Consider the following 56,199-nt stretch of genomic DNA (forward strand, 5'->3'; position numbering starts at 1 on the left):
ACGCCGCGGTCTGGTACGTCGACATCGACACCAAGGCCACCATCGACGGCCCGAGCGCCCTGGGCGTCGGCAAGACCAAGGTCGACGTGGATGTCGATCCATGGGTCTACATGGTGGGTGTAGGCTACAAGTTCTAAGCGTCGTTTAAACACAAATCGCGGGGCAAGCCCGCTCCTACAGCACTTGTAGGAGCGGGCTTGCCCCGCGATGCATTTCAGCGCCCTAAAAGACGCGCCAGCCCATCGGCCAGTGGCGTCGGCTCAGGGAAATCAAAACGGCTCAGCAAACGCTGATTGTTCGCCCGCGAATGGCGGATATCACCCGAGCGCGCTGGCCCATGACTGATCGCCGGCAAATCGCCAACCACCGATTTCAGCGCGGCCAGCAACTGGTTCAGCGAAGTGGCCTGATTCAGGCCGATATTCACCGCGCCCTCTTCGACTTCCGCCATCTCCAGTGCCTGGACCATCACCGTCACCAGATCGCCGACATAGAGAAAGTCGCGAGTCTGCTCGCCATCGCCAAACAGGGTGATCGGCGTCCCGTTCAGGGCGCGCTCGCAGAAAATGCTGATGACCCCGGAATACGGCGAGGACGGATCCTGGCGCGGGCCGAAGATGTTGAAGAAGCGAAACACTACCGGTTCCAGGCCATGCTGACGGCGGTAGAAGTCCAGGTATTGCTCGCTGGCCAGCTTGTCTACCGCGTAAGGCGTCAACGGTGCCTTGGGCGTATCTTCCTCGATCGACTGGCCTTCGCCGTTGTTGCCATAAACCGCAGCGCTGGAGGCAAACAACACGCGCTTGATGCCGCTCAGGCGCATGGCCTCGCAGACATTCAGGGTGCCGATGAAGTTGCTCTGGTGGGTTTTCACCGGGTCATCCACCGAGGCCTGCACCGAGGCCACGGCGGCCAGGTGCACCACTGCCTGGCAACCGGCAGCCACGCGTTTGACCAGCTCGGCGTCGGCGACGTCGCCTTCGACCAGTTCCAGACGCGGGTTATCTACTTGGAGGTTGCCTGGTTTGCCGGTCGACAGGTCATCGAGGATACGCACGGCATAACCTTTGGCCAGCAGCGCATCGCTCAGGTGGGAACCGATGAAGCCAGCGCCACCGGTGATCAGAATAGGGGCATCAGCCATGACGATAGAAGCGATCCAGTAAGGGCGGCAAACCGGCGCGCCAGGCGCGGGGTTTGATACCAAAGGTGTGGAGAATTTTCTTGCAGGCCAGTACCGCATGCTGCGGTTCTTCGCTGGCGTCCGGGCGCGCGGCGTGGGCCTGCGCGGTCGGTGCCTGTACCGCCAGCTTATGCAACTGGGCCGCTTCTGTGAGGATAGCCTGCCCCAGCGCCAGCGGCGTGGTCGCCTCGTTGCCGGCGTAGTGATAGGTGCCCCACAGCGGCGCGGCGCAATCGAGCTGCTTGAGTACCGAAAGGATCACCCGCGCGGCGTCGTCCACCGGAGTCGGGTTGCCACGCCGGTCATCGGCCAACAGCAGCTCCTGGGGTTGCTCGGCGCGGGTCAGGAAGCGCCCGAGCACACCGTCGATGCTCTCGTCGAGCACCCAGCCAAAGCGCAGCAGTACATGTTGCGGGCAGGTGGCGCGTACGCTCTGCTCGATGCGCCACAAGGCCTGGCCACGCAGGCCCAGCGGCACTGGCTCATCCTTTTCGCTGTAGGCCGTGGCCCGCGAGCCATCGAAGACCCGGTAGCTGGACGGCTGGACGAGAATGATGTTGTGGTGCTGACACAGCTCGGCCAGGCGCTCGACTGCGCGTTCCTGCTGGGCCAGGCGCTGCTCGCTGACTGCTTCGGCCTGGAACCAGTCGAAATAGTAGGCCAGGTTGATCAGCGCATCGGGGCGGGTGTCGTCGAGCAGTTGGGTCAGGCTCGCTGGATCCCAGCCGCTGTCCGGCGGGCGCGGCGCCAGAAAGCCGATATCTTCCTCGGCCCCGAGACGAATCAGCGCTTGCCCGAGGGCACTTCCACCACCCAACAGCATCAGGCGCATTCGCATAGAGTCAGCAGGTCCGATCAGTTTATTGGAAGAAAGCCTTCATTTTGCGGTTTCCGGCAGGGGAAGTCCAACACAGGGGCACCCGTCCCGCCCGGCGTTGAGTCAAGGGCGATTTTTTTCTGCGCTTACAGAAATCCGGAAACTGCCTATACCGCACCCGGAATGAGCTGACTGGCTTGAATTGATCAACCAGGAGAATAGTTAGCTTATTCATTTACCAATCGCCAGACACCCTGTCTGAAACCCGGTCGACGCGGATTTCCAGATAAAACCAATAATAAAGGAATGTTTCCCATGCAGGATTCGGAAGTCGCGTACCTGAGTTTCGATCAGGGCCAGGCCCGTACGCTGGCAGCCGCCAGCCAGCACCTCGCAGAACTCCGCGGCCCTCAGGCAGCCGGCGTCGCCAGCAAGGCCCGCCAGTGGGCAGAGCGCCTGCACTCTACCCTAGACGCCAGCCAGAAGGCCCTGGTGCAACGCTTTGCCGATGGCCAACTGTCGGCCCTGATGTGTTCGCAGATGACCTGCCCCGGGGGCGATCCGCTGCCCAAGCATCTTCCTGACCTGGCCAGCCTGGCCCGGAGCAAGCGTTGCCTGTACCTGGCCTCGCGCAACCAGTTGCTGCTGGAACTGGTGCGCTACCGTGCCTTTGCCTTCGATATCGACAACCAGGGCCAGATCGTGCGGCTGGTCGGTAACTTCAAAGGAGGCGGCAGCGTGCCCCGGCCCGGCGAGGATCACAGCACTCAGGTCGAACTCAGCTCTCACGCCGGACTGCGTCTGGGCCCACATACCGAAGCGCCCTACAACTGTTCGATTGTCGCCAGTGAAGGCCGCTCACCCGCCCCGTCGGCGCTGATCCTTTCCGCCCGCTGGAACCCGGCCAACGAACCGACCCGGATCATCCCGCTGCGCGGCATCATCGAGCAATTGGGCAGCCTGCATGCACTGGCGCTGACCTCGGCCTCCTTCGCCTTTACCCGCAGCGACTGCTTCGTCGCCGGCCAGGGCGAAGCCGACAAGGCCACTTCGATGCTGCAATTCGATCCCAATGGCGGTTTCAGCCTGCGCTACAACGCTTACCGTTTCTCGCTTAACGATCACGCCAGCGACGCTGCCGCCCGCGCATTCGACGCCTTCCAGGCCCTGGTCAAGGATACCCAGCCCATGCCGTTCGTGCTCCAGCCCGACACGGCGTTGCTGATCAACAACAGCCGCGCCCTGCACGGGCGTGACATTCTTCAGGACAACCGGCGCCTGCTGGTACGCCTGTTCGGCTACTCGCGCTTTGCAAGCCCGGTAGTACTTAACGACGATCCGCTGCTGGTGCGTGGCTGAACAAGGAATCCTCCCAGATGATGGAAATTGATCTCACCCTGCTGCTGACCCTGGCCTCGGTCGCGCTGATGGCCGGCTTTTTCGATGCCATCGCTGGCGGCGGTGGCCTGATCACCCTGCCGGTGCTGTTCGTTGCCGGCATCGATCCGCTGGCGGCAATCGCCACCAACAAGTTTCAGGCCGCCTCGGCCACGGTCTCGGCTACGTGTGCCTTTGCCCGCAAGGGCATGATCGACTGGAAAAGCGGCCTGCCCATGGCCGCCATGGCCTTTGCCGGTGGCGTCCTGGGGGCGCTGTCGGTAAGCCTGGTGCCCAAGAGCTTCCTGCAGGCCTGCGTACCGGTGCTGCTGATCCTGGTGGCCGCCTACTTTGCCTTCAGCTCCAAGCCGGACGAGCAACGGCGCAGGGCAAGGATCTCGATCAGCCTGTTCTGCCTGGCAGTCGCACCTCTGATCGGCTTCTACGATGGCGTGTTCGGCCCCGGAGTCGGCTCGTTCTTCATGATTGCCTGCGTGGTCCTGCTCGGCCAGCCGATGCTGCATGCGGTGTGCAACAGCAAGCTGCTCAATGCCGCCTGCAACCTCGGCGCACTGTCGGTGTTTTCGCTCAGCGGGGCCATCGTCTGGCCGCTGGCCCTGGCGATGGCCTGCGCCGCCTTCATCGGCGCGCAACTAGGCGCTCGCTGCGCTGTGCGTTTCGGTTCTAAACTGATCAAGCCGCTGCTGGTGTGCGTATGCTGCCTCATGGCCCTCAAGCTGCTGCTGAGCACAGGCAACCCACTTGGCGAATGGCTACATCATCAGTTTCTATAGGCGGTGTCCATGCATCTGGAAGCAACCTCGACCCAACGTTCCACCTGGCAATACGACGAACCCACCCCCGGCACCGAACGCTTCATCAGCGAAACCTTCGATGGTTTCCAGCAACAGGCGCGGCTGCTGATACCCGATCAGGAGCGCGCCGCGCCGCTGTTCGTGATCGGTGGTGCGCGCTCTGACTTCACCCGCCTCAACCCGCTGTTGTATCGCCTGCAACAGCAGGGTATCGGCTCGCTGACCGGCAACCTCTCAGGCCATAGCCTGGCGGCCGAGCCCGGCGCACCACAACCGTCGCTGACCACCAACCTGGAGGAGGCGCAGCGCTTTCACCGGCATATCGCCGAGCGCTGCCAGACCCTGCTCGGCCACAGTCTCGGCGGCGCCATCGCGCTGAAACTGGCCGCGCAAACACCGGCCATCGACAAGCTGGTGCTGATCTGCCCGGCGGTTTACCCGGATGCCGCCCACCAGGCGCCCTTCGGCCCGGCCTTCACCGAGGCGATCCGCCAGCCCTACGGGTTTCTCGACTGCGACAGCTACGAATTCCTGCGCAAGTTCCAAGGCCGGGTGCTGCTGGTGATCGGCGAGTTCGACGGGCTCAACTCCAGGGCTTATGGGCAAGGCGAAGGCACCTCGGCCGGCACCTTGTGGCTGGCCGGTGCCCAGCGTTACAGCCCGATCCCCGAAGAAGTCACCCAGGCCCTGCTGCGCGCAGTGCCGGCGCCGCACCTGGAGTGCCTGCTACTGACCGATTGCGATCACGGCATCGCCGCGCACCTGCGCGACAAGCCGGCCGTGGCCGATCAGGTGGCGCAGGTGGTGGCCGAGTTCATTCTCGGCTGAGCGCGGTTATTCGATCTCGAACAGGCCGTTACGGATCGGCCCGGCGCTGAGGCGTTCGCGTACGTCGTCGTCGATCCGCGGATCGTCCGGGCGGTACAGCTTGACCTGGCGGTAGGCGCTGATGCGGTTGATCTCGGTGCCCAGGTATTCCCACACCACCCGGGTGCAGGCCGGGGTGCGCCGGTCGCCGCTGGAAACCCCGGTCTTGAGGCCGTTGAGGCGGGTAATGCGGCTCTTGAAGCTGGGTATCAGGATGGTCTGGCTCATCTCGTTGACGGTCAGCGATTCGTAGTCGAGCAAAAACAAGCGGTCCTGCAACTGGAACGCCGCGCCCAGGTAGCGGCAACGCACCCAGTCTTCGGCCTGAACGTCGGTGCTGCTGGAGCGCTCCTGACGCTCCTGACGCTCGAATAAAAAACTGCCGCGCTCTTCGCGCAGGTGCACCAGCGACAGCAGGATCGAGCCCGGTACCGACATGCAGTTGGAGTATTCGAAGTAATAACCGCAGTAGCGCGACAGGTTGCCGGCCTGTTCACGCAACGGCCGCAGCAGTTCGGCCAGCGGGTCGTCCTGGCTCACTGCGGGGTTGGCGGCACTGCGGGCACCGATCAGGCGGGCGAACTGCTCCGGCGGCAAACCCAGCTCGTAATCCTCAACACCGAAGAAATCGCCGATGCGCTTGAGGTTGTATGCCGTCGGCTGGCTCTGCCCGCTCAGGTACTTGTTGAACTGCGCGCGGTTGATCGACAGCTGCCGGCAAACTTCCGAGATAGAGCGGTAGTGGCTGCAGGCAAGCTTGAGATTGGTGCCGAGATATTCGCTCATGTGAGCCGTTCCAGATGATGCGACAGGCGCCAGTTTAGCATCAAGTCGCATCAACTGAGAGCAACCCGCGAAATTGTAACCAACCTTGTCATGACCAACCATGCGCCCCCATGGATACGGCGCATCGACGCCGGCCTGTCGTCTTTCATGCGAAGAATAAGAATCGAGGTATTACATGCTCGAAGCGCTCAACGATTTCCTCTCGGGGAAACTCCTCATCGTGCTTATCGTCGGACTCGGCAGCTATTTCACCCTGCGCTCCCGTTTCGTCCAGTTCCGCCATTTCGGCCACATGTTCAGCGTCTTCAAGGAATCCCTGCGCGGCCAGGCCGGCCAACTGAGCTCGTTCCAGGCGCTGATGCTGAGCCTGGCCGGCCGTGTCGGTGCCGGTAACATCGCCGGTGTCGGCATCGCCGTGACCCTCGGCGGCCCGGGCGCGGTGTTCTGGATGTGGGTAACCGCGCTGGTGGGCATGTCCAGCAGCTTTTTCGAGTGCACCCTGGCCCAGGTCTACAAGCGGAGCGACGGCAACGGCCTGTACCGTGGCGGCCCGGCCTACTACATCCAGCACGGCTTGAAGCTGCGCTGGATGGCAATGGTGTTCGCGATCCTGCTGCTGGTGACCTACGGCTTCACCTTCAACGGCCTGCAGTCCTACACCGTGACCCACTCGCTGCAGAACGCTTTCGGCTTCGAACCGCAGTACACCGGCATCGCCCTGGCCGCCCTGCTCGGCCTGGTGTTCATCGGTGGTATCAAGCGTATCGCCTCGGTTTCGGACCTGCTGGTACCGATCAAGACCCTGGCCTACATCGGTGTGACCCTGTACGTGATCTTCACCCAGATCGAACACGTGCCGGCCATGCTCGAAACCATCATCAAAAGCGCTTTCGGCCTTGATCCGGCCTTTGCCGGCCTGCTCGGCAGCGCCATCGTCATGGGCGTGAAGCGTGGCGTGTTCGCCAACGAAGCCGGCCTTGGCAGTGCGCCGAACGTTGCCGCTGTTGCCGCTGTACGCCACCCGGCGGCCCAGGGCGTGGTCCAGGCCTTCTCGGTGTTCCTCGATACCTTCGTGATCTGCACCTGCACCGCGCTGCTGATCCTGCTCTCGGGCTTCTATACCCCAGGCTTCGAAGGTGACGGCATCGCCCTGACCCAGAACTCCCTGGCCGCCGTGGTCGGTGACTGGGGGCGGATCTTCGTCAGCGTGGCCCTGTCGTTGTTCGTCTTCACCTGCATCCTCTACAACTACTACCTGGGTGAAACCAGCCTGCAGTTCTTCACCCGTAACCGCCTGGTGCTGCTGAGCTACCGCGGCCTGGTGCTGCTGCTGATCCTCTGGGGCTCGGTGCAGAACCTGTCAACCGTATTCGCCTTTGCCGACATCACCATGACCTGCCTGGCGTTCGTCAACCTGATCGCCCTGGCCCTGCTGTTCAAGGTCGGCCTGCGCGTGATGCGCGACTACGACGAACAGCGCCGCGCCGGTATCGCCCAGCCGGTGTTCGATGCGTCGAAGTTTTCCGACCTCGACCTGGACCCGCAAGCCTGGCCGGTCAAGCCGGTTGCTGAAGCCGAGGCTGAAGTGGCTGTCGGTCAGGCTCAGACCCAGCGCTGATCCATACTGCAGAAAAAGCCGCCCCGTTCGTGGGCGGCTTCCCCCTCCCCCGCTTTTCTCTCACCTGCCCGGAAATTTCTCATGCGTGCAGTCAAGAACCTTCTAGTCCTGTACACCGGCGGCACCATCGGCATGCTGCAAACCCCGCAAGGCCTGGCGCCTGCCGGTGGCTTCGAAGCGCGCATGCGTGAGCACCTGCAACAGCTGGCCGATGCGCCGCTGCTGACCTGGCGCCTGCACGAACTGACGCCGTTGATCGACAGCGCCAACATGCAGCAAGGCAACTGGCTGGCCATGCGCGAGGCGATTGTCGAAGCGGTCGAGCGCGATGGCCATGACGGCATCCTCCTGCTGCACGGCACCGACACCCTGGCCTACACCGCAGCGGCACTGTCGTTCCTGCTGCTCGGCCTGCCGGTACCCGTGCTGCTGACCGGCTCGATGTTGCCGGCCGGCGCCCCCGACAGCGACGCCTGGGACAACCTCTGCGGCGCCCTGCGCTTGATGGCGACGGGTATCGACAACGGTGTGCAGCTGTATTTCCACGGCCAGCTGTTGCATGGCGCGCGCGCTTCGAAGCTGCGCAGCGAGGCTTTCGATGCCTTCGCCACGCTGCCGCGTGAACGCGATGGGCAACGCGTCGAGACGATCCCGGCCTGCCTGGATTATCGCCAGCCATGCCAACCGGTAAACCTGATGGTGTTGCCGGTGTTCCCCGGGCTGCAGGTCGGCCATCTGCGCGGCCTGCTGGCCAGCGGTGTACAAGGCCTGCTGCTGGAGTGCTACGGCAGCGGCACCGGGCCGTCGGACGATCAGGACCTGTTGGATGCATTGCACGACGCTCGCCAAGGCGGGGTGTTGATTGCTGCTATCAGCCAGTGCCCAGAAGGTGCGGTGCACTTCGATACTTATGCGGCCGGCAGCCGCTTGCGCGACACCGGCCTGGTCAGCGCTGGCGGCATGACCCGCGAAGCTGCGCTGGGCAAGATGTTCGCCTTGCTCGGCGCCGGGCTGGATGTGCAGGCGGCGGAGCACTGGTTCGCCCTGGACCTGTGCGGCGAGCGCGCACAGTAGAAAATGGCGGAAGGCAGCGGGAGTCGAACCTGCCCAGGAACGGCTGCCGTCCCCAACCGGGTTTGAAGCCCGGCCGCGCCACCGGGCGCGATTGCCTTCCTTGTACGGATTACTGCCCGGGCGATTGGGCCAGGGCATTGTCGGCGCGGATCTGCCGCCGATCGCCAACACGCCGGGTCAGGCCGATGCGGTCGAAGTACTCGAGTATCTGCACGCTGCGTTTGCGGCCGATCCCCAAGACATCGCGAAACGCTGCGACCTGCACCACCGGGTCATCGCTGGCCAGCTGCAAGAGCATAGCCGCCATTTGCCGGATCGTGGCCTCAGGATAGAACAGATCGCGCACCACCTGGTGCACCTGCCCCAAGCGCCCGAGCTTGCGCAGCAACAAGCGCACCTCGGCCTCATCGGCTTTTACCGACCTGGCCAGATCGCGTACCCAGGGCGGATCGAACGTGCCTTCTTCAAGCAACGGTTGCAACTGGCTCCACAGCTGGGAGTCGGCATCGCTCAAGCGTATCTGGTGCCCGGGCAGATGCAGCCAGGGCCCGCTACCGACCAACCTGCCGCCGGCGAGCAGCTCATCCACCAGGCTGATGAATGCCGGACGTTCCAGTGCCAGGGCAATGAAGCGACGCAAACGATCGCGATCAGGGCCGAGCTGATCCGGCTCCTGCTCATGGAAACGCGCCAGCCCCTCCAGCACTGCGGTTTGCAGTGCAAGCCAATGCTCATCGGTGAACAGCAGCGGTCCTTGCCGGGTAGCGATTATCTGGACATTGGCGGGTAGTTGCCAACTGCTGCGCAGGCGGTTGAACTGACGCTCCAGGCGCTGTGGGTCGAGCCCGATGTCGTCACTGGCGAGCAGTGCCGGCAGGGCCTGTTCCAGGCTGTTGGCGCAGGCCAATGCCTGCAACTGGGCGATGCGCGCCTCGCTACGGCGCTGGCGGGCAGGCGCAAAGGGGTCGAGTACACGGCCCCCCCCAAGGGTACGTTGTGCACGCTGGTCACGCAGTACCAGCCGATCACCGTGAACCGCCTGCAGCGGTGCATTACTGAGCAACTGGGCGAACATGCGCGCGCCCTGCAGCAACTGCTCGCCCTGCAACAAAGCCACCCGGGCGGTGACATCCTGGGTGCCCAGGTGCACGTGCACCGGGCTGAAATGCTCGAAGGCGCGAAGTTCGCTGGCCAGTAGCTGCAGCTCGATATCCAGACGCTGGGTCGGCGCGTGCAGCCACTCGGCAAGCAGCCAGTCGCCGCGGTGAATCTGCTCAAGGTCCAGGCGCTCGGCGCTGATGTTCAGGGCGACTCGCTGCCCGGCATGGGCCTCGGCAGCCACCTGGTTCTGCGCATGCAGGCCACGCACCCGCACCGGCTTGCCGGCTTTGCCCAGCAGCAGGGTGTCGCCCAGTTGCACACGCCCGTCCAGCGCGGTACCAGTGACCACGATGCCGGCGCCAGCTACTGCGAACGCGCGGTCGATGGCCAGGCGAAAACCGCCCTGGCTACGGCGCTGGCTGACCTCGCCCTGGGCCGCCAGCAAGGCCAGGCGCAGCGGCTCGATGCCCTCACCCGTCACACTGGAAACCACGAACTGCGCCGCGCCCGTATAAGGCCCGGCCGCCAGCAACGCACTGACCTGGACTTGTACTTCCTGCACCCGCTGCGGCTCGACCCGATCGCACTTGCTGATCACCACCAGGGCCTGGGGAATGCCCAGCAATTCGACAATCGCCAGGTGCTCGCGGGTTTGCGGCATCACCCCGTCATCAGCAGCGACGACCAGCAGCACCAGGTCGATACCCTGGGCGCCAGCGAGCATGTTGTGGATAAAACGTTCGTGGCCGGGCACATCGATAAAGCCGGTAAGAGGTGCGCCCTCGGTCAGGGCGGCAAAGCGATAACCGAGGTCGATGGTCATGCCGCGCTCGCGCTCTTCCCGGCGCTGGTCGCCCGCCTGGCCGGTCAGGGCTTCGAGCAGGGCCGTCTTGCCGTGGTCGATATGCCCGGCGGTACCGACAATCACACCTGCACCTGCGACAACTGCGCCAACCACGCGGCTTCGTCATCGAGTTGGCGCAGGTCCAGCCACAGGGCATCGTCATCGATGCGTCCGAGTACCGGAATCGGCAGGGCCCGCAGCGCGCTCTCCAGGCCATGCAAGGTGCGCCCGCGCAGGCGTTTGGAGACCTGTGGGCGCAAACACAAGGCCGCACTGGGCAAGCGCGCCACCGGCTGGCTGCCACTGCCGATCATGCCCAGCGCAGGCTCTGCGCTGACCGTCCAGTGGTCGCCCAGCTGTTGAGCCAACGCCGGCAGCAAGCGCTCGGCCTGCTGGAGGATATCGGCCTGCGACCGGGTCAGCAGGCGCAGGCTGGGCAGGCGCTCGGCCAACTGATCGGGGTTGCGGTACAAAGCCAGCACGGCTTCAAGTGCCGCAAGGGTAAGCTTGTCGACCCGCAAGGCGCGTTTGAGCGGGTTCTTCTTGATCCGCGCGATCAAGTCCTTGCGCCCGACGATGATGCCCGCCTGGGGCCCGCCCAGCAGTTTGTCGCCGCTGAAGGTGACGATATCGGCGCCATCAGCCAGGGACTGGCGCACGGTAGGCTCGGCCGGCAAGCCCCAGCGGCTGAGATCGAGCAGGCTGCCGCTGCCCAGGTCTTCCAGCAACGGCAACCCGTGGCGATGGGCCAACTGCGCCAGTTCTGCCGTCGGCACCTGGGTGGTGAAGCCCTGGATGCTGTAGTTGCTGCAATGCACGCGCATCAACAGGCCGCTGCGCGGGCTGATGGCCGCTTCGTAATCGCGGGCGTGAGTACGGTTGGTGGTGCCCACTTCATGCAGCTTGACCCCGGCGCGGGCCATGATATCGGGAATACGAAAAGCGCCACCGATCTCGATCAGCTCGCCACGCGAGATGATCCCCTCCTTGCGTGCGCCCAGGCTGTTGAGCGCCAGCAGCACGGCAGCGGCGTTGTTGTTGACCACAGTGACGGCCTCGGCGCCGGTGAGCTCGCGGATCAGGCCTTCGATCAGGTCATCGCGGTCGCCGCGTTTGCCGCTGGCCAGGTCGAATTCGAGGTTGAGCGGGTAGCGGGCCGCCAGTTGCACGGCGTCGATGGCTTCCTCGGGCAGCAAGGCCCGCCCCAGGTTGGTGTGCAGCACCGTGCCGGTGAGGTTGAACACGCGGCGGACCTGACTGCGGTGCCGGGTAATGAGGCGCTCGCCGGCGCGGCCAAGCAGCACAGGGGCAACCAGTTCGGCGGCATCCAGCTGGCCGAGCCTGGCGTCGTCGCGCAGGTCGTCGAGCAGTTGGCGCAGGCTGGCCAGGACAGCGTCGCGGCCGTAGCGGTCGATCAGCGGGAGGCTGGCGGGGTGACGCAACAGGGTGTCGATGGAGGGCAGGCGGGTCGGGAGCTTGGCGAGGTTGGACGACATTCAGACGGTTCTCAACTTCAGCGTTGACCTAGTGGGAGCTGGCTCGCCAGCGATGGCATCACTACAGTCCTGGCGATGGACCGCAGCGTCTGCATCGCTGGCAAGCCAGCTCCCACAGGGTTCGGGTGGCATGGGCAAAACCTCAGTGTAGACCCTATCTCACTCCCCACCCGGCGCCAGCAACAGGTTCGGCGCCAGGCGCTGAAATCCTTCCTGATCCAGGCGCATATCCAGCGCCAGGCTGGCCAGGTCGGCCGACAGCGCTTCGGCATCGGCGTCGTTTTCCAGGTAGATGTGCTTGAGATAGGCGTTGCAGCCCGGACAGCACTCGGCCTGCAGCGGTGCCTTGGCGCTGGCATGGCGGTCGTCCTCAAAGCTGAAATACTTGAGGTCCTTGCTCTGCTCGCAGTACACACACTTGACCCGCACCACATGCCATTCGCAGGCACACAGCGAACACACCAGATAACGCAGGCCGTTGTACTTGCCGCGGTGGCGGATCACCCCGGCCATCGCCGGTGAGCCACAGGCCGGGCATTGGCACAGGCTGTCCGCCGCCTTCAACTCGACACCCTGCAGGCTCAGCAACCAATGGCTCCAGGCGGCCTGCAACGCGGCGCCGAGAAACGGCACCAACGCCGCCGGTACCAGGCTGTACTGGCCTGTGAGCAAGGCGATGGCCCACAGCTTGCGCTGTTCGTCGGCAGCACGCTGCAGTACTGCCACCGCATCCGCCACAGCGCCACGCGAAGCCGGATAGCGCTGCAACAACGCCTGCAGATAAGCCAGCCAATGCCCTTCGCGCACCAGGCTGTCGGCCGCCAGCGGTGGCAAGCCGTGCTCGACACACAGGCGCTGGCGCTCAGTGTCGCTGGGGGCTGCGGCAGGCGGTTGGTCCAGCAGGCCCTGTTGTACCTGGCACAGGCCGGCCAGCAAGCGCAGGTAATCCGCCAGCGGGTTGCCCTCGGCCAATAGCTCCAGCCGCTGCGCGCGCAGGGCGAACAGGTTCTTCGGCGGCAGATAGAGAAACGGCGGCGTGCTGGCCGCCGCTTCGATCTGCCCGGGTTCCAGAAGAGTACTCAAGCGCTCATCCTTTTTTGTTGATCGGCGGCTCCGGTTGTTTGTCGCCGGTCACCTCCCGATACCACAGCTCATGGTGTTTTTTCGCCCAGGCGCGGCTGACCCAGCCATGCAGCATGGCGCTGACCGAGCCCTTGATCCAGATGCCGGCGTAGATGTGGACGATGATGCTCAGCACCAGCACGAACGCCGCCAGCGCATGCAGCAGGGTTGCCAGGCGAATCGAGCCGATGCCGAAGTAACTGCTGAAATAGGCGCGCCAGATCACCACGCCGCTGATCAACAGGACCAGCATGCACAGCAGCAGCGTCCAGAACAGCAGCTTCTGCCCGGGGTTGTACTTGCCGATCGGCGGTACGCCCTCCTCTTCGTTGCGCATCACCCGGTCGATGCGTTTGAGCCACAGGCGATCGTTGGCGATAAAGTAGTTCGCCCGCCAGAAACGCAGCACCAGGCCAAGAAAGAACACGAACATCAGCACGCCCATGAACGGATGCAATATGCGCGTCCAGGGCCCGCCACCGAACAGATGGCTGAGCCAGTACAGCGCCGGGTGAAACAGCGCCAGCCCCGACAACGCGGCCATGATGAAGAGGATCGCCACCAGCCAGTGGTTGGTCCGCTCGTTGGCGTTGTAGCGCAGGATCGGTTTGTCGTTCATGGTCGTTCCTCCCCTTGCCCACCTGGCCGGTTCGGGTCATAGACATGCACCGCTGGATCGACCACATGCACGCTGGCATCCGGCGGGCTGGGGTGCTCGTCTTCTTCGACCCGTTGCGGGCCGACGCGCACATAATGGAAGAACCCGGCCAGCACCGCCGCGCCCATGGCCAGCAGCGCCAGCGGCTTGGTCACACCTTTCCACAAGCCGACCAGCGGGCTGATGATCGGCTGGTCCGGAAGGCCTGCGTATATCCTCGGTGTGTCGGCGTGGTGCAGCACGTACATCACGTGGGTACCGCCGACGCCATCCGGGTCATACAGGCCGGCGTTGTCGAAACCACGGGACTTGAGGTCGACGATGCGCTCGGCGGCATGCTCCTTCATGTCCTGCTTGGTGCCGAAGACGATGGCGCCGGTCGGGCAGGTTTTCACGCAGGCCGGCTCCAGCCCCACCGACACGCGGTCGGAACACAGGGTGCATTTGTAAGCCTTGTGGTCCTTCTGCGAGATCCGCGGGATGTTGAACGGGCAGCCGGTGATGCAGTAACCGCAACCGATGCAATGGTCCTGGTTGAAGTCGACGATGCCGTTGGCATGCTTGATGATCGCTCCCGGGCTCGGGCAGGCCTTCAGGCAGCCGGGGTCGGCGCAGTGCATGCAACCGTCCTTGCGGATCAGCCACTCCAGGTTGCCCTCGCTGGTCTCGTGCTCGGTGAAGCGCATTAGGGTCCAGGTTTCGGCGCTCAGGTCCTGCGGGTTGTCGTAGGTGCCATGGTTGTGGCCAACCTCGTCACGCAGCTCGTTCCATTCCGAACAGGCCACCTGGCAGGCCTTGCAACCGATGCACTTGGTAGTGTCGATCAGCTTGGCCACTTCCTCCTGCTGACGGATAGACGAAGGGGCGGTGGTGGTGGCCGAACGGGCGATGATGTCTTGGCTGGCCATCAGATTTTCTCCACGTTGACCAGGAACGACTTCGATTCCGGGGTCTGGGTGTTGCCATCACCGAGGAACGGCACCAGGGTGTTGGTCAGGTAGCCGTGCCGGGTTACCCCGGTAAACCCCCAGTGCAACGGAATGCCGATCTGGTGCACGGTCTGGTTGTTGACCTGCAACGGCCGGATCCGCTTGGTCACCACCGCAACTGCCTCGATATGCCCACGCTTGCAGGAGACCCGTACCCGGTCACCGGCGGCGATACCCTTCTCCTTGGCCAGGGCTTCGCCGATCTCGACAAACTGCTCGGGCTGGGTCACGGCGTTGATCGGACAGTGCTTGGTCCAGAAGTGGAAGTGCTCGGTCAGGCGGTAGCTGGTGGCCGCGTAAGGGAAGTCCTTGGCTTGCCCCAGGCTGTCCCACACCGAATCGAACACCCGCCCGGCCGGGTTGCTGGTCGCCTGCTTGTTGTTCGGGTGCAACGGGTTGATCCCGATCGGCGTCTCGAACGGCTCGTAATGCTCGGGGAATGGCCCTTCGGCCATCTTGTCCAGGGCAAAGAAGCGCGCGACCCCTTCAGGGTTCATGATGAACGGGTTCATCCCCGACTCCGGCGCCGCATCGACCTTGAAGTCCGGCACGTCGGTGCCGCCCCACGCCTTGCCGTTCCACCACACCAGGCGCTTGTTCGGCGCCCACGGCTTGCCTTGAGGGTCGGCCGAGGCACGGTTGTAGAGAATCCGTCGGTTCATCGGCCAGGCCCAGGCCCAGCCCAGGTTTTGCTTCATCCCGTACGGGTCGGCGTTGTCGCGCCGGGCCATCTGGTTACCCTGCTCGGTCCAGCTGCCAGAGAAAATCCAGCAACCGGAGGCGGTGCTGCCATCGTCCTTGAGCTGGGCGAAGCCGGCCAGTTGCTGCCCGGCCTTGACCAGCGCCCCCGAGGCATCGGTGACATCGGCCACGGCGTAGCCACTGAACTCCTTGGCGATTTCTTCCGGCGTCGGCTCTTCGGGCACCTTGTAGGGCCAGTTGAGTTTGAGGATCGACTCGGCCCAAGCGCCGCCGTCGCGCTGATAACGCTCGCGCAGGCGCAGGAACAGCTCGCTCATGATGCGCACGTCGGTACGCGCCTGTCCCGGCCCTTCGGCGCCCTTCCAGTGCCATTGCAACCAGCGGCTGCTGTTGACCAGCGAGCCATCCTCCTCGGCAAAGCAGGTGGTGGGCAGGCGAATGACTTCGGTCTGGATACTGGCCGTTTCGACATCGTTGAACGGCCCGGCATTGCGCCAGAACTCCGAGGTCTCGGTGGCCAGCGGGTCCATCACCACCAGCCACTTGAGCTTGCTCAGGGCGGCGGTAACGCGGTTCTTGTCGGGCAAGGCGGCAATCGGGTTGAAGCCCTGGCAGAAGTAACCGTTGACCTGGTCCTTGGCCATCATGTCGAACATCTTCAACACGTCGTAACCGGGAATATCCAGCTTCGGCAGGTAGTCATAGCCCCAGTTGTTCTCGACTGTGGCGTTGGCGCCATACCAGGCCTTCATCAGGCTGACATGGAACTTGCCATAGTTCTGCCAGTAGGACAGCTGCCCCGGCCGCAGTGCCTTGGGCGCACGCTTGGCGATGTAGGCGTTGTAGTCTTGCTCGGCATCCGCGGGCAGGGTCAGGTAACCCGGCAGCAGGTTGGACAACAGCCCAAGGTCTGTCAGCCCCTGGATATTGGAGTGCCCACGCAAGGCGTTGACTCCGCCACCCGGCATGCCGACGTTGCCCAGCAGCAACTGGACCATGGCGGCACTGCGGATGATCTGCGAGCCGATCGAATGCTGAGTCCAGCCCAGGGCATAAAGAATCGTCATGGTCTTGCCCGGTTGCGAGCAAGTAGCGATCTCTTCCCAGATCTTGCGCATGCTGTCGGCCGGCATACCGCAGATCTGGCTGGCCAGTTCCAGGGTGTAGCGGCTGTAGTGCTGCTTCATCAACTGGTAGACACAGCGTGGGTCCTGCAGCGTCGGGTCGACCTTGGCAAAGCCGTCCTCGCCGATTTCGTAGCCCCAGCCGGACTTGTCGGTGTAACTGCGCTTGGCCGCGTCGTAACCACTGAACAGGCCGTCTTCGAAACTGAAACCGGCTTTGACGATAAACGACACATCGGTGTAGTTGCGCACGTACTCGTGCTGGATCTTGTCGTTGCTCAGCAGAAAATTGATCAACCCGCCCATGAAGGCAATATCACTGCCGGTGCGGATTGGCGCGTAATAGTCGGCCACCGAAGCGGTTCGGGTAAAACGCGGGTCGACCACGATCAGACGGGCCTTGTTGTGGGCCTTGGCCTCGGTCACCCATTTGAAGCCACAGGGATGGGCTTCTGCAGCGTTGCCACCCATCACCAGGATCAGATTCGCGTTGGCGATATCGGTCCAGTGGTTGGTCATGGCTCCACGGCCGTACGTCGGGGCAAGACTTGCCACCGTCGGGCCATGTCAGACACGTGCCTGGTTATCGAACCCCAGCATGCCAAGGCTGCGAATGACCTTGTGGGTCATGTAGCCGGCTTCATTGGAAGACGCCGAGGCGGCCAGGAAGCCTACGCTCAGCCAACGGTTGACGGTCTGGCCCTGGGCATTCTTCTCGATGAAGTTGGCGTCACGGTCGGCTTTCATCAGGTCGGCGACACGGTCAAGCGCGTCATCCCAGGAAATCCGCGTCCACTCGTTGCTCCCCGCCTTGCGCACCTGGGGGTACTGCAAACGGCTGGGGCTGTGGATAAAGTCGAGCAGGCCGGCGCCTTTCGGGCACAGCGTACCGCGGTTCACCGGATGGTCGGCGTCGCCTTCGATATGGATGATGTTCTGCGCCACGTTCTTGGCCGCATCACCCTGGCTGTACATGATCAGGCCGCAGCCGACCGAGCAGTAGGGGCAGGTGTTGCGGGTCTCTTTGGTGTGCGCCAGCTTGAAGTGGCGCACCTGCTCGGCGAAGGCAGGTGTCGGGGCCATGCCCAACGCCGCCAGGCTCGAGCCTCCAAGGCCAACTGCTGCGACCTTGAAGAACTGCCGACGGTTGAGATCCATCGTGCACTCCTGATCAGGTGGTGGACGCGCGGGACGTTGCCGGCGTCTCTTGAACGATCACGGTGGCGACATTGGTAGCAGTCACCAGTTGATACTGTAGTCAAGATTCCTGACCAGCGTGCTGAAAATGGCTCATTACCCCGTTACAGGTTGCGCACGACATTGAGCGCAGCGCTACGTCATCGCGCTTCCCCTCCCAAGTAGTCCGAAACTCCCATCTCGCCTGGGAGTATCGGCCGATGCACAAGTTCCGACGCTTATCCATAGTTGCAGCGTGTATCGATAGTAGGTCCACGGTCCGGCCCCTACGCCTGGAATTGCTCTGGAGAATGTCATGACTACCCGCAAAAAAATAACAACACCCACGAGCGACCTGACCGGTGACAGCAGTACCGATCTGTTCCCCATCCGCCAGAATGCCGTTGCGAGCAAAGACAAAAACGCTACCGTCGTAAGCGATCCACCGCCCCAACAGACGCCGACCGTCACAACCGATCAAGCAGACTACGCCCCCGGCAGCACGGCCATCATCACGGCCAGCGGTTTCGCCGCCGGTAGCACAGTGGCGCTCGAAGTGGAGCACGCCACCGGCCCAGGCGCGGATAACCTGTGGGGCACGCCCGACGATGTACTCAATACCAACACCGGCGAGGGACATGAGCCCTGGTACGTGACCGACGGCGGTGCCGGCGATCTCGACGGCCAAGTCAACGGCAGCGTCACGACCTCGTGGTACGTGAATCCCGACGATTCGGCAGGCGCGACGTTCCTGCTCACCGCCACCTCTGCCGGTGCCGATGGCAAGTTTGCTACCCGTGACGACGTTGTCGCGACAACGTCGTTTACCGACAGCGCCCTGAGCGTGGTAGCGACGGGGGTAAACGTTTCGTTGGACGAAACAGCCGGCTTGCAGAACAGCATGGCCACCGCAGTCCCTGCGGGAGACGCTGACGACAATGACATTCTGCTCACGGCGCTACCCTCGTCCTTCGCTACCCGGCTGACAGCACTGGGGGCAGGTACCGCAACAGGTGCGGCCTTGAGTGGCTATACGGGGGCGGCGGGCAACACGGGCAGCAATGCGTTCACCATCACCGCGGCGCCCGGAGCCAGCATTTCCGATATCAGCTTCACCGACAGCCTTGGCGCAGCGCTCAATGGCCTGGACAGCGGACTCGATACCCTCAATGGCACCGATATCCTTCTCTATACCGATACCAACAACAACATCCTGCTGGGCCGAGCCGGGGGCCCAGCCGGCGCGATCGTGTTCGCGGCCTACATCGAGGAAACCGGATCACCGGTCAGCGGCGGCAAGATCTGGACCGTGGAATACCAACCGCTCAAGCATCCGGACGCCAGTAACCCGGACGATGCCCTCAACCTGCTGAACAAGGTGTTCATCGGTGCTAGCCAGGACCTGGTATTCAGCCTGGCCAATGCGCCTTCAGGGCAAAACCTGTTCCTGATGTTCACGACGGCGAACCCGACCGTTGTCGACGTCGGTGGGGTCCTGCGGATCACGGACCCGACAATTATCGCCACCGGCAAGAACCCCGCCGACCAGTCGAGCGGCGCCAATATAACGACGGGCGACACGATCAATACCAGCCAGGCGGGTGGCCCGACCACCTTCGGCACCAACAGTCAGATGATTACGGAACAGGAAGGCATCCGCTTTTCGTTCGTCACCGGTGCCCGGCAGAATGTGACCATTCCCAACCTGGATCAGAACGAAGCAGATGTTGAAGCCAACATCGACTTTACCGCCGTGTTCAATACGAGGTCGGCCACTTTCGACGTCGTGCAGTTGCAAAGCGGCAAGAGCGCTGTGGTAAAAATCAGCGCATTCAGCACCGCTGCTGAACCTGGCGTGAATTTCATCAACGGCTATGTGGGTGATACGTCAGTTGCAATCAGCAATGTTCGCGTCATCAACATCAGCACCGGGCTGGTGATCGAGAACTCGGACGGATCGGCGAATGATCCGGCCATTGTCATCAGCTTTGCTTCCGGGGTTGCAACCATCACCGGCGTTAAAGCCGGCTACAAGATTGAATACACCACAACGGCAGACCACAACCGCGTGCTCATCGAGAATGGCGCGGCTACCGACGCCAAGGGCAATAACCACGCCGATTTCGATATCGGTGGCTTCAAGCTGCTCCAAGCCTCTACTACGACCGCCGAAATTGGCTCGAAGATGATCTTCGAGGACGACGGCCCGAGCATCAGCACCACCGGCACCGAGCCAACACTGACAGTAGACGAAACTGTGCTGGCAACTAACGCCACGCAGAACTTCGCCGCCAACTTCACCTCGGCGTTTGGCGCCGATGGCGCCGGTACGTTGACCTATGCACTGGGCGTGGTAGCCGGGGCCTCGGGGCTGACCGACACCGCCACCGGTGAGGCCGTCAACCTGGCGCTCAACGGCACCGTAGTTGAAGGCCGCACCGCCACGACCAACGAACTGGTGTTCACCGTCAGCGTTGCCGCCAACGGTGACGTCACCCTCGATCAGCTTCGCGCCGTGGTGCATTCCGACACCACCAATCCGGATGATTCCACCAGCCTGACCGCCGACAACCTGGTGACCCTGACGGCAACCAAAACCGACAGGGATGGCGACAGCGTCCAGGCCACCCTGAACATCGGGCAGAACCTGGTATTCAAGGACGACGGCCCGAGCATCAGCACCACCGGCACCGAGCCAACGCTGACGGTGGACGAAACCGTGCTGGCGACTAACGCCACGCAGAGCTTCGCCGCCAACTTCACCTCAGCGTTTGGCGCCGATGGCGCCGGCACGTTGACCTATGCGCTGGGCGTGGTGGCAGGGGCTTCCGGGCTGACCGACACGGCCACTAATGAGGCGGTGAACCTGTCGCTCAACAGCGGCGTGGTCGAAGGCCGTACGGCGACGACCAATCAACTGGTGTTCACTGTCAGCGTTGCCGCCAACGGTGACGTCACCCTCGATCAGCTTCGCGCCGTGGTGCATTCCGACACCACCAATCCGGATGATTCCACCAGCCTGACCGCCGACAACCTGGTGACCCTGACGGCAACCAAAACCGACAGGGATGGCGACAGCGTCCAGGCCACCCTGAACATCGGGCAGAACCTGGTGTTCAAGGACGACGGCCCGAGCATCAGCACCACCGGCACCGAGCCAACGCTGACGGTAGACGAAACCGTGCTGGCGACCAACGCCACGCAGAGCTTCGCCGCCAACTTCACCTCGGCGTTTGGCGCCGATGGCGCCGGCACGTTGACCTATGCGCTGGGCGTGGTAGCCGGGGCCTCCGGGCTGACCGACACGGCCACTAATGAGGCGGTGAACCTGTCGCTCAACAGCGGCGTGGTCGAAGGCCGTACGGCGACGACCAATCAACTGGTGTTCACTGTCAGCGTTGCCGCCAACGGTGACGTCACCCTCGATCAGCTTCGCGCCGTGGTGCACTCCGACACCACCAATCCGGATGATTCCACCAGCCTGACCGCCGACAACCTGGTGACCCTGACGGCAACCAAAACCGACAGGGATGGCGACAGTGCCCAAGCGACCCTTAACATCGGGCAAAACCTGGTGTTCAAGGATGACGGCCCGAGCATCAGCACCACCGGCACCGAGCCAACGCTGACGGTGGACGAAACCGTGCTGGCAACCAACGCCACGCAGAACTTCGCCGCCAACTTCACCTCGGCGTTTGGCGCCGATGGCGCCGGCACGTTGACCTATGCGCTGGGCGTGGTGGCAGGGGCTTCCGGGCTGACCGACACGGCCACTAATGAGGCGGTGAACCTGTCGCTCAACAGCGGCGTGGTCGAAGGTCGTACGGCGACGACCAACCAACTGGTGTTCACCGTCAGCGTTGCCGCCAACGGTGACGTCACCCTCGACCAACTCCGCGCCGTGGTGCATTCCGACACCACCAATCCGGATGATTCCACCAGCCTGACCGCCGACAACCTGGTGACCCTGACGGCAACCAAAACCGACAGGGATGGCGACAGCGTCCAGGCCACCCTGAACATCGGGCAGAACCTGGTATTCAAGGACGACGGCCCGAGCATCAGCACCACCGGCACCGAGCCAACGCTGACGGTGGACGAAACCGTGCTGGCGACTAACGCCACGCAGAGCTTCGCCGCCAACTTCACCTCAGCGTTTGGCGCCGATGGCGCCGGCACGTTGACCTATGCGCTGGGCGTGGTGGCAGGGGCTTCCGGGCTGACCGACACGGCCACTAATGAGGCGGTGAACCTGTCGCTCAACAGCGGCGTGGTCGAAGGCCGTACGGCGACGACCAACCAACTGGTGTTCACCGTCAGCGTTGCCGCCAACGGTGACGTCACCCTCGACCAGCTTCGCGCCGTGGTGCATTCCGACACCACCAATCCGGATGATTCCACCAGCCTGACCGCCGACAACCTGGTGACCCTGACGGCAACCAAAACCGACAGGGATGGCGACAGCGTCCAGGCCACCCTCAACATCGGGCAGAACCTGATATTCAAGGACGACGGCCCGAGCATCAGCACCACCGGCACCGAGCCAACGCTGACGGTGGATGAAACTGTGCTGGCGACCAACGCCACGCAGAGCTTCGCCGCCAACTTCACCTCGGCGTTTGGCGCCGATGGCGCCGGCACGTTGACCTATGCGCTGGGCGTGGTAGCCGGGGCCTCCGGGCTGACCGACACGGCCACTAATGAGGCGGTGAACCTGTCGCTCAACAGCGGCGTGGTCGAAGGTCGTACGGCGACGACCAACCAACTGGTGTTCACCGTCAGCGTTGCCGCCAACGGTGACGTCACCCTCGATCAGCTTCGCGCTGTGGTGCATTCCGACACCACCAATCCGGATGATTCCACCAGCCTGACCACCGACAACCTGGTGACCCTGACGGCAACCAAAACCGACAGGGACGGCGACAGCGTCCAGGCCACCCTCAACATCGGGCAAAACCTGGTGTTCAAGGATGACGGCCCGAGCATCAGCACCACCGGCACCGAGCCAACGCTGACGGTGGACGAAACCATGCTGGCAACCAACGCCACGCAGAACTTCGCCGCCAACTTCACCTCGGTGTTTGGCGCCGATGGCGCCGGCACGTTGACCTATGCACTGGGCGTGGTAGTCGGGGCCTCCGGGCTGACCGACTCCGCTACCGGTGAGGCGGTGAATCTATCGCTCAACGGCGGCGTGGTGGAAGGTCGCACGGCCACGACCAATCACCTGGTGTTCACCGTCAGCGTTGCCACCAACGGTGACGTCACCCTCGACCAACTGCGCGCCGTGATCCATCCCGACACGACCAATCCGGATGACTCCACCAGCCTTGCCTCAGACAACCTGGTCACCCTGACCGCAACCAAGACCGACAGGGACGGCGACAGCGTCCAGGCCACCCTCAATATCGGGCAGAACCTGGTTATCAAGGACGACGGCCCGGCACTCGCCTTTGGCAACCTGATCGGGACCGGTAGTGTCCTTGCGCAATACGGCTTCTGGAGCATGGCCGCCGGCGCTGATGGACTGGGGACGGCGGGTCTGGACATCTCGTTGGTCAATGGCCAGTTCACCCTTGTCAGGCCAGACAACACGACCACGACCGGGACCGGCACGCTCACCGAACTGGTGCCCTCGCCGGACGTCAATGGTGCGTACCAGTTCGCCGGGACGTTGACCGGCGACTTCGACAACAACGCAGCAACGGCGAACACCACCGTCGACTACACGCTGACCGCCTATGCCAATGGCAGCTATGCACTGGATCTGGTGCAAGGTTTTGCTTCGACGATCGTGCTCAGCAGTGCCGACGGCTCGCTCGGTGCCGGCGGCCCGGACCCCGTGCGCACCTTGTTGATTCCGGCGCAGGATCCGCCGACTATTCCTTCGCCATCTGAGGAGATTGTGTTCTTCGGTGTTAACGCGACCACTAGCGCAAGCGATATATTTTCTGCCATCACCCCGGGAGCGTCCGACCTCACCGAAGCACAGATAGAGGCTGGCGGGTTTGCATTCATCGGCAGCGCGAACATGAACGTCAGCACGTCCGGCATTGGCATTACCAACAACAATCTGGATGGAAACGGGACGGCAGGCATCAATGCCGGTGACGAGAGCTTCGTCATCAATCCCGAGACCCTGTTGACGGGCATGAAGATTTTCATCGACAACTCGGTCCAGGGGTACAACCCGGCAACGGAGGAGCTGTACTACACGATCTTCTACGATGACGGCACGACGTCAGGTTCGCCGACGAAAGTTCTTGCCGCCGATCTGACCTCGGAGGATGGAGGACAGACGTCCTTCGTCATCGAAAGATCGGACTCGAAGCTCATTGACGCGGTCCAGCTCACCATGGGCCTGGGCGTGATCAAAATACCGGTGATCCAGTTCATCCAGGAGAGCGAGAGCCTGGCCAGTGATATCAAGCTGGCGTTCAATGCGACACTGACAGACAAGGACGGGGACACGGCGACCAGTGCATTCGACGCCAACCTGTTCGCCAACGACTCGGCCGAGGCAGAATTCGACTTCACCCTGGTCGGCACGGGCGGTGAGCGGGATGCCTTCAACATCGATCTGTCAGTCGCCGAGAACCAGTACCAGGTCATCGGCTTCGATGCGGGCCTCAGCCTGCGCGACACGCTGGTGCTCAACGGCGACCAGAGCGCCGTAGTCCAATCGATCAACAACAGTGGGGCAGACAGCATCGTGACGGTTGCCGAGTCTGGCGGACAGACAACGACCATCACCTTGGTCGGAGTCGATCTTCTCAATAGCGACATTGTGTTTGGCGGCGCCTGAGGCAGCGCAAGCGTGAAAGGATGCGAGGGTGGCGTGACAACCACCCTCGCATTGCTTTTGAAACTACGACAACGTTCTCGCCATCAACCAGGGACCTCGGGGGTGACCTGGCCCCCCCGAAGATCGCTCAGAGCGTGTTGTTTTGACATGAAGCTCAATCCCGCTCCCCCCGAATAGACTTGGGCGGTTCTTCGTTGTTGATGAGCCCGTGTTTCAGTGCATACATCAGCAAATCGATGCGATTGATCAGATCAAGCTTTTGATAGATGTTGCTGAGGTGATTGTGCACGGTGTGCTCGCTGATCCCCAGGCGCCCGGCGATGCTCACGTATTTGGCGGACGGGTCCCCCACGATGGCGCGAATCAGTTCCCTCTCGCGCAACGTCAGCCGCGCCTGTTTCGCCCGTTCCAGATTGCATCTCAAGGGGGTATGCACGCTCGCGGCATAGCCGGAAAGCCCACCGACCCAGGCCCTGTCCAGCCCACTGTTGTGATGATGGGCCTTGATGATGGCCTGGATAATCGATTCCGTCGGGTCTTCCGCCAACACGATGCCGCGTGCGCCCGCTTCTATCGCCTGGACAAAGGGGACGGCTTCGTACAGGCCTTTGAGCACCAGCACTTTCGTTTCAGCGCTGCGAGCCAACCCCGCGACGACCTCCAGCGGGTTCAGCGCATCCGGAAAGAAACTGAAAAGAATGACATTGGGATGCAACTGATCGGCAAGATCCAGCGCATTGGTATAGGTGCTGGCCTCACCGCTCACCTCCATCCGCGGCTTCCTGGCATTGATCAAGTCATGAAGCCCCTTGAGAACCAGGGGACGACAATCGACCAACATCACACGTATCGGCTTTCTGTGGTTAGGCATGATGTTCCTGCCTCCCATGAAAAACGATCTATGACCTGCATCCGTTGACCGTTCTGAGTCAACGACCCTGGGAGCACTTTTACCTGTGGCATCGAAAAGGGTTGCAGACGTTTTCCATCGCTGGAAGACGCCACCGAGACAATACAAATACAAATAACTATCAATAGCTTACGCACGATTCTGTGCTCCCTAGAGCCCTCTACTGAGTCTAGGTCAGCACAACGCGCCGCCTGTACAGCCACCCACCAGCCATTGACTCGAACCTTAGGCGAGTAGCCGGGTTGATGTTTCTGGGAGTTGGCCCTAGTCCTCGGAAATCAAGGTCTTAGGCGGGCCACAGGCGACCTGCAAGCAGCGTTTGACAGCGAGCAGAATCGTCAATTAACAGACGAATGGTGTGTAGTTACATGCCCTAAAAATGCACCTGTCAATTTCTCGTCCAAACCGCTTGGCGATTCATCCGCTGGAATGGCCAGGCACGCTTTCTACTAATAATCGGATCCAACGCCCGCTGCTTGGGACGGGCTGCCGGGGCTCAACCAGTTGTTCACACTGTCTACACTTTCGGCTGGTGGTTTTCCCGCCCAACGGTTGAGGGTAAACACATTGCTGAGGAACTCGTATTGCGTCTTGAGCAGGTCACGCCTGGCGCGGAATTCGTTGCGTACACTGGCCAGAACATCGACGGCATTGACCATTCCATAGGTCAACGCTTTCTCTGCCGCCACCCTGGAAAGTTTTGCCGAGTCCAGGGCCAGACGATTTGCGTCGATTTTCTCGCCGTTCGAATTGGCAGTCAGGTAAGCGCTGGTGATCTCCTTGACCACCCGGCGCCGGATCGCTTCCAGCTCCTGCTCGGCGGCCAACTGATCCTGGTAAAGCCCACGGACCCGCGCCGAAGTCGAGCCGCCGCTGTACAGCGGCACCTGAACGCCGACGCCAGCAACATAGCTGTCAGTTCGCGGCGCCAGGGAGTTGTTGTAGCCCTCGTTGGTTTCTTGTGCACTCAGGTTCAGGCTCACGGTCGGATAGTGCCCACCCTTGCCACTGCGCAACGCTGCACCCGCTGCTTCGACCCCACTCTCGCTGGCCTTGAGGGCCGGGTTTAGCGCTATACCCTCGCGGACCCAGTTTTCCAGACTCTGCGCCGAAACCCGTAGTTGTGCGTCATCGCGAATGCGGTTGAGCTTCTCTTTGACCGGCCGGCCGACGATCTCCGCCAGCGCCTCACGACTTATTCTGGCCTGGTTGCGGGCATCCACTTCCTGCGCCGCAAGTAAATCCACCCGGGCCTTGAGGTCAAGCTGATCCGTCACCAACGCCATCTGCTTTTCGTATAACGCATTGACTCGATCCAGGCTCTTTTGCGTGGTTCGGCGTTCCGCCCGCACCAACTCCAGCTCATCCTCGGCTGCTAACGCCGTGAAGTAACGCCGCGCCAATTCCACAGCGGCCTCGGCCTGGGCATCCAGCGCTTGCGACTCCGACTGCCTGGCCAGGCTTTTGAATTTTTGGTAGTTCTCCCACGCGGCTTTGTTATAGAGATACTGACGCAGTACCAGGCTATAGCTTTCGCTATCGTAACTCTGCTGTACCAGGTCGTTTTCCTGGTGAATACGGTTCGATCCGGCATTGAGTGACAATTGCGGCAACAGCGCTCCCATGGCCTCGCGCTGATGCTCCTTGCCCGCCTGCGCTTGCGCAAAAGAGGCCAATACCTGCGGGTCCTCCAGGCGCGCTTCGCGATACAACTGCATGAGATCGGTGGAGAACGTAGAGGCGCTGACCCCGGCTGGCGCTTGTGCAGCGGGTTGCCCCAGGGCAGCCGCCACGGCAAGCATGCACACTCCCCCCAGAAGACCCGACGACATGCCCACGGTCATTCCTCGATCATTGATTGAGACATGACATCGCGGGCCGGCTGCATCAAGTACTGCAACAGCGTGCGTTGCCCGGTGATGATCAACACGTCCGCCGGCATCCCCGGCAACAACTTGCGCTCACCCAAGGTGCGCGCGCCCTTTTCGGTTACCCGGACCCGCGCCAGGTAATAGGCTGCCCCGGTCTTTTCATTGGTAAGCCGGTCAGCCGACACGCTGCTGACCTCACCTTCGATCACCGGGGTTGTCGAACTCTTGAACGCACCGAAACGGATATCGGCGCGCTTGCCGATGGCAATGCGATCAATATCCACTGGCGCCACCTGGGCCTCGATGACCAGTTCGGAAACCGATGGAACGATGTCCAGCAACGGCGTCGCTGGCCGCACTACCCCACCAATGGTGTGCACTGTCATGCCAATCACCATGCCCGCATCGGGCGCACGGATGACGATATGGTTGAGCCGGTCTTCCAGGGCCGAGGTTTTCTCTTGCAGGTCATATATCCGGGTCTGGACCTCAGCCAGTTGCTTGGCAACGTCGGCATTAAAATCCTTGTCGACTTGCAGAATCTGCAACTGCGTTTCGTTGATTTGCAGGCGCGTCCGGTTAATAGCGGAACGGTGATCCGCCACCTCCGACCTGAGCATCCCCAGCTTGCGCTCCTGTTCGAGCAGACGTTGTTTGTCGACGAACCCCTGATGCAGCAGATCGCTCAACTCTTTGATTTCACCACTGTAGGATTTCTCCAGGCCAACCTTGGCAGCAATCATCGACTCCAATCCCTTGATCTGTTGATTCAACTGGCCAATGCGCTCGCGCAGCACCGCTATCTGGCCCAGCCGCGAACCCTGCCGGGCATTGAAAACCTGAGTCTCGCCCTGGCGCGCTTCCTCTCCTCGCAGGCTGGCGAGATCGGCGATCTGCCCAAAGCCAATCACCGGGAGCGTGTCGCGCTCGGCGATAAGCCTTGCCTCCATGGCACTGGCCGCAACCAACTGGCCTCTGGCCATCTCGTACTCGAAGCGTAGCTGGGCATCATCGAGAACGATCAACGGGTCATCACGCTTGACGATGTCCCCGTCATGGGCCAGCACGTCTTTGACAATCCCGCCTTCAAGATGCTGGACCGTTTTGCGATAGGCCTGCACGGTGACCACCCCCGGCGCGTAAGCGGCTCCGTCGAGGGGTGCAATTGCCGCCCAGGTGCCGAACAGGCCAAAAGTAATCCCCACAATGCCAAGGCCCAGGCGGCGGATTTTTCGATCTGCTATGGGCAGGTCGGCGAAGCTTTCAATTTGACGGTTGGGCATCGTAGAGGTCATTGCCATTGCCCTTGCTGGTCTCGACCGGGGCTACGCTGGCACCTGCTGGTGCTGGCATGGCGGGCTTTTGTACCGGCGGTTGCTGCGCGTTGAGTTCGGCCAGCACATGGTCGCGTGGCCCATAGAGACTGATAACCCCGGCTCTCATCACCATGAGCCGGTCAAGTTGCGAGACGATGTTGGTTCGGTGAGTAATTACAAAGAGGGTCGCGCCGGTCTGCTTGAGCTGCTGGATGGCTGCAGCCAGGGCGCGATCGCCGACGTCGTCAAGATTGGAGTTGGGCTCGTCGAGAATAATCAGCCGCGGGTTGCCATACAGGGCGCGAGCCAGCCCGATGCGCTGGCGCTGCCCTCCCGACAGCATGACGCCCTCGCTGCCAATGATGGTGTCGTAGCCATCAGGCAACAGCAAAATCATTTCGTGAACGCCAGCCGTCCTGGCAGCTTGAATGACTTTCGCCGAATCGACCTCGGCGAAACGGGCAATGTTCTCGGCGACGCTGCCTTCGAACAGTTCAATATCCTGAGGCAAATAACCAATATGCGGGCCAAGCTCCTGTTTGTCCCAGGCACTGATGTCCGCGCCATCCAGCCGGACCACGCCCTGCTGGGGCGCCCATACACCCATCAGTGCCCTGGCCAGTGTCGACTTGCCCGAGGCGCTTGGACCGATGATTCCCACCACGCAACCGGCAGGTACGCTGAAACTGATATTTTTGATGATCGGAGTTTTCGAGCCAGGTGCCGCAACAATCAGATTCTCGACCTGCACGTGCCCCTGGGGCGCAGGTAAAGACAGACGCTCGGGTTGCGCTTGTTGTTTGTCGAGGATGTCGTTCAGACGGCTGTACTGCGAGCGCGCGGCAATAAAGCCTTTCCAGCCACCGATGATCAGATCGATTGGGGCCAGTGCACGCCCCAGCAGCACAGCTCCCGCGAACACCATACCTGCGCCCACCTGATGATCCACCGCCAGGTAGGCCCCCAGTCCCAGCACCAGTGATTGCACCAGGAGCCGGAACGACCGGGAAAGCGTGCTGAAAAGCGCGGCTCGATCACTGGCCAGGGACTGCAGCAACAGCACGCTCCTCTGCCGACGCCCCCACCGATCCATCAGGGTTTCAAGCATGCCCATGGACTCGATGACCTCGGCGTTGCGCAGGTTCTTGGTGGTGTAGAGCGTTGCGCCGATATGCTCCTTGTTGGCTTGGGCCAGTACCGGTCCGGTCAGCCTCTCATTGATAAATGCGAGCAGTAGCAACAACACGGCGCTGCCCGTCGCGACCCAACCAAACCAGGGGTGAAACGCGAACATCACCGCGATATAGATCGGCAACCAGGGAGCGTCGAAAAAGGCGAACAGACCGTTGCCGGAAAGAAACTGCCTCAAGCCCGTCAAGTCGTTGAGCGACTGCGCCGAAGCATCCATGCCGCCACTTTCCAGAGCCCGCTTGAAACTGGCCTTATAAACCTGACGACTCAACAACACATCCAGCCGGGTACTGACCCGAATCATGATGCGCGAACGAACCCACTCCAGGGAGGCGAGCGTGATCAGCAGCCCGGTCATGATCAGCGTAAGCATGGCCAGGGTCGTCAGGCTTCCGCTAGCCATCACTCGGCCATATACCTGAAGCATATAGAAGGTAGGGACGAGCATTAACGCGTTAATGAAAAAACTAAAAAAACCAACAGAAACAAAGCTGTCTCTACAGGTTTTCAACGCGTGTTTCAGACTGTTTTCAGGTGTGCTTCGCATGGAAACCCCTGCTCGAAACCCCCATCCTGCTTGGAGCTTAGATCATGCCAAGGACCGCGTGTAGCAATTGGCCTGATCGTCTCAGGCAAGTCGCCTGCAGCAGGAAAAACCTGGCCTCAAGAAGCACCGAGGGGCGTTAGCAGAATTGAGTCAACAGGAAACTTCCCCCCTGAAATGACAAAGCCCCCGCAATGCGGGGGCTTTCAGAAGAAACTTTACGGGAAAGTCTCTACGGCTGGTCAGAACGGAATATCGTCATCAAAGCTGTCGAAGTCCGGAGCCGGCTGCGGTGCGGCCTGCTGTGGTGCTGGACGCTGCTGTTGCGGCGCGGACTGCTGCGGACGCGGAGCCTGCTGGCGTGGCGCCTGGTTGTAGTTGTTGCCGCCTTGCGGGGCGCCGTCCTGATTCTGTGGACGGCCGCCGAGCAGCTGCATGGTGCCCTGCATGTCGACGACAATTTCAGTGGTGTAACGCTTGATGCCGTCTTTTTCCCACTCGCGGGTCTGCAGCTTGCCTTCGATGTAGACTTGCGAACCTTTGCGCAGGTATTCACCGGCGATCTCGGCAACCTTGCCGAACATCGAAACGCGGTGCCATTCGGTGCGCTCGACCTTCTGGCCGGTCTGCTTGTCGGTCCACTGCTCGCTGGTAGCCAGGCTCAGGTTGGTCACGGCGTTACCGTTGGGCAGGTAGCGGACTTCGGGATCCTGGCCGCAGGTACCGACCAGAATGACTTTGTTAACCCCACGGGCCATAACGTTCTCCTAGGCTTCGCACGCGGAGGAAGCCGGGTTTACCAGGCGTTCCAGGGTCGTGCGATCCAAAATTTGTGTATCAAGTTTGATATAGATGGCGGCTTCATCGGCCACCACCACTGCGTCGGTCACACCCGGGACGGCCATCAGCCGCTCGGTCAGCCCCGCTTCCCGTACCGCCTCGGCCGATAACGGCATGCGCAGGCTGGTCACGTACGGCGGTTCACGCATGCTCAGCGCCACGCCCCACCACAGGGCACACAACGCTGCACAGCCAAGGAACACCGTGCTCAGGCCACCGTGCTGGAACAACCAGCCACCGAGAATTCCTCCCAGCGCGGCGCCAAGGAACTGGCTGGTGGAATACACCCCCATGGCCGTGCCCTTGCCGCCGGCGGGCGACACCTTGCTTACCAGTGAAGGCAAGGATGCCTCCAGCAGGTTGAAGGCGGTGAAGAATATCACGGTGCCGATCACCAGTTCGTGCAAGTTGTCTGCTGACAGCCAGAAGAATAGCTCGGTAAGCATCAACACACTGACCGCGCCCAGCAGGACACGTTTCATCTTGCGCTTTTTTTCGCCGTAGATAATGAACGGGATCATTGCAAAGAATGAAATCAGCAAGGCAATCAGGTACACCCACCAGTGCTCTTCCTTCGGCAGACCGCCACGCTCGACGAAGGCCAGCGGCAACGCGATGAAACTGGCCATCAGAATGGCATGCAGCACAAAGATGCCGACGTCCAGGCGCAGCAGGTCCGGGTGGCGCAGGGTCGGCATCAGCGCCTGCTTGGCGACCCCGGATTCGCGATGCTGCAGGGCGCCGTGGGACGGCGGCACCACAAAGGCAATGATCGCAATACCGACCACGGCCATGGCCGCCGTGGCCAGGAACAGCCCGGACAGGCCGAAGGCACGGGTGACCAGCGGGCCGACGACCATGGCCACGGCGAACGACAAGCCGATGCTCATGCCGATCATGGCCATGGCTTTGGTGCGGTGCTGTTCGCGGGTCAGGTCCGAGAGCAAGGCCATGACCGCGGCAGAAATCGCCCCGGCGCCTTGCAGGATGCGTCCGGCGATCACCCCCCAGATCGAGTCGGCCTGGGCCGCCAGCACGCTGCCCAGGGCAAAGATCACCAGCCCCAGATAAATCACCGGGCGGCGGCCGATGCGATCGGAAATCACCCCGAACGGAATCTGCAGGAAGGCCTGGGTCAGACCGTAGGCACCAATGGCCAGGCCGATCAATGCCGGAGTGGCACCGGCCAGGTCCATGCCATAGGTCGCCAGTACCGGCAGGACCATGAACATGCCCAGCATACGGAAGGCGAACACCAGGGCCAGGCCGCCTGCGGCGCGGGTCTCGCTGCCACTCATGCGTTCGCTGTGGGGATCGTGCATGGATAAACCTCGTGTGAACCGGCGGCGATTCTACCAGTCCCATCGCTTAACGGCATATACGCGACGCTTTGCCGCGTAATGGCATGGAGCCGTATACTCAACCGTTTATGCCCGCCGAGCGAGGCCGCAGTGGACAAGATCCTGATTCGTGGGGCACGAACCCACAACCTGAAGAACATCGACCTGACCCTGCCCCGGGACAAGTTGATCGTCATTACCGGCCTGTCCGGTTCCGGCAAGTCGTCCCTGGCCTTCGATACCCTGTACGCCGAAGGCCAGCGCCGCTATGTCGAATCGCTGTCGGCCTATGCCCGGCAGTTCCTGTCGATGATGGAAAAACCCGACGTCGACACCATCGAAGGTTTGTCGCCGGCGATTTCCATCGAGCAAAAGTCGACCTCGCACAACCCGCGTTCGACCGTCGGCACCATCACTGAAATCTACGACTACCTGCGTCTGCTTTACGCCCGCGTCGGCACCCCGCGCTGCCCGGACCATGACATCCCGCTGGAAGCACAGACCGTCAGCCAGATGGTCGACCTGGTGCTGGCCCAGCCAGAAGGCAGCAAGCTGATGCTGCTGGCGCCGGTGATTCGCGAGCGCAAGGGTGAACACCTGGCGGTCTTCGAAGAACTGCGCGCCCAGGGCTTTGTCCGTGCGCGGGTCAACGGCAAGCTGTTCGAACTCGATGAACTGCCGAAGCTGGACAAGCAGAAAAAGCACACCATCGAAGTGGTGGTCGACCGTTTCAAGGTTCGCGAAGACCTGCAACAGCGCCTGGCCGAGTCATTCGAAACCGCGCTGAAGCTGGCTGACGGCATCGCCCTGGTCGCCTCGATGGATGACGAGCCGTTCGAGGAGATGATCTTCTCCGCCCGCTTCGCCTGCCCGATCTGCGGCCATGCGATCAGCGAGCTGGAACCCAAGCTGTTCTCCTTCAACAATCCGGCCGGCGCCTGCCCGACCTGCGACGGCCTTGGGGTCAAGCAGTTCTTCGACACCAAGCGCCTGGTCAATGGCGAGTTGACCCTGGCCGAAGGCGCGATCCGCGGCTGGGACCGGCGCAACGTCTACTACTTCCAGATGCTCGGCTCGCTGGCCGCGCATTATGACTTCAGCCTCGAAATCCCCTTCGGCGAACTGCCGGCCGAGCAGCAGAAAGTCATCCTCCACGGCAGCGGCAAGCAGAACGTCGACTTCAAGTACCTCAACGACCGTGGCGATATCGTCAAGCGCTCACACCCGTTCGAAGGCATCGTGCCGAACCTGGAGCGGCGCTACCGCGAGACCGAATCGGCGACCGTGCGTGAAGAACTGGCCAAGTTCCTCAGCACCCAGCCCTGCCCGGATTGCCGCGGTACCCGCCTGCGTCGCGAGGCGCGGCATGTATGGGTCGGCGAGAAAACCCTGCCGGCGGTCACCTGCCTGCCGATCGGCGAAGCCAGCGGCTACTTCGGTGGCCTGAAACTGACCGGTCGACGTGGCGAAATTGCCGACAAGATTCTCAAGGAAATCTGCGAACGCCTGCAGTTTCTGGTCAACGTCGGCCTCGACTACCTGACCCTCGACCGCAGCGCTGACACTCTTTCGGGCGGCGAAGCCCAGCGTATCCGCCTGGCCAGCCAGATCGGCGCCGGCCTGGTCGGGGTGATGTACATCCTCGACGAACCGTCCATCGGCCTGCACCAGCGCGACAACGACCGTTTGCTCGGCACCCTCAATCACCTGCGCGACATCGGCAACACGGTGATCGTGGTCGAGCACGACGAGGACGCCATTCGCCTGGCCGACTACGTGGTGGACATCGGGCCGGGCGCCGGCGTGCACGGCGGCCAGATCGTCGCCGAAGGGACGCCGGCCGAGGTCATGGCCCATCCGGATTCGCTGACCGGCAAGTACCTGTCGGGCCGGGTCAAGATTGCCGTACCAGCCAAGCGTACTCCGCGTAACAAGAAGCTTTCGCTCAAGCTCAAGGGCGCGCGCGGCAACAACCTGCAGAACGTCGACCTGGACATCCCGATCGGCCTGCTGACTTGTGTGACTGGCGTGTCCGGTTCGGGCAAGTCGACGCTGATCAACAACACGCTGTTCCCGCTCAGTGCCACCGCCCTCAATGGCGCCAGCACCCTGGAAGCGGCGCCGCACGACAGCTGCGATGGCCTGCAGCACCTGGACAAGGTGGTCGACATTGACCAGAGCCCGATCGGCCGCACCCCGCGCTCGAACCCGGCGACCTACACCGGCCTGTTCACGCCGATCCGCGAACTGTTCTCCGGCGTCCCGGAGTCGCGCTCGCGCGGTTACGGCCCGGGGCGCTTCTCGTTCAACGTCAAGGGTGGGCGCTGCGAGGCCTGCCAGGGCGACGGCCTGATCAAGGTTGAGATGCACTTCCTGCCGGACATCTACGTGCCGTGCGATGTGTGCAAGAGCAAGCGCTACAACCGCGAAACCCTGGAGATCAAGTACAAGGGCAAGAACATCCACGAGGTCCTCGAAATGACCATCGAGGAAGCCCGCGAGTTCTTCGACGCGGTGCCGGCGCTGGCGCGCAAGCTGCAGACGCTGATGGATGTCGGTCTGTCCTACATCAAGCTCGGGCAGTCGGCGACCACGCTGTCAGGTGGCGAGGCGCAGCGGGTCAAGCTGTCACGCGAGCTGTCCAAGCGCGATACCGGCAAGACCCTGTACATCCTCGACGAGCCGACCACCGGCCTGCACTTTGCCGATATCCAGCAGTTGCTCGATGTACTGCACCGCCTGCGCGATCACGGCAACACTGTGGTGGTGATCGAGCACAACCTGGACGTGATCAAGACCGCCGACTGGATCGTCGACCTAGGCCCCGAGGGCGGCTCCAAGGGCGGGCAGATCATCGGCTTTGGTACGCCGGAAGACGTGGCCGAGATGAAGCAGTCGTACACCGGCTACTACCTCAAGCCGCTGCTTGAGCGGGATCGCGCCTGATGTAGGAGCGGCGGTGCGACTTGCCCCTCGATTGCGGTTTGTCTATCGCATCGCGGGGCAAGCCCGCTCCCACCAAGAGATCCCCAGATAACAAAAAGCCCCGCACTGGCGGGGCTTTTTTTGATCGGGAAAATTACATCTGCGATTGCAGGTAGTTTTCCAGGCCGATCGACTTGATCAGGCCCTGCTGCTTTTCCAGCCAGTAGGTGTGATCTTCTTCGGTATCGGCCAGCTGCAGGCGCAGGATGTCGCGGCTGATGTAGTCTTTGTGCAGCTCGCACAACTCGATGCCTTTGCACAGCGCAGCGCGCACCTTGTACTCAAGGCGCAGGTCGGCGGCGATCATGTCCGGCACGGTGGTGCCAACGTCCAGGTCGTCAGGACGCATGCGCGGGGTGCCTTCCAGCATGAGGATACGACGCATCAGGGCATCGGCGTGTTGCGCCTCTTCTTCCATTTCGTGGTTGATACGCTCGTAGAGCTTGCTCAAGCCCCAGTCTTCGTACATCCGCGAGTGAATGAAATATTGGTCACGTGCCGCCAGTTCGCCCGTCAGCAACGTGTTGAGATAATCGATTACGTCCGGGTGACCTTGCATCGCCCTGCCTCTCCCTGTGTGAAAGACATAGTTTGAACCAGGATGACCGGAAGGTCACTGAGAATCGGGCATAAAAGTGCAAAAAAGCGGGCAAACGGTAGTGATATTCATTGAAAAACCGCCCAAATGAGGGCGGTTCTTCTTATCACTTCGACTTAGGCGAGATTCAGGCCCAAAGCCTTGGCAATTCCTTCGCCATAGGCCGGATCGGCCTTGAAGAAGTGTTGCAGCTGGCGCTGAACCACGTCTTCAGTCACCCCGGCCATGGCGCCGGCGATGTTGCTGATCAGCAGGGCCTTCTGCTCCGGATTCATCAGGCGGAACAGCGCCCCGGCGTGACTGTAGTAGTCGGTGTCTTCGCGGTGATCGTAACGATCGGCGACACCGTTCAGGGCCAGTGAAGGCTCCGCGTACTGAGGAGCCTGCTTCGGCGCATTGGCGTAGCTGTTCGGCTCGTAGTTCGGTGCCGCACCGCCGTTGCTGCCAAAAGCCATCGAGCCATCACGCTGGTAGCTGTTCACCGGGCTACGTGGGGCGTTGACCGGCAGTTGCTGGTGGTTGGTCCCGACACGGTAGCGATGTGCGTCTGCGTAGGCGAATACGCGGCCCTGAAGCATGCGGTCCGGCGACAGGCCAACCCCCGGCACCATGTTGCTCGGGCCGAACGCCGCTTGTTCGACTTCGGCAAAGTAGTTCAGCGGGTTGCGGTTGAGCTCCAGCTCGCCGATCTCGATCAACGGGTAGTCCTTCTGCGACCAGGTCTTGGTCACGTCGAACGGGTTTTCATCGCGGCTGGCCGCCTCTTCCTCGCTCATCACCTGAATGCACACGGCCCATTTCGGGAAGTCGCCACGCTCGATCGCTTCGAACAGGTCGCGTTGGGCGTAGTCCGGGTCGGTGCCAGCCAGGCGCGCGGCATCGGCGGGGGCCAGGTTCTTGATGCCCTGCCTGGTTTTGAAGTGCCATTTGACCCAGGTACGCTGGCCCTGAGCATTGATCAGGCTATAGGTGTGACTGCCGAAGCCGTGCATGTGACGGTAGCCGTCCGGGATCCCACGGTCTGAGAACAGGATGGTGACCTGGTGCAGCGCCTCGGGCGAATGCGACCAGAAGTCCCACATCATCTGCGCGCTTTTCAGGTTGCTTTGCGGCAGGCGCTTCTGGGTGTGGATAAAGTCGGGGAATTTCAGTGGGTCACGGATGAAGAACACTGGAGTGTTGTTGCCAACGATGTCCCAGTTGCCTTCTTCGGTGTAGAACTTCAGGGCGAAACCACGTGGGTCACGCTCGGTATCGGCCGAACCACGCTCGCCACCGACCGTGGAGAAGCGCAGGAAGGTTTCGGTCTGCTTGCCAACGCTGTTGAACAGCCTGGCGCAGCTGTACTGGGTGATATCGCGGGTGACGGTGAAGGTGCCATAGGCACCCGAGCCTTTGGCGTGTACGCGGCGCTCAGGGATGTTCTCGCGGTTGAAGTGCGCGAGTTTCTCGATCAGGTGGAAGTCATCCAGCAACAACGGGCCACGCGGGCCTGCCGAACGCGAATTCTGGTTGTCGGCCACCGGCGCGCCGCTGGCGGTGGTCAGTATTTTGTTCTGGCTCATGCTCTCTCTCCCTATCGGTCTTGAACGGCCGGCTAATCGGCTCGGGATGAGTATCGACCACAACTATGACAACAACAAATTCATTAACTGATTCATATCAATAGATTATTACAATACATGCAGACACAAAAAACCGGGCACTAGGCCCGGCTTCTTGTTACAGACTGTTCGCCTTACTCAGCAGCTTCAACCGAGCCACCGACAGGACGATCAACCAGCTCGACGTACGCCATAGGTGCGTTATCGCCAGCGCGGAAGCCGCACTTGAGGATACGCAGGTAGCCGCCCTGACGGGTGGCATAGCGCTTGCCCAGATCGTTGAACAGCTTACCGACGATTTCTTTCGAACGAGTACGGTCGAAAGCCAGACGACGGTTAGCAACGCTGTCTTCCTTGGCCAGGGTGATCAGCGGCTCGGCAACGCGGCGCAGTTCCTTGGCTTTTGGCAGAGTAGTTTTGATCAGCTCGTGCTCGAACAGCGACACCGCCATGTTTTGGAACATGGCCTTACGGTGAGAGCTGGTACGGCTCAGGTGACGTCCACTTTTACGATGACGCATGGGTTCATTCCTTACCAAACACTACGTTCGGTGATTACGACGATCAGGCAGTCGCCTTGTCGTCCTTCTTAAGACTTGCAGGCGGCCAGTTGTCGAGGCGCATGCCGAGGGACAGACCGCGGGAGGCCAGAACGTCCTTGATTTCAGTCAAGGATTTCTTGCCCAGGTTCGGAGTCTTCAACAGCTCTACTTCGGTACGCTGAATCAGGTCGCCGATGTAGTAGATGTTTTCCGCCTTAAGGCAGTTAGCCGAACGTACAGTCAGTTCCAGATCGTCAACCGGGCGAAGCAGGATCGGATCGATCTCGTCTTCCTGCTCGACAACCACTGGTTCACTGTCACCTTTGAGGTCGACGAACGCAGCCAACTGCTGTTGCAGGATGGTTGCAGCGCGACGGATAGCCTCTTCAGGATCCAGAGTACCGTTGGTTTCCAGATCAATTACCAGCTTGTCCAGGTTGGTACGCTGCTCGACACGGGCGTTTTCCACCACGTATGCGATACGGCGAACCGGGCTGAACGAAGAGTCGAGCTGCAAGCGACCAATGCTGCGGCTTTCGTCTTCATCGCTCTGACGCGAATCGGCCGGTTCATAACCACGACCACGAGCTACGGTGAGCTTCATGTTCAAGGCGCCGTTGGACGCCAGGTTAGCGATTACGTGATCGGGGTTAACGATCTCGACATCATGATCCAGCTGAATATCGGCAGCGGTAACCACCCCCGAACCCTTCTTCGACAAGGTCAGCGTAACTTCGTCACGACCGTGCAGTTTGATAGCCAGGCCTTTCAGGTTCAACAGGATTTCAATGACATCTTCCTGTACACCTTCGATTGCCGAGTACTCATGGAGTACACCGTCAATCTCGGCCTCGACTACTGCACAGCCAGGCATGGAGGACAACAGGATGCGGCGCAGCGCGTTGCCCAGGGTATGGCCAAAGCCACGCTCGAGAGGCTCGAGCGTGATTTTAGCGCGGGTTGGACTGACGACCTGCACATCGATGTGGCGGGGCGTCAGGAACTCATTTACCGAAATCTGCATGGATGCACCTATTTTCTAGCCCTTACTTGGAGTAGAGCTCGACAATCAGGCTTTCGTTGATGTCGGCGGACAGGTCACTGCGAGCAGGAACGTTCTTGAAAACGCCCGACTTCTTGGCAGCATCCACATCTACCCACTCAACGCGGCCACGCTGGGCGCACAGTTCAAGGGCTTGAACAATGCGCAGCTGGTTCAGCGACTTCTCGCGAACCGCGACCACGTCACCCGGACGAACTTGGTAGGACGGAACGTTTACAGTCTTGCCGTTTACGCTGATCGCTTTGTGCGAAACCAGCTGACGGGATTCGGCACGAGTAGCGCCAAAGCCCATACGATAAACGACGTTATCCAGACGGCACTCGAGCAGTTGCAGCAGGTTCTCACCAGTAGCGCCCTTCTTGGAGGCCGCTTGCTTGTAGTAACCGCTGAATTGACGCTCGAGGACGCCGTAGATACGACGAACTTTTTGTTTCTCACGCAGCTGGGTGCCGTAGTCGGACTGACGACCGCGGCGCTGACCGTGGATACCTGGGGCTGCTTCGATGTTGCACTTCGATTCCAGAGCGCGAACGCCGCTCTTCAGGAACAGATCGGTGCCTTCACGACGAGACAGTTTGCATTTTGGACCAATGTAACGTGCCATTTATCTGTCTCCTGATTACACGCGGCGCTTCTTCGGCGGACGGCACCCGTTATGCGGGATTGGCGTCACGTCGGTGATGCTGGCGATCTTATAGCCACAGCCGTTCAGAGCACGAACAGCGGACTCACGACCTGGACCTGGACCCTTGACGTTGACGTCGAGGTTCTTCAGACCATATTCCAGCGCAGCTTGACCAGCACGTTCAGCAGCTACCTGAGCAGCGAACGGGGTGGACTTGCGGGAACCGCGGAAACCCGAACCGCCGGAGGTAGCCCAGGACAGAGCGTTACCTTGACGATCGGTGATGGTCACGATGGTGTTGTTAAAAGACGCATGGATGTGGGCGATGCCATCAACCACTGTCTTTTTGACTTTTTTACGAGGACGAGCAGCAGGTTTTGCCATTTCTAAATTCCTGTCGATTCGCTGGTGCGATTACTTGCGGATCGGCTTACGCGGGCCCTTACGGGTACGCGCGTTGGTCTTGGTACGCTGACCGCGTACTGGCAGACCCCGACGATGACGCAGGCCGCGGTAGCAACCCAGGTCCATCAACCGCTTGATTTTCATGTTGATGTCACGGCGCAGATCACCTTCGGTGATGTACCTCGCAACTTCAGTACGCAGCGATTCAACCTGCTCGTCGCTCAGATCCTTGATCTTTGCGGCTGGGTTGACCCCAGTGTCTGCACAGATTTTCTGTGCAGTAGTGCGACCAACACCATAGATGTAGGTCAGCGAGATAACAGTGTGCTTGTTATCTGGAATGTTGACGCCTGCAATACGGGCCATTCAGTGGGACTCCAATTGACAGCTACCTACGCCCCGGAAGCCAAGAAATAGGGCGCGAGATAATATCGCTGTAGAAACAAATAATCAACCCAGCAGCGCACTAGCTGCTGGGTTTGAAGCGCAGATCACAATCAGCCTTGGCGCTGCTTGTGACGTGGTTCCGCACTGCAAATTACTCGAACGACACCTTCGCGGCGAATAATTTTGCAGTTACGGCACAGCTTTTTCACCGATGCACGAACTTTCATCACCAACTCCTCGAACCTTAAGGGTCAATCAGCGCAGCAGACCGCTGCCACCGTAGCCTTTCAGGTTGGCTTTCTTCATCAGGGATTCGTACTGGTGCGAAACGAGGTGCGATTGTACTTGGGACATGAAGTCCATCACAACCACTACCACAATCAGCAACGAGGTCCCGCCAAGGTAGAACGGAACGTTTGCCGCGACCACCAGGAACTGGGGAAGCAGACACACGGCCGTCATATAAAGAGCACCGAACATGGTCAAGCGGGTCAGAACGCCATCAATGTAGCGCGCCGACTGCTCGCCCGGACGGATACCCGGAATAAAGGCACCGGACTTCTTCAGGTTTTCCGCTACGTCTTTCGGATTGAACATCAACGCCGTATAGAAGAAGCAGAAGAAAATAATCCCTGCACTAAACAGCAGAATATTCAACGGCTGACCAGGAGCGATCGACTGCGAGATGTCCTGCAACCAGCCCATACCTTCGGACTGACCGAACCAGGCACCCAGCGAAGCCGGGAACAGCAAGATGCTGCTCGCGAAAATGGCAGGAATTACGCCCGCCATGTTCACTTTCAACGGCAAGTGGCTGGTCTGCGCAGCGAAGACCTTGCGGCCCTGCTGACGCTTGGCGTAGTGAACGGCGATACGACGCTGACCACGCTCAATGAACACCACGAAACCGATAATCGCTACTGCCAGCAAACCGATAGCGACCAGGGCGAAAATATTGATATCGCCTGTGCGTGCAGACTCGAAAGACTGCCCGATTGCTCTCGGAAGACCGGCGACGATACCTGCGAAGATCAACATCGAGATACCGTTGCCTACACCGCGCTCGGTGATCTGCTCGCCCAGCCACATCATGAACATCGCGCCGGCCACGAAAGTGGACACCGCAACGAAATGGAAGCCAAAGTCAGCAGAAAACGCCACGCCCTGACCGGCCAGACCAATGGACATGCCAATGGCCTGGACCAGCGCCAGGATAACGGTGCCGTAGCGGGTGTACTGGCTGATCTTGCGACGGCCAGCTTCACCTTCCTTCTTCAACTGCTCCAGCTGCGGGCTAACGGCGGTCATCAGCTGCATGATGATCGATGCCGAAATGTACGGCATGATCCCCAGTGCAAAGATGCTCATCCGTTCCAGCGCGCCGCCGGAAAACATGTTGAACAAGCTAAGAATGGTCCCCTCATTCTGTCGAAACAGTTCCGCCAGCCGGTCCGGGTTGATACCTGGAACTGGGATGTGTGCGCCTATCCGGTAGACGATGATCGCCAGGAACAGAAAACGCAGACGAGCCCAGAGTTCAGACATCCCGCCTTTGCCGAGCGAAGAGAGAGCACCTTGCTTAGCCATTTATTCCTCGAACTTGCCGCCAGCTGCTTCGATAGCCGCACGCGCACCTTTGGTGGCTGCGATACCCTTGATGGTGACCGCGCGAGTAACTTCGCCGGACAGCATGATTTTCACACGCTGTACGCTTTGGTTAATCACGTTGGCATCCTTCAAGGATTGCACGGTGACAACGTCGCCTTCCACTTTGGCCAGCTCGGACAGACGCACTTCTGCGCGGTCCATGGCTTTCAGGGAAACGAAGCCGAATTTCGGCAGACGACGGTGCAGCGGCTGTTGACCGCCTTCAAAGCCTGGAGCAATGGTGCCACCGGAACGGGAGGTTTGACCTTTGTGGCCGCGGCCACCAGTCTTACCCAAACCGCTACCGATACCACGGCCCGGACGATGCTTCTCGCGACGGGAACCCGGCGCTGGACTCAGATCATTGAGTTTCATCGATTAACCCTCGACGCGCAGCATGTAGTAAGCCTTGTTGATCATCCCGCGATTCTCGGGAGTATCCAGGACTTCTACAGTGTGACCGATGCGGCGCAGACCCAGACCCTTAACACACAGTTTGTGGTTAGGGAGACGGCCGGCGGTGCTTTTGATCAGCGTTACTTTAACGGTAGCCATGATCAGCGGATCTCCTCAACGCTCTTGCCGCGCTTGGCAGCAATGGACTCAGGAGATTGCATAGCCTTCAGACCCTTGAAAGTGGCATGAACCACGTTCACTGGGTTGGTCGAGCCATAGCACTTGGCCAGGACGTTCTGAACGCCAGCAACTTCCAGGACGGCACGCATTGCGCCACCGGCGATGATACCGGTACCTTCCGAGGCAGGCTGCATGTACACCTTCGACGCGCCATGGGCGGACTTGGTGGCGTACTGCAGAGTAGTGCCGTTCAGGTCTACCTGAATCATGTTGCGACGAGCAGCTTCCATGGCTTTCTGGATCGCAGCAGGTACTTCGCGCGACTTGCCACGGCCGAAGCCAACACGACCTTTACCATCACCAACCACGGTCAACGCGGTGAAAGTGAAGATACGGCCGCCTTTGACGGTTTTAGCAACGCGGTTAACTTGAACCAGCTTCTCGATGTAGCCTTCGTCGCGCTTTTGATCGTTATTTGCCATAACTTAGAACTCCAGCCCGCCTTCACGAGCAGCATCAGCCAGCGCTTTGACGCGGCCATGGTACTTGAAGCCGGAACGGTCAAAGGCAACTTGAGATACACCGGCGGCTTTCGCGCGCTCAGCTACCAGCTTGCCAACCTTAGTGGCCGCGTCGATGTTGCCGGTGGCACCATCACGCAGTTCTTTGTCCAAGGTCGAGGCACTGGCCAAAACCTTGCTGCCGTCGGCCGAAATGACCTGGGCGTAGATGTGCTGCGAGGAGCGGAACACGCAGAGACGCACGACTTCGAGTTCGTGCATTTTCAGGCGTGCTTTGCGAGCGCGACGCAGTCGAGTAACTTTTTTGTCGGTCATTTGCTAGGCCCTACTTCTTCTTGGCTTCTTTACGACGGACGACTTCGTCCGCGTAACGCACACCCTTGCCTTTGTACGGCTCTGGTGGACGGAAGTCGCGGATTTCAGCGGCCACCTGACCTACCAGCTGCTTGTCGATACCCTTGATCAGGATATCGGTCTGGCTTGGGGTCTCTGCGGTGATACCGGCCGGCAGTTCGTAATCCACTGGATGCGAGAAGCCGAGTGCCAGGTTCAGCACGGTGCCTTTGGCTTGTGCTTTGTAACCAACACCGACCAGCTGGAGCTTGCGCTCGAAGCCTTGGCTTACGCCCTGGACCATGTTGTTCACCAGGGCGCGGGTAGTACCGGCCATAGCGCGAGTTTGTTGATCGCCATTGCGAGCAGCGAAACGCAGCTCACCAGCTTCTTCAACAATTTCAACCGACGAGTGAACGTTCAGTTCGAGAGTGCCCTTGGCACCCTTCACCGAAAGCTGTTGGCCGACGAATTTGACTTCGACACCGGCTGGCAGCTTAACGGGGTTCTTAGCGACGCGAGACATGCTTATCCCCCCTTAGAACACTGTGCAGAGAACTTCGCCGCCGACACCGGCAGCGCGCGCAGCACGATCAGTCATCACACCTTTGTTGGTGGAGACGATAGACACGCCCAGACCGCCACGTACTTTCGGCAGTTCTTCGACGGACTTGTACTGACGCAGGCCTGGACGACTTACGCGCTTGACTTCCTCGATGACCGGACGGCCTTCGAAGTATTTCAGCTCGATGGAAAGCGATGGTTTTACTTCGCTGCTGACTTGGTAGCCAGCGATGTAACCTTCGTCTTTCAGAACTTTGGCTACCGCAACCTTCAGAGTCGACGAAGGCATGCTTACGACGGACTTTTCAGCCATCTGGGCATTACGGATGCGAGTTAGCATGTCCGCTAACGGGTCCTGCATACTCATGGGCTAGACGCTCCTGATACAAGAAAAATTAGCCTCTCGGCTACTACAGTCCCCTGAAATCGCCGGGCGTAAAAACCCGGGCTCAGGAGAGCCGGTCATTCTAGACAGTTCCCAGAAACGAAACAAGCCCCAGAAGGGGCTTGTTTCGTTGCAAGGTCACCGGTGGTCGGAAGATTGCTCCCCCGCCACCTGGACGCTGCCGGTACGTCTTACCAGCTGGCTTTAACCAGACCTGGAACGTCACCGCGCATTGCTGCTTCACGCAGCTTGTTACGGCCGAGGCCGAACTTGCGGTAAACGCCGTGTGGACGACCGGTGATGCGGCAACGGTTACGCAGGCGCGCAGCGCTAGCGTCACGTGGTTGCTTCTGCAGAGCTACGACGGCGGCAAAACGCTCTTCTGGAGTTGCTTCCAGGTTCACGATGGTCGCTTTCAGCTCGGCACGCTTCTTGGCGTACTTGGCAACGGTGAGCTGACGCTTCAGCTCACGGTTCTTCATGCTCTTCTTGGCCATTTTCCTACTCCAATCAGTTGCGGAACGGGAATTTGAAAGCACGCATCAGAGCGCGGCCTTCATCATCGTTCTTGGCAGTGGTGGTCAGGGTAATGTCCAGACCGCGCAGAGCATCGATCTTGTCGTAGTCGATTTCCGGGAAGATGATCTGCTCTTTCACGCCCATGCTGTAGTTGCCACGACCATCGAAGGACTTGGCATTCAGGCCGCGGAAGTCGCGAACCCGAGGCAGGGAGATCGCCAGCAGGCGGTCCAGGAATTCGTACATACGATCACGGCGCAGGGTAACTTTAACGCCGATCGGCCAGCCTTCACGGACTTTGAAGCCCGCGATGGATTTCCGAGCGAAAGTCACAACGGCTTTCTGACCGGTGATCTTCTCCAGGTCAGCAACAGCGTGTTCGATGACTTTTTTGTCGCCGACAGCTTCGCCCAGACCCATGTTCAGGGTGATCTTGGTAACGCGCGGAACTTCCATCACGTTCGCCAGCTTAAGTTCTTCCTTAAGCTTGGGAGCAATCTCGTTCCGGTAAATCTCTTTCAGTCGTGCCATGGTCTTCTACCTAGCAGTGTTCAAGCATCAACCGCTTTTTGGGTCGACTTGAAGACACGAATTTTTTTGCCGTCTTCTACTTTGAAACCAACGCGGTCAGCCTTGTTGGTTTCGCCGTTGAAAATGGCGACGTTGGAAGCGTGCAGTGGCGCTTCTTTCTCGACGATACCGCCCTGTACGCCCGACATCGGGTTAGGCTTGGTATGACGCTTCACCAGGTTGATCCCACCAACGACCAGACGGTCGTCAGCGAGAACCTTGAGCACCTTACCGCGCTTACCTTTGTCTTTGCCGGCGATCACGATGATCTCGTCGTCACGACGAATCTTTTGCATGTCGGATCTCCTTACAGCACTTCTGGGGCGAGCGAGACGATCTTCATGAACTTCTCAGTACGAAGTTCACGGGTCACTGGCCCAAAGATACGGGTGCCGATCGGCTCTTGCTTGTTGTTCAGCAGAACAGCAGCATTGCCATCAAAGCGGATGATGGAGCCGTCAGCACGACGGACACCGTGGCGAGTGCGGACTACAACAGCAGTCATCACTTGGCCTTTCTTCACTTTACCGCGAGGAATTGCTTCCTTGACGGTTACCTTGATGATGTCACCGATGCCGGCGTAACGGCGGTGCGAACCGCCGAGAACCTTGATGCACATGACGCGACGAGCGCCGCTGTTATCGGCCACATCGAGCATGGATTGAGTCTGAATCATAAAATTTCTCCGACCCTTAGCCCTTAGACTTCAACAGCGCGTTCGAGAACTTCAACCAGTGCCCAGGACTTGGTCTTGGCCAGCGGACGGGTCTCGCGGATGGAGACCTTGTCGCCGATATGGCACTGGTTGGTTTCGTCGTGCGCGTGCAGCTTAGTCGAACGCTTAACGTATTTACCGTAGATCGGGTGCTTTACGCGACGCTCGATCAGTACGGTGATGGTTTTGTCCATCTTGTCGCTGACGACACGGCCAGTCAGCGTACGGACGGTTTTTTCAGCTTCAGCCATGATCACTTACCTGCCTGCTGGTTGAGCACAGTTTTCACGCGAGCGATGTCACGCTTAACTTGCGAGAGCAGGTGCGACTGCCCCAACTGGCCAGTTGCTTTCTGCATACGCAGATTGAACTGGTCGCGCAGCAAGCCGAGCAGTTGCTCGTTCAGCTGCTGTGCTGATTTTTCACGAAGTTCATTCGCTTTCATCACATCACCGTCCGCTTAACAAAGGAGGTGGCGAGAGGCAGCTTTGCAGCCGCCAGGGCGAAAGCCTCACGCGCCAACTCTTCAGAAACACCCTCGATCTCGTACAGGACTTTGCCTGGCTGGATCTGGGCAACCCAGTACTCCACGGAACCTTTACCTTTACCCATCCGCACTTCGAGAGGCTTCTTGGAGATCGGCTTGTCCGGGAACACACGGATCCAGATTTTACCGCCACGTTTTACGTGACGGGTCAGAGCACGACGTGCCGACTCAATCTGGCGGGCGGTGAGACGACCGCGAGCAACAGCTTTCAGAGCAAATTCGCCGAAGCTGACTTTGCTACCGCGCAGTGCCAGACCACGGTTGTGGCCAGTCATCTGCTTGCGGAATTTTGTACGCTTTGGTTGCAACATTTGGCGTACCCCTTACTTAGCAGCTTTTTTACGAGGCGCTGGTGCTTGTGGTTTCAGTTCTTCTTGGCGACCACCAATTACTTCGCCTTTGAAAATCCAAACCTTCACACCGATCACACCGTAAGTGGTGTGAGCTTCGTAGGTGGCATAGTCGATATCGGCACGCAGGGTGTGCAGCGGCACACGACCTTCGCGATACCATTCAGTACGTGCGATTTCAGCACCGCCGAGACGACCGCTCACTTGGATCTTGATGCCTTTGGCACCAATGCGCATGGCGTTCTGTACGGCGCGCTTCATGGCGCGACGGAACATCACACGACGCTCCAGCTGCTGAGCTACGCTCTGAGCTACCAGCATACCGTCGAGTTCCGGCTTGCGGATCTCTTCGATGTTGATGTGCACAGGCACACCCATTTGCTTGGTCAGGTCCTGACGCAGTTTCTCAACATCTTCACCTTTCTTCCCGATAACGATACCTGGACGAGCGGTGTGGATGGTGATGCGTGCAGTTTGGGCCGGACGATGGATATCGATACGGCTAACGGACGCGCTTTTTAGTTTGTCTTGGAGGTACTCACGCACATTCAGATCTGCGAGCAAATAGTCCGCATAAGTCCGACCGTCTGCGTACCAGACGGAGGTGTGCTCCTTGACGATTCCCAGGCGAATGCCAGTGGGATGTACTTTCTGACCCATCTGATCGACTCCGTTACTTGTCCGCAACCTTGACAGTGATATGGCAAGACCGCTTGACGATGCGATCAGCGCGGCCTTTGGCACGCGGCATGATGCGCTTCAGCGAACGCCCTTCGTTGACGAAAACGGTGGAGACCTTCAGGTCATCAACGTCTGCGCCTTCGTTATGCTCGGCGTTGGCTACGGCCGACTCGAGGACTTTCTTCATGATTTCAGCGGCTTTTTTGCTGCTGAAAGCCAACAGGTTGAGCGCTTCGCCCACCTTCTTCCCGCGGATCTGGTCGGCGACCAAGCGGGCTTTCTGGGCGGAGATTCGAGCGCCCGACAACTTAGCGGCTACTTCCATTTCCTTACCCCTTAACGCTTGGCTTTCTTGTCAGCCACGTGCCCACGATAAGTGCGGGTACCGGCAAACTCGCCCAGTTTATGGCCGACCATGTCTTCGTTCACGAGAACTGGGACGTGTTGGCGACCGTTGTGTACCGCGATGGTCAGACCGACCATTTGTGGCAGGATCATGGAACGGCGCGACCAGGTCTTAACTGGTTTGCGATCGTTCTTTTCCGCCGCCACTTCGATCTTCTTCAGTAGGTGAAGATCGATAAAAGGACCTTTTTTCAGAGAACGTGGCACTGTCGTATCCCTCTATTTACTTGCGACGACGGACGATCATGTTGTCGGTACGCTTATTACCACGAGTCTTCGCGCCCTTAGTCGGGAAGCCCCATGGCGATACCGGATGACGACCACCGGAGGTACGACCTTCACCACCACCATGTGGGTGGTCAACCGGGTTCATGGCAACACCACGAACGGTTGGGCGAACGCCACGCCAGCGTTTGGCACCGGCTTTACCCAGCGAACGCAGGCTGTGCTCGGAGTTCGAGACTTCACCCAGGGTCGCACGGCATTCAGCCAGGACTTTACGCATTTCACCAGAGCGCAGACGCAGGGTCACATAGACACCTTCGCGAGCGATCAGCTGAGCCGAAGCACCAGCGGAACGAGCGATCTGTGCACCTTTGCCCGGCTTCAGTTCGATGCCGTGAATGGTGCTACCCACTGGGATGTTGCGCAGTTGCAGGGAGTTGCCTGGCTTGATTGGAGCCAGAGCGCCTGCGATCAGCTGGTCGCCAGCAGCAACGCCTTTAGGGGCGATGATGTAGCGGCGCTCGCCGTCTGCGTAGCACAGCAGTGCGATGTGAGCAGTACGGTTTGGATCGTATTCGATACGCTCGACAGTGGCGACGATGCCATCTTTGTCGTTGCGACGGAAATCGACCATACGGTAATGCTGCTTATGACCACCACCTACGTGACGAGTAGTGATACGGCCATTGTTGTTACGACCACCAGACTTCGATTTCTTCTCGAGCAGCGGTGCGTGAGGAGCGCCTTTATGCAGCTCCTTGTTGACCACCTTGACCACGAAACGGCGGCCAGGGGAAGTCGGTTTGCATTTAACGATTGCCATGATGCACCCCTTCCTTACTCAGCACTGCTGCTGAAATCGAGATCTTGGCCTGGCTGAAGCGAAACGATCGCTTTCTTCCAGTCATTGCGCTTGCCCAGACCACGTGCGGTACGCTTGGTTTTACCCAGAACGTTTACAGTCGACACGTTTTCGACTTTTACGCCGAACAGGCCTTCGACAGCTTTCTTGATTTCCAGCTTGGTTGCGTCAGTAGCAACCTTGAATACGAACTGGCCTTTTTTCTCAGCCAGAACGGTAGCCTTCTCGGAAACATGCGGGCCAAGGAGGACTTTAAATACGCGTTCCTGGTTCATCCCAGCAGCTCCTCGAATTTCTTCACGGCCGACACAGTGATCAACACTTTGTCGTATGCGATCAGACTGACCGGATCGGAACCCTGTACGTCACGTACGTCGACGTGCGGCAGGTTACGAGCAGCCAGGTACAGGTTCTGATCAACAGCGTCCGAAACGATCAGTACGTCGCTCAGACCCATGCCGTTCAGCTTGTTCAGCAGATCTTTGGTTTTCGGTGCTTCAACAGCAAAGTCCTGAACCACGACCAGACGGTCGGTACGCACCAGCTCAGCGAGGATGGAACGCATTGCTGCGCGGTACATCTTCTTGTTGAGCTTCTGCGAGTGATCCTGAGGACGAGCTGCGAAAGTGGTACCACCGCCACGCCAGATTGGGCTACGGATAGTACCGGCACGAGCACGGCCAGTGCCTTTCTGACGCCATGGGCGCTTACCGCCACCAGCAACGTCGGAACGGGTTTTCTGCTGCTTGGTGCCTTGACGGCCGCCGGCCATATAGGCCACGACTGCTTGGTGTACCAGCGTCTCGTTGAATTCGCCGCCGAAAGTCAGTTCGGAAACTTCGATCGCTTGAGCGTCATTTACATTTAGTTGCATGTCAGCTTCCCCTTAACCGCGAGCCTTGGCAGCCGGACGCACAACCAGATCGCTGCCAGTTGCGCCTGGAACGGCACCCTTGACCAGCAACAGATTGCGTTCAGCGTCGACGCGCACTACTTCGAGGGACTGAACGGTCACGCGCTCGGCGCCCATGTGACCGGACATTTTCTTGCCCTTGAATACACGACCAGGAGTCTGGCACTGGCCGATAGAGCCCGGGACGCGGTGGGAGACGGAGTTACCGTGGGTGTTATCTTGACCGCGGAAATTCCAACGCTTGATGGTACCGGCAAAGCCTTTACCCTTGGACTGGCCGGTAACGTCTACCAGCTGACCTGCAGCGAAGATTTCAGCGTTGATCGAATCACCGGCCTGGAACTCACCTTCTTCAAGGCGGAATTCCCAGACACCGCGACCCGCGGCAACGTTCGCCTTGGCGAAGTGACCAGCTTGAGCAGCAGTCACACGCGAAGCGCGACGCTCACCGACAGTGACTTGCACTGCACGATAGCCATCGGTTTCTTCAGTTTTGAACTGGGTGACGCGATTCGGCTCGATCTCAATGACCGTGACCGGAATGGAGACACCTTCTTCGGTGAAAATACGGGTCATACCGCATTTACGACCGACTACACCAATAGTCATGTTGTAAACCTCATGAGTGTACGGGGCTTTCACCCGCTATGGCCGCCCATTTCAGAGCGTTACACGACTAAGACCGTGTCTTAGCCGAGGCTGATCTGCACTTCCACACCGGCCGCAAGATCAAGCTTCATAAGAGCATCAACGGTTTTATCCGTTGGCTGGACGATGTCCAGAACGCGCTTATGAGTACGGATCTCGTACTGGTCACGCGCGTCTTTGTTGACGTGCGGGGAGACCAGAACGGTGAACCGCTCTTTACGGGTAGGCAGTGGAATTGGACCACGCACTTGAGCACCAGTACGTTTCGCGGTTTCCACGATTTCCTGGGTGGATTGGTCGATCAGGCGATGGTCAAAAGCCTTCAACCTGATACGGATTTGCTGATTTTGCATTGGATTTCAGACTCCAGGCTGCTATTCCCACCGGGCGCACTACGCCCGTTAAAAGGAGGCGTGATTCTATAGAGGGCCCCACTGAGTGTCAACCCAATAAAAAAGCCCCCGCTGAGCGGGGGCCTTTTTAAGCGATCAACGATTACTCGATGATTTTGGCTACGACGCCGGCGCCGACGGTACGACCGCCTTCACGGATAGCGAAACGCAGACCGTCTTCCATCGCGATGGTCTTGATCAGGGTAACAGTCATTTGAATGTTGTCACCTGGCATTACCATTTCAACGCCTTCTGGCAGCTCGCAGTTACCAGTCACGTCAGTAGTACGGAAGTAGAACTGTGGACGGTAGCCTTTGAAGAACGGAGTATGACGGCCGCCTTCTTCCTTGCTCAGAACGTAAACTTCTGCGGTGAACTTGGTGTGCGGCTTGACCGAACCTGGCTTGACCAGAACCTGGCCACGCTCAACGTCGTCACGCTTGGTGCCGCGCAGCAGCACGCCGCAGTTCTCGCCAGCACGACCTTCGTCCAGCAGCTTGCGGAACATCTCAACACCGGTGCAGGTGGTGGTGGTGGTGTCACGCAGACCAACGATTTCCAGGGCGTCTTGAACGCGGACGATACCACGCTCGATACGACCGGTAACAACGGTACCACGACCCGAGATCGAGAATACGTCTTCGATTGGCATCAGGAACGGCTTGTCGATAGCGCGCTCAGGCTCTGGGATGTAGGCATCCAGAGTCTCAACCAGCTTCTTGACAGCGGTGGTGCCCATTTCGTTGTCGTCTTTGCCTTCCAGCGCCATACGAGCCGAACCGATGATGATCGGAGTGTCGTCGCCTGGGAAGTCATAGGTGGACAGCAGGTCGCGAACTTCCATCTCGACCAGTTCCAGCAGCTCAGCGTCGTCTACCAGGTCAGCCTTGTTCAGGAAGACCACGATGTACGGAACGCCAACCTGACGGGACAGCAGGATGTGCTCACGGGTTTGTGGCATCGGACCATCGGCGGCCGAGCAAACCAGGATCGCGCCGTCCATCTGGGCAGCACCGGTGATCATGTTCTTCACGTAGTCAGCGTGACCTGGGCAGTCGACGTGAGCGTAGTGACGAATCTTCGAGTTGTACTCGACGTGTGCGGTGTTGATGGTGATACCGCGAGCTTTCTCTTCTGGAGCGCTGTCGATCTTGTCGAAGTCAACAACGGCCGAACCGAAAACTTCGGAGCAGACGCGAGTCAGAGCTGCGGTCAGAGTGGTTTTACCGTGGTCAACGTGACCGATGGTGCCAACGTTGACGTGCGGAAGGGAACGATCAAATTTTTCTTTAGCCACGACAGTGAACCTCTTGCCTAAAGGGCTGGATTAGCCTTGTTTTTTAACGAGTGCTTCGACGATATTCGACGGAGCTTCGGCGTATTTGGAGAATTCCATGGAGTAGCTCGCGCGACCCTGAGACATGGAACGAACGTCGGTCGCATAACCGAACATTTCTCCGAGCGGAACTTCAGCACGGACAACCTTGCCGGACACCGAATCTTCCATACCCTGGATCAGACCACGACGACGGTTCAGGTCACCCATCACGTCACCCATGTAGTCCTCAGGGGTCACAACTTCTACCTTCATGATCGGCTCAAGCACTTTACCGCCGCCTTTGGCAGCCAGTTGCTTGGTCGCCATGGAGGCCGCCACCTTGAACGCCATCTCGTTGGAGTCGACGTCGTGGTAGGAACCATCAAACACGGTTGCCTTCAGGCCGATCAGCGGATAGCCGGCAACAATGCCGTTCTTCATCTGCTCTTCGATACCCTTCTGGATCGCCGGGATGTATTCCTTAGGAACCACACCACCTACAACCTCGTTGGTGAATTCCAGGCCTTCGGTGATGTTGCCTTGTGCGTCCACTGTTGGCTGCGAGAAGCGAATCCAGCAGTGACCGAACTGACCGCGACCACCGGACTGACGAACGAACTTACCTTCGATCTCGACGTTGTCCTTGGTGATCTGCTCGCGGTACGAAACCTGCGGCTTACCGATGTTGGCTTCGACGTTGAACTCGCGCTTCATGCGGTCAACGAGGATGTCCAGGTGAAGCTCGCCCATACCGGAGATGATGGTCTGGCCGGTTTCTTCGTCGGTCTTGACGCGGAACGACGGGTCTTCCTGAGCCAGCTTGCCCAGTGCGATACCCATCTTTTCCTGGTCTTGCTTGGTCTTCGGCTCAACAGCAACCGAGATCACAGGCTCCGGGAAGTCCATACGCTCGAGGATGATCGGCTTGTCGGCGTTGCACAGGGTGTCACCAGTGGTGACGTCCTTCATGCCGATCAGAGCAGCGATGTCGCCTGCCAGTACTTCTTTGATCTCTTCACGCTGGTTGGCGTGCATCTGCACCATACGACCAACGCGCTCTTTCTTGCCTTTGACCGAGTTGATCACGGAGTCGCCAGACTGCAGCATGCCCGAGTAAACGCGCACGAAAGTCAGGGTACCCACGAACGGGTCGGTAGCAATCTTGAACGCCAGAGCCGAGAACGGCTCGTTGTCGTCGGCGTGACGCTCGTCGTAGTCAGCCTCGACCAGCTCGTCCTTCGGCTTCTCGATCAGGTCAGGGTGAATACCCTTGATCGCAGGAATCTCGGTCGGAGCAGGCAGGAAGTCGATAACGGCGTCGAGAACCAGGGGAACACCCTTGTTCTTGAACGACGAACCGCAGACGGCCGGAACGATCTCGCTGGCCAGGGTGCGCGCACGCAGACCGGCTTTGATCTCTTCGACCGACAGCTCACCTTCTTCAAGGTACTTGTTCATCAGCTCTTCGTTGGCTTCGGCAGCAGCTTCTACCATGTTCGCGCGCCATTCTTCGGCCAGCTCGAGCATGTCCGCAGGAATTTCTTCCTCACGGTAGGTAGTGCCTTTGTCGTCGTCGTTCCAGTAGATAGCCTTCATCTTGATCAGGTCGACCTGACCCTGGAAGTTATCTTCCGAACCGATGGCCAGCTGAACAGGAACCGGGGTGTGACCCAGACGGTTCTTGATCTGACCTACGACGCGCAGGAAGTTGGCGCCAGCACGGTCCATCTTGTTCACGTAAACAACACGTGGAACGCCGTATTTGTTGGCTTGACGCCATACGGTTTCGGACTGAGGCTCAACACCGGAGGTGCCGCAGAAAACAACGACCGCGCCGTCGAGTACGCGCAGCGAACGTTCTACTTCAATGGTGAAGTCAACGTGGCCGGGGGTATCGATGACGTTTACGCGATAGTTGTCATACTGACCTTTGGAGCCCTTCCAGAAGGTGGTGACAGCAGCGGAGGTAATGGTAATACCCCGCTCCTGCTCCTGCACCATCCAGTCGGTGGTCGCGGCGCCGTCATGCACCTCGCCCATCTTGTGGCTCAGGCCTGTGTAGAACAGGATCCGCTCGGTAGTGGTAGTTTTGCCCGCGTCAACGTGCGCGCAAATACCAATGTTACGGTAGCGGTTGATTGGTGTAGTACGAGCCATAGAGCCCTCGCAAAAATAGTGATGCCTGAATTAGAAGCGGTAGTGCGAGAACGCTTTGTTGGCTTCGGCCATACGGTGTACGTCTTCACGCTTCTTGACTGCAGCACCCTTGCCTTCAGCAGCATCCAGCAGCTCGCCGGCCAGGCGCAGAGCCATGGACTTCTCGCCACGCTTGCGGGCGTAGTCTACCAACCAGCGCATTGCCAGGGCGTTACGACGGGATGGACGAACTTCAACAGGAACCTGGTAAGTGGCACCGCCAACACGGCGCGACTTAACTTCGACCAGCGGAGCGATGGCGTCGAGAGCTTTCTCGAAGATTTCCAGGGGATCGCTGTTCTTGCGTTCTTTGACCTTGTCCAGCGCACCGTAAACGATACGCTCGGCAACGGCTTTCTTGCCGCTTTCCATCACGTGGTTCATGAACTTGGCGAGGATCTGGCTTCCGTATTTTGGATCGTCCAGAATCTCACGCTTGGCTGCTACACGACGTCTTGGCATTGATAAGCCCTCAAACGGTCTTCAGGTTAGCCCGGGACAGTGCCTCCTAAGGGTGCGTGCCCGACCTTACTCTTATCGACTCAATAAAATGAATAACTGCAAACTGCTGCAAACGGCCGATTACTTCGGACGCTTGGTACCGTACTTCGAACGACCTTGGTTACGACCTTTGACGCCGGAGGTATCCAGGGAGCCGCGAACGGTGTGGTAACGAACACCTGGCAAGTCTTTTACACGGCCGCCACGAATCAGGACGACGCTGTGCTCTTGCAGGTTGTGGCCTTCACCGCCGATGTACGAGGAAACCTCGAAACCGTTGGTCAGACGCACACGGCAAACTTTACGCAGTGCCGAGTTAGGTTTTTTCGGCGTGGTGGTGTACACACGGGTGCACACGCCACGACGTTGCGGGCAGTTCTGCAGCGCAGGAACGTCGGATTTCTCGACGATACGCTTACGCGGCTGACGTACCAGCTGGTTGATAGTTGCCATCTACTAGCTCCACTGTTGTCTTGCGACGCTATTGTCTTGCAAGAAAAGCAAAAATTGGCAGGACGGAGTCCCACCAAATTTAGGGGTACAAGAGTCTAAAGAG

57 protein-coding genes and 1 tRNA gene (1 of these 58 running past the window's edge) are annotated in these 56,199 nt (G+C 60.1%); 8 read left to right on the forward strand and 50 right to left on the reverse strand.

The features are described 5' to 3' along the window. On the forward strand, window positions 1–137 hold the final stretch of the coding sequence (locus tag LOY45_RS23740) for an OmpW/AlkL family protein (protein WP_115085091.1). The gene continues 547 nt to the left of window position 1, outside the view; 137 of the gene's 684 nt are visible here — the last part of the coding sequence; its start codon lies off the left edge, out of view; it ends in the stop codon at window positions 135–137. A 77-nt stretch (window positions 138–214) separates the two neighbouring features. Here the strand turns inward: LOY45_RS23740 and LOY45_RS23745 are convergent, their stop codons facing one another. Beyond that, complete coding sequence (locus LOY45_RS23745; RefSeq protein ID WP_258578453.1) at window positions 215–1,144, reverse strand: NAD-dependent epimerase/dehydratase family protein; 930 nt, start codon at window positions 1,142–1,144, stop codon at window positions 215–217. Continuing rightward, the gene (locus LOY45_RS23750; protein ID WP_045199991.1) at window positions 1,137–2,021 is read right to left on the reverse strand and encodes a sugar nucleotide-binding protein; all 885 of its coding nucleotides are present in this window, start codon (window positions 2,019–2,021) and stop codon (window positions 1,137–1,139) included. Before LOY45_RS23750 ends, LOY45_RS23745 begins: the two co-directional genes overlap by 8 nt. A gap of 294 nt (window positions 2,022–2,315) precedes the next feature. Between LOY45_RS23750 and LOY45_RS23755 the strand changes: the two genes are divergently transcribed. Genes LOY45_RS23755 through LOY45_RS23765 form a run of 3 tightly spaced genes read left to right on the forward strand, consistent with a single transcriptional unit; the run spans window position 2,316 to window position 5,020 of the window. Beyond that, window positions 2,316–3,359 (forward strand): TauD/TfdA family dioxygenase, encoded by a 1,044-nt coding sequence (locus tag LOY45_RS23755; RefSeq protein WP_258578454.1) that lies wholly within the window; start codon window positions 2,316–2,318, stop codon window positions 3,357–3,359. 17 nt (window positions 3,360–3,376) lie between these two features. Continuing rightward, window positions 3,377–4,171: a TSUP family transporter gene (locus LOY45_RS23760; protein WP_258578455.1), complete on the forward strand. Its 795-nt coding sequence runs from the start codon at window positions 3,377–3,379 to the stop codon at window positions 4,169–4,171. A 9-nt stretch (window positions 4,172–4,180) separates the two neighbouring features. Beyond that, window positions 4,181–5,020: an alpha/beta hydrolase gene (locus LOY45_RS23765; RefSeq protein WP_115085089.1), complete on the forward strand. Its 840-nt coding sequence runs from the start codon at window positions 4,181–4,183 to the stop codon at window positions 5,018–5,020. A 6-nt stretch (window positions 5,021–5,026) separates the two neighbouring features. Here the strand turns inward: LOY45_RS23765 and LOY45_RS23770 are convergent, their stop codons facing one another. After that, on the reverse strand, window positions 5,027–5,845 hold the full coding sequence (locus tag LOY45_RS23770; protein WP_115085088.1) for a helix-turn-helix domain-containing protein: 819 nt from the start codon (window positions 5,843–5,845) through the stop codon (window positions 5,027–5,029). 175 nt (window positions 5,846–6,020) lie between these two features. Here LOY45_RS23770 and LOY45_RS23775 point away from each other — a divergent pair, with 175 nt between their 5' ends. Both LOY45_RS23775 and LOY45_RS23780 read left to right on the forward strand, forming a co-directional pair. After that, entirely contained in the window at window positions 6,021–7,463 is a 1,443-nt protein-coding gene (locus LOY45_RS23775) for an alanine/glycine:cation symporter family protein (RefSeq protein ID WP_115085087.1), read from the forward strand. 81 nt (window positions 7,464–7,544) lie between these two features. Next, a complete protein-coding gene (locus LOY45_RS23780) occupies window positions 7,545–8,537 on the forward strand; it encodes an asparaginase (RefSeq protein WP_134061295.1) in 993 nt (330 codons plus the stop codon). 4 nt (window positions 8,538–8,541) lie between these two features. On the opposite strand, the gene LOY45_RS23785 is transcribed toward LOY45_RS23780, so the two are convergent. From LOY45_RS23785 to fdnG, 7 genes are all read right to left on the reverse strand, one after another. Then, a tRNA-Sec gene (locus LOY45_RS23785) sits at window positions 8,542–8,637 on the reverse strand. Between the two features lie 9 nt (window positions 8,638–8,646). After that, a complete protein-coding gene (gene selB, locus LOY45_RS23790) occupies window positions 8,647–10,566 on the reverse strand; it encodes a selenocysteine-specific translation elongation factor (protein ID WP_258578456.1) in 1,920 nt (639 codons plus the stop codon). Further along, entirely contained in the window at window positions 10,563–11,978 is a 1,416-nt protein-coding gene (gene selA / locus LOY45_RS23795; RefSeq protein WP_258578457.1) for an L-seryl-tRNA(Sec) selenium transferase, read from the reverse strand. Before selA ends, selB begins: the two co-directional genes overlap by 4 nt. A 159-nt stretch (window positions 11,979–12,137) precedes the next feature. Beyond that, window positions 12,138–13,061, reverse strand: a complete 924-nt coding sequence (gene fdhE, locus LOY45_RS23800) for a formate dehydrogenase accessory protein FdhE (protein ID WP_115085082.1) — start codon at window positions 13,059–13,061, stop codon at window positions 12,138–12,140. Window positions 13,062–13,065: 4 nt separating this feature from the next. Continuing rightward, window positions 13,066–13,719: a formate dehydrogenase subunit gamma gene (locus LOY45_RS23805; protein ID WP_115085081.1), complete on the reverse strand. Its 654-nt coding sequence runs from the start codon at window positions 13,717–13,719 to the stop codon at window positions 13,066–13,068. Further along, on the reverse strand, window positions 13,716–14,666 hold the full coding sequence (gene fdxH / locus LOY45_RS23810) for a formate dehydrogenase subunit beta (protein WP_115085080.1): 951 nt from the start codon (window positions 14,664–14,666) through the stop codon (window positions 13,716–13,718). Before fdxH ends, LOY45_RS23805 begins: the two co-directional genes overlap by 4 nt. Further along, window positions 14,666–17,731, reverse strand: a complete 3,066-nt coding sequence (gene fdnG / locus LOY45_RS23815) for a formate dehydrogenase-N subunit alpha (protein WP_166675632.1) — start codon at window positions 17,729–17,731, stop codon at window positions 14,666–14,668. The genes fdxH and fdnG overlap by 1 nt, the downstream gene beginning before the upstream one ends. Before the next feature lie 334 nt (window positions 17,732–18,065). Here fdnG and LOY45_RS23820 point away from each other — a divergent pair, with 334 nt between their 5' ends. Next, complete coding sequence (locus tag LOY45_RS23820; RefSeq protein ID WP_258578458.1) at window positions 18,066–24,554, forward strand: DUF5801 repeats-in-toxin domain-containing protein; 6,489 nt, start codon at window positions 18,066–18,068, stop codon at window positions 24,552–24,554. A gap of 154 nt (window positions 24,555–24,708) precedes the next feature. Here the strand turns inward: LOY45_RS23820 and LOY45_RS23825 are convergent, their stop codons facing one another. From LOY45_RS23825 to LOY45_RS23850, 6 genes are all read right to left on the reverse strand, one after another. Beyond that, the gene (locus tag LOY45_RS23825) at window positions 24,709–25,425 is read right to left on the reverse strand and encodes a response regulator transcription factor (protein ID WP_115085266.1); all 717 of its coding nucleotides are present in this window, start codon (window positions 25,423–25,425) and stop codon (window positions 24,709–24,711) included. Window positions 25,426–25,913: 488 nt separating this feature from the next. Then, window positions 25,914–27,266, reverse strand: a complete 1,353-nt coding sequence (locus tag LOY45_RS23830) for a TolC family outer membrane protein (RefSeq protein ID WP_258578460.1) — start codon at window positions 27,264–27,266, stop codon at window positions 25,914–25,916. Window positions 27,267–27,304: 38 nt separating this feature from the next. Next, complete coding sequence (locus tag LOY45_RS23835) at window positions 27,305–28,618, reverse strand: HlyD family type I secretion periplasmic adaptor subunit (protein WP_115085075.1); 1,314 nt, start codon at window positions 28,616–28,618, stop codon at window positions 27,305–27,307. Then, on the reverse strand, window positions 28,599–30,389 hold the full coding sequence (locus LOY45_RS23840; RefSeq protein WP_115085074.1) for a type I secretion system permease/ATPase: 1,791 nt from the start codon (window positions 30,387–30,389) through the stop codon (window positions 28,599–28,601). The genes LOY45_RS23835 and LOY45_RS23840 overlap by 20 nt, the downstream gene beginning before the upstream one ends. Window positions 30,390–30,628: 239 nt before the next feature. After that, window positions 30,629–31,144, reverse strand: coding sequence for a single-stranded DNA-binding protein (locus LOY45_RS23845; protein ID WP_115085073.1), 516 nt, complete (start codon window positions 31,142–31,144; stop codon window positions 30,629–30,631). A gap of 9 nt (window positions 31,145–31,153) precedes the next feature. Then, window positions 31,154–32,548 (reverse strand): MFS transporter, encoded by a 1,395-nt coding sequence (locus LOY45_RS23850; protein WP_115085072.1) that lies wholly within the window; start codon window positions 32,546–32,548, stop codon window positions 31,154–31,156. A gap of 129 nt (window positions 32,549–32,677) precedes the next feature. On the opposite strand from LOY45_RS23850, the gene uvrA reads away from it, so the two are divergent. Beyond that, window positions 32,678–35,512 (forward strand): excinuclease ABC subunit UvrA, encoded by a 2,835-nt coding sequence (uvrA, locus tag LOY45_RS23855; protein ID WP_115085071.1) that lies wholly within the window; start codon window positions 32,678–32,680, stop codon window positions 35,510–35,512. Window positions 35,513–35,645: 133 nt separating this feature from the next. Here the strand turns inward: uvrA and bfr are convergent, their stop codons facing one another. The 34 genes from bfr to rpsL all read right to left on the reverse strand — a co-directional run bounded on the left by bfr (window position 35,646) and on the right by rpsL (window position 56,096). Continuing rightward, entirely contained in the window at window positions 35,646–36,110 is a 465-nt protein-coding gene (bfr, locus tag LOY45_RS23860; protein WP_045200027.1) for a bacterioferritin, read from the reverse strand. 155 nt (window positions 36,111–36,265) lie between these two features. Then, entirely contained in the window at window positions 36,266–37,714 is a 1,449-nt protein-coding gene (locus LOY45_RS23865) for a catalase (protein ID WP_115085070.1), read from the reverse strand. A 173-nt stretch (window positions 37,715–37,887) separates the two neighbouring features. Then, entirely contained in the window at window positions 37,888–38,274 is a 387-nt protein-coding gene (rplQ, locus tag LOY45_RS23870; protein WP_002555463.1) for a 50S ribosomal protein L17, read from the reverse strand. Between the two features lie 43 nt (window positions 38,275–38,317). Then, on the reverse strand, window positions 38,318–39,319 hold the full coding sequence (locus LOY45_RS23875; protein WP_003186012.1) for a DNA-directed RNA polymerase subunit alpha: 1,002 nt from the start codon (window positions 39,317–39,319) through the stop codon (window positions 38,318–38,320). A gap of 22 nt (window positions 39,320–39,341) precedes the next feature. Further along, a complete protein-coding gene (gene rpsD, locus LOY45_RS23880) occupies window positions 39,342–39,962 on the reverse strand; it encodes a 30S ribosomal protein S4 (protein WP_010220321.1) in 621 nt (206 codons plus the stop codon). A 15-nt stretch (window positions 39,963–39,977) separates the two neighbouring features. After that, window positions 39,978–40,367, reverse strand: coding sequence for a 30S ribosomal protein S11 (gene rpsK / locus LOY45_RS23885; RefSeq protein ID WP_002555466.1), 390 nt, complete (start codon window positions 40,365–40,367; stop codon window positions 39,978–39,980). Between the two features lie 30 nt (window positions 40,368–40,397). After that, on the reverse strand, window positions 40,398–40,754 hold the full coding sequence (rpsM, locus tag LOY45_RS23890; RefSeq protein ID WP_258578461.1) for a 30S ribosomal protein S13: 357 nt from the start codon (window positions 40,752–40,754) through the stop codon (window positions 40,398–40,400). Between the two features lie 131 nt (window positions 40,755–40,885). Continuing rightward, window positions 40,886–41,002, reverse strand: coding sequence for a 50S ribosomal protein L36 (rpmJ, locus tag LOY45_RS23895; RefSeq protein ID WP_002555468.1), 117 nt, complete (start codon window positions 41,000–41,002; stop codon window positions 40,886–40,888). 28 nt (window positions 41,003–41,030) lie between these two features. Further along, window positions 41,031–42,362 carry a preprotein translocase subunit SecY gene (gene secY / locus LOY45_RS23900; RefSeq protein WP_010220319.1) on the reverse strand — a complete coding sequence of 444 codons (1,332 nt, stop codon included), beginning with the start codon at window positions 42,360–42,362 and terminating at the stop codon, window positions 41,031–41,033. After that, window positions 42,363–42,797, reverse strand: a complete 435-nt coding sequence (rplO, locus tag LOY45_RS23905; protein ID WP_115085069.1) for a 50S ribosomal protein L15 — start codon at window positions 42,795–42,797, stop codon at window positions 42,363–42,365. 3 nt (window positions 42,798–42,800) lie between these two features. After that, window positions 42,801–42,977 (reverse strand): 50S ribosomal protein L30, encoded by a 177-nt coding sequence (gene rpmD / locus LOY45_RS23910; protein WP_010220317.1) that lies wholly within the window; start codon window positions 42,975–42,977, stop codon window positions 42,801–42,803. Window positions 42,978–42,979: 2 nt separating this feature from the next. Then, entirely contained in the window at window positions 42,980–43,480 is a 501-nt protein-coding gene (rpsE, locus tag LOY45_RS23915) for a 30S ribosomal protein S5 (protein ID WP_010220316.1), read from the reverse strand. Window positions 43,481–43,483: 3 nt separating this feature from the next. Next, window positions 43,484–43,834 (reverse strand): 50S ribosomal protein L18, encoded by a 351-nt coding sequence (rplR, locus tag LOY45_RS23920; protein WP_009397496.1) that lies wholly within the window; start codon window positions 43,832–43,834, stop codon window positions 43,484–43,486. A 10-nt stretch (window positions 43,835–43,844) separates the two neighbouring features. Beyond that, on the reverse strand, window positions 43,845–44,378 hold the full coding sequence (gene rplF / locus LOY45_RS23925) for a 50S ribosomal protein L6 (protein WP_010220314.1): 534 nt from the start codon (window positions 44,376–44,378) through the stop codon (window positions 43,845–43,847). 12 nt (window positions 44,379–44,390) lie between these two features. Beyond that, window positions 44,391–44,783 (reverse strand): 30S ribosomal protein S8, encoded by a 393-nt coding sequence (gene rpsH / locus LOY45_RS23930; RefSeq protein ID WP_010220313.1) that lies wholly within the window; start codon window positions 44,781–44,783, stop codon window positions 44,391–44,393. A 209-nt stretch (window positions 44,784–44,992) separates the two neighbouring features. Next, window positions 44,993–45,298, reverse strand: coding sequence for a 30S ribosomal protein S14 (rpsN, locus tag LOY45_RS23935; protein WP_038998487.1), 306 nt, complete (start codon window positions 45,296–45,298; stop codon window positions 44,993–44,995). Between the two features lie 13 nt (window positions 45,299–45,311). After that, a complete protein-coding gene (gene rplE / locus LOY45_RS23940; protein ID WP_010220311.1) occupies window positions 45,312–45,851 on the reverse strand; it encodes a 50S ribosomal protein L5 in 540 nt (179 codons plus the stop codon). A 20-nt stretch (window positions 45,852–45,871) separates the two neighbouring features. Continuing rightward, a complete protein-coding gene (gene rplX, locus LOY45_RS23945) occupies window positions 45,872–46,186 on the reverse strand; it encodes a 50S ribosomal protein L24 (protein ID WP_009397501.1) in 315 nt (104 codons plus the stop codon). Window positions 46,187–46,197: 11 nt separating this feature from the next. Continuing rightward, window positions 46,198–46,566 (reverse strand): 50S ribosomal protein L14, encoded by a 369-nt coding sequence (rplN, locus tag LOY45_RS23950; RefSeq protein ID WP_002555479.1) that lies wholly within the window; start codon window positions 46,564–46,566, stop codon window positions 46,198–46,200. A 23-nt stretch (window positions 46,567–46,589) separates the two neighbouring features. After that, window positions 46,590–46,856 carry a 30S ribosomal protein S17 gene (gene rpsQ / locus LOY45_RS23955; RefSeq protein WP_008374160.1) on the reverse strand — a complete coding sequence of 89 codons (267 nt, stop codon included), beginning with the start codon at window positions 46,854–46,856 and terminating at the stop codon, window positions 46,590–46,592. A 2-nt stretch (window positions 46,857–46,858) separates the two neighbouring features. Beyond that, window positions 46,859–47,050 (reverse strand): 50S ribosomal protein L29, encoded by a 192-nt coding sequence (gene rpmC, locus LOY45_RS23960; protein WP_002555481.1) that lies wholly within the window; start codon window positions 47,048–47,050, stop codon window positions 46,859–46,861. Next, complete coding sequence (rplP, locus tag LOY45_RS23965; RefSeq protein WP_003255479.1) at window positions 47,050–47,463, reverse strand: 50S ribosomal protein L16; 414 nt, start codon at window positions 47,461–47,463, stop codon at window positions 47,050–47,052. The genes rpmC and rplP overlap by 1 nt, the downstream gene beginning before the upstream one ends. Window positions 47,464–47,475: 12 nt before the next feature. After that, a complete protein-coding gene (rpsC, locus tag LOY45_RS23970; protein WP_010220308.1) occupies window positions 47,476–48,162 on the reverse strand; it encodes a 30S ribosomal protein S3 in 687 nt (228 codons plus the stop codon). Window positions 48,163–48,175: 13 nt separating this feature from the next. After that, window positions 48,176–48,508 carry a 50S ribosomal protein L22 gene (rplV, locus tag LOY45_RS23975; protein WP_003103908.1) on the reverse strand — a complete coding sequence of 111 codons (333 nt, stop codon included), beginning with the start codon at window positions 48,506–48,508 and terminating at the stop codon, window positions 48,176–48,178. A gap of 11 nt (window positions 48,509–48,519) precedes the next feature. Beyond that, entirely contained in the window at window positions 48,520–48,795 is a 276-nt protein-coding gene (rpsS, locus tag LOY45_RS23980; protein ID WP_002555486.1) for a 30S ribosomal protein S19, read from the reverse strand. Window positions 48,796–48,811: 16 nt separating this feature from the next. Further along, on the reverse strand, window positions 48,812–49,636 hold the full coding sequence (gene rplB / locus LOY45_RS23985; protein WP_038606161.1) for a 50S ribosomal protein L2: 825 nt from the start codon (window positions 49,634–49,636) through the stop codon (window positions 48,812–48,814). Window positions 49,637–49,650: 14 nt separating this feature from the next. Continuing rightward, window positions 49,651–49,950, reverse strand: coding sequence for a 50S ribosomal protein L23 (gene rplW / locus LOY45_RS23990; protein WP_010220306.1), 300 nt, complete (start codon window positions 49,948–49,950; stop codon window positions 49,651–49,653). Continuing rightward, the gene (rplD, locus tag LOY45_RS23995) at window positions 49,947–50,549 is read right to left on the reverse strand and encodes a 50S ribosomal protein L4 (protein WP_010220305.1); all 603 of its coding nucleotides are present in this window, start codon (window positions 50,547–50,549) and stop codon (window positions 49,947–49,949) included. Before rplD ends, rplW begins: the two co-directional genes overlap by 4 nt. A 12-nt stretch (window positions 50,550–50,561) precedes the next feature. Further along, window positions 50,562–51,197, reverse strand: a complete 636-nt coding sequence (gene rplC / locus LOY45_RS24000) for a 50S ribosomal protein L3 (RefSeq protein ID WP_010220304.1) — start codon at window positions 51,195–51,197, stop codon at window positions 50,562–50,564. Window positions 51,198–51,277: 80 nt separating this feature from the next. Continuing rightward, window positions 51,278–51,589, reverse strand: coding sequence for a 30S ribosomal protein S10 (rpsJ, locus tag LOY45_RS24005; protein WP_003186070.1), 312 nt, complete (start codon window positions 51,587–51,589; stop codon window positions 51,278–51,280). A 142-nt stretch (window positions 51,590–51,731) separates the two neighbouring features. After that, complete coding sequence (tuf, locus tag LOY45_RS24010; protein ID WP_115085064.1) at window positions 51,732–52,925, reverse strand: elongation factor Tu; 1,194 nt, start codon at window positions 52,923–52,925, stop codon at window positions 51,732–51,734. Window positions 52,926–52,955: 30 nt separating this feature from the next. Beyond that, window positions 52,956–55,103: an elongation factor G gene (gene fusA / locus LOY45_RS24015; RefSeq protein ID WP_115085068.1), complete on the reverse strand. Its 2,148-nt coding sequence runs from the start codon at window positions 55,101–55,103 to the stop codon at window positions 52,956–52,958. 30 nt (window positions 55,104–55,133) lie between these two features. Beyond that, window positions 55,134–55,604, reverse strand: a complete 471-nt coding sequence (gene rpsG / locus LOY45_RS24020) for a 30S ribosomal protein S7 (protein WP_008089143.1) — start codon at window positions 55,602–55,604, stop codon at window positions 55,134–55,136. A 120-nt stretch (window positions 55,605–55,724) separates the two neighbouring features. After that, complete coding sequence (gene rpsL, locus LOY45_RS24025) at window positions 55,725–56,096, reverse strand: 30S ribosomal protein S12 (RefSeq protein WP_003186084.1); 372 nt, start codon at window positions 56,094–56,096, stop codon at window positions 55,725–55,727. Window positions 56,097–56,199: the final 103 nt, after the last annotated feature.

Origin of the sequence: Pseudomonas wadenswilerensis (genome assembly GCF_024749185.1) — a bacterium.
GTDB classification, from domain to species: Bacteria; Pseudomonadota; Gammaproteobacteria; order Pseudomonadales; family Pseudomonadaceae; genus Aquipseudomonas; species Aquipseudomonas wadenswilerensis.

What these genes read in the sequence shown, in the direction of transcription:
- LOY45_RS23745 (WP_258578453.1), bottom strand. Translation starts at nt 1,144, where the DNA reads ATGGCTGATGCCCCTATTCTGATCACCGGTGGCGCTGGCTTCATCGGT.
- LOY45_RS23750 (WP_045199991.1), bottom strand. Translation starts at nt 2,021, where the DNA reads ATGCGAATGCGCCTGATGCTGTTGGGTGGTGGAAGTGCCCTCGGGCAA.
- LOY45_RS23755 (WP_258578454.1), top strand. Translation starts at nt 2,316, where the DNA reads ATGCAGGATTCGGAAGTCGCGTACCTGAGTTTCGATCAGGGCCAGGCC.
- LOY45_RS23760 (WP_258578455.1), top strand. Translation starts at nt 3,377, where the DNA reads ATGATGGAAATTGATCTCACCCTGCTGCTGACCCTGGCCTCGGTCGCG.
- LOY45_RS23765 (WP_115085089.1), top strand. Translation starts at nt 4,181, where the DNA reads ATGCATCTGGAAGCAACCTCGACCCAACGTTCCACCTGGCAATACGAC.
- LOY45_RS23770 (WP_115085088.1), bottom strand. Translation starts at nt 5,845, where the DNA reads ATGAGCGAATATCTCGGCACCAATCTCAAGCTTGCCTGCAGCCACTAC.
- LOY45_RS23775 (WP_115085087.1), top strand. Translation starts at nt 6,021, where the DNA reads ATGCTCGAAGCGCTCAACGATTTCCTCTCGGGGAAACTCCTCATCGTG.
- LOY45_RS23780 (WP_134061295.1), top strand. Translation starts at nt 7,545, where the DNA reads ATGCGTGCAGTCAAGAACCTTCTAGTCCTGTACACCGGCGGCACCATC.
- selA (WP_258578457.1), bottom strand. Translation starts at nt 11,978, where the DNA reads ATGTCGTCCAACCTCGCCAAGCTCCCGACCCGCCTGCCCTCCATCGAC.
- LOY45_RS23805 (WP_115085081.1), bottom strand. Translation starts at nt 13,719, where the DNA reads ATGAACGACAAACCGATCCTGCGCTACAACGCCAACGAGCGGACCAAC.
- fdxH (WP_115085080.1), bottom strand. Translation starts at nt 14,666, where the DNA reads ATGGCCAGCCAAGACATCATCGCCCGTTCGGCCACCACCACCGCCCCT.
- LOY45_RS23820 (WP_258578458.1), top strand. Translation starts at nt 18,066, where the DNA reads ATGACTACCCGCAAAAAAATAACAACACCCACGAGCGACCTGACCGGT.
- LOY45_RS23825 (WP_115085266.1), bottom strand. Translation starts at nt 25,425, where the DNA reads ATGCCTAACCACAGAAAGCCGATACGTGTGATGTTGGTCGATTGTCGT.
- LOY45_RS23830 (WP_258578460.1), bottom strand. Translation starts at nt 27,266, where the DNA reads ATGCTTGCCGTGGCGGCTGCCCTGGGGCAACCCGCTGCACAAGCGCCA.
- LOY45_RS23835 (WP_115085075.1), bottom strand. Translation starts at nt 28,618, where the DNA reads ATGCCCAACCGTCAAATTGAAAGCTTCGCCGACCTGCCCATAGCAGAT.
- LOY45_RS23840 (WP_115085074.1), bottom strand. Translation starts at nt 30,389, where the DNA reads ATGCGAAGCACACCTGAAAACAGTCTGAAACACGCGTTGAAAACCTGT.
- LOY45_RS23845 (WP_115085073.1), bottom strand. Translation starts at nt 31,144, where the DNA reads ATGGCCCGTGGGGTTAACAAAGTCATTCTGGTCGGTACCTGCGGCCAG.
- LOY45_RS23850 (WP_115085072.1), bottom strand. Translation starts at nt 32,548, where the DNA reads ATGCACGATCCCCACAGCGAACGCATGAGTGGCAGCGAGACCCGCGCC.
- bfr (WP_045200027.1), bottom strand. Translation starts at nt 36,110, where the DNA reads ATGCAAGGTCACCCGGACGTAATCGATTATCTCAACACGTTGCTGACG.
- LOY45_RS23865 (WP_115085070.1), bottom strand. Translation starts at nt 37,714, where the DNA reads ATGAGCCAGAACAAAATACTGACCACCGCCAGCGGCGCGCCGGTGGCC.
- rplQ (WP_002555463.1), bottom strand. Translation starts at nt 38,274, where the DNA reads ATGCGTCATCGTAAAAGTGGACGTCACCTGAGCCGTACCAGCTCTCAC.
- LOY45_RS23875 (WP_003186012.1), bottom strand. Translation starts at nt 39,319, where the DNA reads ATGCAGATTTCGGTAAATGAGTTCCTGACGCCCCGCCACATCGATGTG.
- rpsD (WP_010220321.1), bottom strand. Translation starts at nt 39,962, where the DNA reads ATGGCACGTTACATTGGTCCAAAATGCAAACTGTCTCGTCGTGAAGGC.
- rpsK (WP_002555466.1), bottom strand. Translation starts at nt 40,367, where the DNA reads ATGGCAAAACCTGCTGCTCGTCCTCGTAAAAAAGTCAAAAAGACAGTG.
- rpsM (WP_258578461.1), bottom strand. Translation starts at nt 40,754, where the DNA reads ATGGCCCGTATTGCAGGCGTCAACATTCCAGATAACAAGCACACTGTT.
- rpmJ (WP_002555468.1), bottom strand. Translation starts at nt 41,002, where the DNA reads ATGAAAGTTCGTGCATCGGTGAAAAAGCTGTGCCGTAACTGCAAAATT.
- secY (WP_010220319.1), bottom strand. Translation starts at nt 42,362, where the DNA reads ATGGCTAAGCAAGGTGCTCTCTCTTCGCTCGGCAAAGGCGGGATGTCT.
- rplO (WP_115085069.1), bottom strand. Translation starts at nt 42,797, where the DNA reads ATGAAACTCAATGATCTGAGTCCAGCGCCGGGTTCCCGTCGCGAGAAG.
- rpmD (WP_010220317.1), bottom strand. Translation starts at nt 42,977, where the DNA reads ATGGCTACCGTTAAAGTAACGCTGATCAAAAGCACCGCCGGCCGTCTC.
- rpsE (WP_010220316.1), bottom strand. Translation starts at nt 43,480, where the DNA reads ATGGCAAATAACGATCAAAAGCGCGACGAAGGCTACATCGAGAAGCTG.
- rplR (WP_009397496.1), bottom strand. Translation starts at nt 43,834, where the DNA reads ATGACCGACAAAAAAGTTACTCGACTGCGTCGCGCTCGCAAAGCACGC.
- rplF (WP_010220314.1), bottom strand. Translation starts at nt 44,378, where the DNA reads ATGTCTCGCGTCGCTAAGAACCCCGTTAAGCTGCCAGCCGGTGTCGAA.
- rpsH (WP_010220313.1), bottom strand. Translation starts at nt 44,783, where the DNA reads ATGAGTATGCAGGACCCGTTAGCGGACATGCTAACTCGCATCCGTAAT.
- rpsN (WP_038998487.1), bottom strand. Translation starts at nt 45,298, where the DNA reads ATGGCCAAGAAGAGCATGAAGAACCGTGAGCTGAAGCGTCAGCTCACC.
- rplE (WP_010220311.1), bottom strand. Translation starts at nt 45,851, where the DNA reads ATGGCACGACTGAAAGAGATTTACCGGAACGAGATTGCTCCCAAGCTT.
- rplX (WP_009397501.1), bottom strand. Translation starts at nt 46,186, where the DNA reads ATGCAAAAGATTCGTCGTGACGACGAGATCATCGTGATCGCCGGCAAA.
- rplN (WP_002555479.1), bottom strand. Translation starts at nt 46,566, where the DNA reads ATGATTCAGACTCAATCCATGCTCGATGTGGCCGATAACAGCGGCGCT.
- rpsQ (WP_008374160.1), bottom strand. Translation starts at nt 46,856, where the DNA reads ATGGCTGAAGCTGAAAAAACCGTCCGTACGCTGACTGGCCGTGTCGTC.
- rpmC (WP_002555481.1), bottom strand. Translation starts at nt 47,050, where the DNA reads ATGAAAGCGAATGAACTTCGTGAAAAATCAGCACAGCAGCTGAACGAG.
- rplP (WP_003255479.1), bottom strand. Translation starts at nt 47,463, where the DNA reads ATGTTGCAACCAAAGCGTACAAAATTCCGCAAGCAGATGACTGGCCAC.
- rpsC (WP_010220308.1), bottom strand. Translation starts at nt 48,162, where the DNA reads ATGGGTCAGAAAGTACATCCCACTGGCATTCGCCTGGGAATCGTCAAG.
- rplV (WP_003103908.1), bottom strand. Translation starts at nt 48,508, where the DNA reads ATGGAAGTAGCCGCTAAGTTGTCGGGCGCTCGAATCTCCGCCCAGAAA.
- rplB (WP_038606161.1), bottom strand. Translation starts at nt 49,636, where the DNA reads ATGGCAATCGTTAAATGCAAACCGACTTCCCCTGGCCGCCGTTTCGTG.
- rplW (WP_010220306.1), bottom strand. Translation starts at nt 49,950, where the DNA reads ATGAACCAGGAACGCGTATTTAAAGTCCTCCTTGGCCCGCATGTTTCC.
- rplD (WP_010220305.1), bottom strand. Translation starts at nt 50,549, where the DNA reads ATGCAACTAAATGTAAATGACGCTCAAGCGATCGAAGTTTCCGAACTG.
- rplC (WP_010220304.1), bottom strand. Translation starts at nt 51,197, where the DNA reads ATGACTATTGGTGTAGTCGGTCGTAAATGCGGTATGACCCGTATTTTC.
- rpsJ (WP_003186070.1), bottom strand. Translation starts at nt 51,589, where the DNA reads ATGCAAAATCAGCAAATCCGTATCAGGTTGAAGGCTTTTGACCATCGC.
- fusA (WP_115085068.1), bottom strand. Translation starts at nt 55,103, where the DNA reads ATGGCTCGTACTACACCAATCAACCGCTACCGTAACATTGGTATTTGC.
- rpsG (WP_008089143.1), bottom strand. Translation starts at nt 55,604, where the DNA reads ATGCCAAGACGTCGTGTAGCAGCCAAGCGTGAGATTCTGGACGATCCA.
- rpsL (WP_003186084.1), bottom strand. Translation starts at nt 56,096, where the DNA reads ATGGCAACTATCAACCAGCTGGTACGTCAGCCGCGTAAGCGTATCGTC.